Source organism: Cupriavidus necator N-1 (assembly GCF_000219215.1).
Taxonomy (GTDB): Bacteria; Pseudomonadota; Gammaproteobacteria; order Burkholderiales; family Burkholderiaceae; genus Cupriavidus; species Cupriavidus necator.
Genome location: NC_015723.1, coordinates 1,409,346 through 1,465,841 on the forward strand (window position 1 = coordinate 1,409,346; position 56,496 = coordinate 1,465,841).

At 64.7% G+C, this 56,496-nt stretch carries 49 protein-coding genes and 2 pseudogenes (1 of these 51 cut by a window edge); 17 read left to right on the plus strand and 34 right to left on the minus strand.

Annotated elements, in window-relative coordinates; genetic code table 11:
- The 3 genes from CNE_RS24560 to CNE_RS24570 form a co-directional block, all read left to right on the plus strand.
- On the plus strand, positions 1-924 hold the 3' portion of the coding sequence (locus CNE_RS24560) for an acyl-CoA dehydrogenase family protein (protein WP_013952988.1). 234 nt of this gene lie to the left of the window's left edge; 924 of the gene's 1,158 nt are visible here — the last part of the coding sequence; its start codon lies off the left edge, out of view; it ends in the stop codon at positions 922-924.
- A 96-nt stretch (positions 925-1,020) separates the two neighbouring features.
- Positions 1,021-2,319, plus strand: coding sequence for a CaiB/BaiF CoA transferase family protein (locus tag CNE_RS24565; protein ID WP_013952989.1), 1,299 nt, complete (start codon positions 1,021-1,023; stop codon positions 2,317-2,319).
- 143 nt (positions 2,320-2,462) lie between these two features.
- A complete protein-coding gene (locus CNE_RS24570; protein WP_013952990.1) occupies positions 2,463-3,995 on the plus strand; it encodes a class I adenylate-forming enzyme family protein in 1,533 nt (510 codons plus the stop codon).
- On the opposite strand, the gene CNE_RS24575 is transcribed toward CNE_RS24570, so the two are convergent.
- The 5 genes from CNE_RS24575 to CNE_RS24595 form a co-directional block, all read right to left on the minus strand.
- Positions 3,992-4,894, minus strand: a complete 903-nt coding sequence (locus CNE_RS24575; RefSeq protein WP_013952991.1) for a LysR family transcriptional regulator — start codon at positions 4,892-4,894, stop codon at positions 3,992-3,994. The two genes, CNE_RS24570 and CNE_RS24575, sit on opposite strands and share 4 nt — an antisense overlap.
- Positions 4,895-5,043: 149 nt before the next feature.
- A complete protein-coding gene (locus tag CNE_RS24580; protein WP_228772400.1) occupies positions 5,044-5,592 on the minus strand; it encodes a helix-turn-helix transcriptional regulator in 549 nt (182 codons plus the stop codon).
- Positions 5,593-6,047: 455 nt separating this feature from the next.
- Positions 6,048-8,222, minus strand: coding sequence for a xanthine dehydrogenase family protein molybdopterin-binding subunit (locus CNE_RS24585; protein WP_013952993.1), 2,175 nt, complete (start codon positions 8,220-8,222; stop codon positions 6,048-6,050).
- A 9-nt stretch (positions 8,223-8,231) separates the two neighbouring features.
- Complete coding sequence (locus CNE_RS24590; RefSeq protein ID WP_013952994.1) at positions 8,232-8,690, minus strand: (2Fe-2S)-binding protein; 459 nt, start codon at positions 8,688-8,690, stop codon at positions 8,232-8,234.
- Positions 8,687-9,607 carry a hypothetical protein gene (locus CNE_RS24595; RefSeq protein WP_238553091.1) on the minus strand — a complete coding sequence of 307 codons (921 nt, stop codon included), beginning with the start codon at positions 9,605-9,607 and terminating at the stop codon, positions 8,687-8,689. Before CNE_RS24595 ends, CNE_RS24590 begins: the two co-directional genes overlap by 4 nt.
- Positions 9,608-9,685: 78 nt before the next feature.
- Between CNE_RS24595 and CNE_RS24600 the strand changes: the two genes are divergently transcribed.
- Positions 9,686-10,591, plus strand: a complete 906-nt coding sequence (locus CNE_RS24600) for an adenylate/guanylate cyclase domain-containing protein (RefSeq protein ID WP_013952996.1) — start codon at positions 9,686-9,688, stop codon at positions 10,589-10,591.
- A 65-nt stretch (positions 10,592-10,656) separates the two neighbouring features.
- On the opposite strand, the gene CNE_RS24605 is transcribed toward CNE_RS24600, so the two are convergent.
- The 15 genes from CNE_RS24605 to CNE_RS24675 form a co-directional block, all read right to left on the minus strand.
- Positions 10,657-10,854 (minus strand): hypothetical protein, encoded by a 198-nt coding sequence (locus tag CNE_RS24605; protein WP_013952997.1) that lies wholly within the window; start codon positions 10,852-10,854, stop codon positions 10,657-10,659.
- A 44-nt stretch (positions 10,855-10,898) separates the two neighbouring features.
- On the minus strand, positions 10,899-13,673 hold the full coding sequence (locus tag CNE_RS24610) for an ATP-dependent Clp protease ATP-binding subunit (protein ID WP_013952998.1): 2,775 nt from the start codon (positions 13,671-13,673) through the stop codon (positions 10,899-10,901).
- Between the two features lie 129 nt (positions 13,674-13,802).
- A complete protein-coding gene (locus CNE_RS24615) occupies positions 13,803-16,076 on the minus strand; it encodes an FdhF/YdeP family oxidoreductase (RefSeq protein WP_013952999.1) in 2,274 nt (757 codons plus the stop codon).
- A gap of 277 nt (positions 16,077-16,353) precedes the next feature.
- Complete coding sequence (gene fba / locus CNE_RS24620; protein ID WP_013953000.1) at positions 16,354-17,391, minus strand: class II fructose-bisphosphate aldolase; 1,038 nt, start codon at positions 17,389-17,391, stop codon at positions 16,354-16,356.
- A gap of 42 nt (positions 17,392-17,433) precedes the next feature.
- Entirely contained in the window at positions 17,434-18,672 is a 1,239-nt protein-coding gene (locus CNE_RS24625; protein ID WP_013953001.1) for a phosphoglycerate kinase, read from the minus strand.
- A 9-nt stretch (positions 18,673-18,681) separates the two neighbouring features.
- Positions 18,682-19,692 (minus strand): type I glyceraldehyde-3-phosphate dehydrogenase, encoded by a 1,011-nt coding sequence (gene gap / locus CNE_RS24630; protein ID WP_013953002.1) that lies wholly within the window; start codon positions 19,690-19,692, stop codon positions 18,682-18,684.
- Positions 19,693-19,751: 59 nt separating this feature from the next.
- Positions 19,752-20,447 (minus strand): phosphoglycolate phosphatase, encoded by a 696-nt coding sequence (gene gph, locus CNE_RS24635; protein ID WP_013953003.1) that lies wholly within the window; start codon positions 20,445-20,447, stop codon positions 19,752-19,754.
- Positions 20,447-22,456, minus strand: coding sequence for a transketolase (gene tkt / locus CNE_RS24640; RefSeq protein ID WP_013953004.1), 2,010 nt, complete (start codon positions 22,454-22,456; stop codon positions 20,447-20,449). The genes gph and tkt overlap by 1 nt, the downstream gene beginning before the upstream one ends.
- Before the next feature lie 40 nt (positions 22,457-22,496).
- Positions 22,497-23,375, minus strand: coding sequence for a phosphoribulokinase (locus tag CNE_RS24645; protein WP_013953005.1), 879 nt, complete (start codon positions 23,373-23,375; stop codon positions 22,497-22,499).
- A gap of 11 nt (positions 23,376-23,386) precedes the next feature.
- A complete protein-coding gene (locus CNE_RS24650) occupies positions 23,387-24,481 on the minus strand; it encodes a class 1 fructose-bisphosphatase (protein WP_013953006.1) in 1,095 nt (364 codons plus the stop codon).
- Between the two features lie 57 nt (positions 24,482-24,538).
- Positions 24,539-25,264 carry a ribulose-phosphate 3-epimerase gene (gene rpe / locus CNE_RS24655; protein WP_013953007.1) on the minus strand — a complete coding sequence of 242 codons (726 nt, stop codon included), beginning with the start codon at positions 25,262-25,264 and terminating at the stop codon, positions 24,539-24,541.
- A gap of 1 nt (position 25,265) precedes the next feature.
- Complete coding sequence (locus tag CNE_RS24660) at positions 25,266-26,030, minus strand: HAD family hydrolase (protein ID WP_013953008.1); 765 nt, start codon at positions 26,028-26,030, stop codon at positions 25,266-25,268.
- Between the two features lie 3 nt (positions 26,031-26,033).
- On the minus strand, positions 26,034-26,975 hold the full coding sequence (gene cbbX, locus CNE_RS24665) for a CbbX protein (RefSeq protein WP_013953009.1): 942 nt from the start codon (positions 26,973-26,975) through the stop codon (positions 26,034-26,036).
- A gap of 152 nt (positions 26,976-27,127) precedes the next feature.
- Positions 27,128-27,547: a ribulose bisphosphate carboxylase small subunit gene (locus tag CNE_RS24670; protein WP_010809290.1), complete on the minus strand. Its 420-nt coding sequence runs from the start codon at positions 27,545-27,547 to the stop codon at positions 27,128-27,130.
- Between the two features lie 57 nt (positions 27,548-27,604).
- Positions 27,605-29,065 (minus strand): form I ribulose bisphosphate carboxylase large subunit, encoded by a 1,461-nt coding sequence (locus CNE_RS24675; RefSeq protein ID WP_013953010.1) that lies wholly within the window; start codon positions 29,063-29,065, stop codon positions 27,605-27,607.
- A 167-nt stretch (positions 29,066-29,232) separates the two neighbouring features.
- Between CNE_RS24675 and CNE_RS24680 the strand changes: the two genes are divergently transcribed.
- The 5 genes and pseudogenes from CNE_RS24680 (at position 29,233) to CNE_RS39435 (ending at position 33,740) form a co-directional block, all read left to right on the plus strand.
- On the plus strand, positions 29,233-30,183 hold the full coding sequence (locus tag CNE_RS24680; RefSeq protein WP_013953011.1) for a LysR family transcriptional regulator: 951 nt from the start codon (positions 29,233-29,235) through the stop codon (positions 30,181-30,183).
- A 218-nt stretch (positions 30,184-30,401) separates the two neighbouring features.
- Positions 30,402-30,623, plus strand: a complete 222-nt coding sequence (locus CNE_RS24685) for a DUF1484 family protein (RefSeq protein WP_041228636.1) — start codon at positions 30,402-30,404, stop codon at positions 30,621-30,623.
- A gap of 482 nt (positions 30,624-31,105) precedes the next feature.
- Entirely contained in the window at positions 31,106-32,458 is a 1,353-nt protein-coding gene (locus tag CNE_RS24690) for a dicarboxylate/amino acid:cation symporter (RefSeq protein ID WP_013953013.1), read from the plus strand.
- Positions 32,459-32,659: 201 nt separating this feature from the next.
- Positions 32,660-32,842 (plus strand): annotated as a pseudogene (locus tag CNE_RS42225) (bifunctional aspartate transaminase/aspartate 4-decarboxylase); the annotation flags it as partial.
- 613 nt (positions 32,843-33,455) lie between these two features.
- Positions 33,456-33,740, plus strand: a complete 285-nt coding sequence (locus tag CNE_RS39435; protein ID WP_080569590.1) for a septal ring lytic transglycosylase RlpA family protein — start codon at positions 33,456-33,458, stop codon at positions 33,738-33,740.
- Between the two features lie 455 nt (positions 33,741-34,195).
- Here CNE_RS39435 and mdh read toward each other — a convergent pair whose 3' ends face one another.
- Positions 34,196-35,368 carry an iron-dependent methanol dehydrogenase gene (gene mdh, locus CNE_RS24700; RefSeq protein ID WP_013953014.1) on the minus strand — a complete coding sequence of 391 codons (1,173 nt, stop codon included), beginning with the start codon at positions 35,366-35,368 and terminating at the stop codon, positions 34,196-34,198.
- A 654-nt stretch (positions 35,369-36,022) separates the two neighbouring features.
- Here mdh and CNE_RS39440 point away from each other — a divergent pair.
- Positions 36,023-36,532 carry a ThiJ/PfpI domain-containing protein gene (locus tag CNE_RS39440; protein ID WP_013953015.1) on the plus strand — a complete coding sequence of 170 codons (510 nt, stop codon included), beginning with the start codon at positions 36,023-36,025 and terminating at the stop codon, positions 36,530-36,532.
- A 386-nt stretch (positions 36,533-36,918) separates the two neighbouring features.
- Here the strand turns inward: CNE_RS39440 and CNE_RS24705 are convergent, their stop codons facing one another.
- A complete protein-coding gene (locus CNE_RS24705; protein WP_013953017.1) occupies positions 36,919-37,761 on the minus strand; it encodes a universal stress protein in 843 nt (280 codons plus the stop codon).
- Between the two features lie 32 nt (positions 37,762-37,793).
- On the minus strand, positions 37,794-38,630 hold the full coding sequence (locus tag CNE_RS24710; protein ID WP_013953018.1) for a universal stress protein: 837 nt from the start codon (positions 38,628-38,630) through the stop codon (positions 37,794-37,796).
- 306 nt (positions 38,631-38,936) lie between these two features.
- Between CNE_RS24710 and CNE_RS24715 the strand changes: the two genes are divergently transcribed.
- From CNE_RS24715 to CNE_RS24725, 3 genes are read left to right on the plus strand one after another with little or no spacing between them, the layout of a single operon-like run.
- Entirely contained in the window at positions 38,937-39,392 is a 456-nt protein-coding gene (locus CNE_RS24715; protein WP_013953019.1) for a universal stress protein, read from the plus strand.
- A gap of 40 nt (positions 39,393-39,432) precedes the next feature.
- Positions 39,433-40,446 (plus strand): zinc-dependent alcohol dehydrogenase family protein, encoded by a 1,014-nt coding sequence (locus tag CNE_RS24720; RefSeq protein WP_013953020.1) that lies wholly within the window; start codon positions 39,433-39,435, stop codon positions 40,444-40,446.
- Between the two features lie 10 nt (positions 40,447-40,456).
- A complete protein-coding gene (locus CNE_RS24725) occupies positions 40,457-41,779 on the plus strand; it encodes a phosphoribosyltransferase family protein (protein ID WP_013953021.1) in 1,323 nt (440 codons plus the stop codon).
- A 463-nt stretch (positions 41,780-42,242) separates the two neighbouring features.
- Here CNE_RS24725 and CNE_RS41750 read toward each other — a convergent pair whose 3' ends face one another.
- The 8 genes and pseudogenes from CNE_RS41750 to CNE_RS42235 all read right to left on the minus strand — a co-directional run.
- Positions 42,243-42,419 (minus strand): hypothetical protein, encoded by a 177-nt coding sequence (locus tag CNE_RS41750; RefSeq protein ID WP_013953022.1) that lies wholly within the window; start codon positions 42,417-42,419, stop codon positions 42,243-42,245.
- A 31-nt stretch (positions 42,420-42,450) separates the two neighbouring features.
- Positions 42,451-43,257: a hypothetical protein gene (locus tag CNE_RS24730; RefSeq protein WP_013953023.1), complete on the minus strand. Its 807-nt coding sequence runs from the start codon at positions 43,255-43,257 to the stop codon at positions 42,451-42,453.
- Between the two features lie 34 nt (positions 43,258-43,291).
- Positions 43,292-43,576: a DUF3303 domain-containing protein gene (locus tag CNE_RS24735; protein WP_013953024.1), complete on the minus strand. Its 285-nt coding sequence runs from the start codon at positions 43,574-43,576 to the stop codon at positions 43,292-43,294.
- A gap of 185 nt (positions 43,577-43,761) precedes the next feature.
- Entirely contained in the window at positions 43,762-44,109 is a 348-nt protein-coding gene (locus tag CNE_RS24740) for an MTH938/NDUFAF3 family protein (RefSeq protein WP_013953025.1), read from the minus strand.
- A gap of 101 nt (positions 44,110-44,210) precedes the next feature.
- Positions 44,211-44,504 (minus strand): hypothetical protein, encoded by a 294-nt coding sequence (locus CNE_RS24745; protein ID WP_013953026.1) that lies wholly within the window; start codon positions 44,502-44,504, stop codon positions 44,211-44,213.
- Positions 44,505-45,068: 564 nt separating this feature from the next.
- Positions 45,069-46,190 carry a substrate-binding protein gene (locus CNE_RS24750; protein WP_013953027.1) on the minus strand — a complete coding sequence of 374 codons (1,122 nt, stop codon included), beginning with the start codon at positions 46,188-46,190 and terminating at the stop codon, positions 45,069-45,071.
- 271 nt (positions 46,191-46,461) lie between these two features.
- Positions 46,462-47,639, minus strand: a protein-coding gene (locus tag CNE_RS24755) for an IS3 family transposase (RefSeq protein ID WP_202947886.1) whose coding sequence is annotated in 2 segments (ribosomal slippage) — positions 46,462-47,372 and positions 47,372-47,639 — 1,179 coding nt in all. Because the reading frame shifts where the segments join, the coding sequence is not laid out codon by codon here.
- 158 nt (positions 47,640-47,797) lie between these two features.
- Positions 47,798-47,968: pseudogene (locus CNE_RS42235) on the minus strand (IS110 family transposase); the annotation flags it as partial.
- A 575-nt stretch (positions 47,969-48,543) separates the two neighbouring features.
- Between CNE_RS42235 and CNE_RS24765 the strand changes: the two are divergent.
- Complete coding sequence (locus tag CNE_RS24765; protein ID WP_013953029.1) at positions 48,544-49,812, plus strand: IS256 family transposase; 1,269 nt, start codon at positions 48,544-48,546, stop codon at positions 49,810-49,812.
- 110 nt (positions 49,813-49,922) lie between these two features.
- Here the strand turns inward: CNE_RS24765 and CNE_RS24770 are convergent, their stop codons facing one another.
- Positions 49,923-50,945 carry an AraC family transcriptional regulator gene (locus CNE_RS24770; protein WP_013953030.1) on the minus strand — a complete coding sequence of 341 codons (1,023 nt, stop codon included), beginning with the start codon at positions 50,943-50,945 and terminating at the stop codon, positions 49,923-49,925.
- Positions 50,946-51,145: 200 nt separating this feature from the next.
- Between CNE_RS24770 and CNE_RS24775 the strand changes: the two genes are divergently transcribed.
- The 3 genes from CNE_RS24775 to CNE_RS24785 all read left to right on the plus strand — a co-directional run bounded on the left by CNE_RS24775 (position 51,146) and on the right by CNE_RS24785 (position 53,830).
- Positions 51,146-52,204, plus strand: coding sequence for a BKACE family enzyme (locus CNE_RS24775; RefSeq protein WP_013953031.1), 1,059 nt, complete (start codon positions 51,146-51,148; stop codon positions 52,202-52,204).
- Between the two features lie 211 nt (positions 52,205-52,415).
- Positions 52,416-53,414, plus strand: coding sequence for a Bug family tripartite tricarboxylate transporter substrate binding protein (locus CNE_RS24780; RefSeq protein WP_013953032.1), 999 nt, complete (start codon positions 52,416-52,418; stop codon positions 53,412-53,414).
- Positions 53,415-53,419: 5 nt separating this feature from the next.
- A complete protein-coding gene (locus CNE_RS24785; RefSeq protein ID WP_013953033.1) occupies positions 53,420-53,830 on the plus strand; it encodes a carboxymuconolactone decarboxylase family protein in 411 nt (136 codons plus the stop codon).
- Between the two features lie 218 nt (positions 53,831-54,048).
- Here the strand turns inward: CNE_RS24785 and CNE_RS24790 are convergent, their stop codons facing one another.
- Together CNE_RS24790 and CNE_RS24795 are read right to left on the minus strand one after the other, a co-directional pair.
- On the minus strand, positions 54,049-55,026 hold the full coding sequence (locus tag CNE_RS24790; protein ID WP_013953034.1) for a Bug family tripartite tricarboxylate transporter substrate binding protein: 978 nt from the start codon (positions 55,024-55,026) through the stop codon (positions 54,049-54,051).
- Between the two features lie 120 nt (positions 55,027-55,146).
- Complete coding sequence (locus CNE_RS24795) at positions 55,147-56,394, minus strand: CaiB/BaiF CoA transferase family protein (protein WP_013953035.1); 1,248 nt, start codon at positions 56,392-56,394, stop codon at positions 55,147-55,149.
- Between the last annotated feature and the right edge of the window lie 102 nt (positions 56,395-56,496).

The following is a 56,496-nucleotide window of genomic DNA, read 5'->3' on the forward strand; positions in this document are numbered from 1 at the left end:
TCGCCGGCCTTCCGCTCGCTGCTGGGCACCACCGTGGGCATCGGCTCGCAGGGCATCCTGATGGACGGCACGCCGGAGCAGCAGGCCGCGTGGCTGCCCCGCCTGGCCACCGGCGAGATCTTGGCCTCCTTTGCCCTGACCGAACCGGAAGCCGGCTCGGACGCCGGTTCGCTGCGCACCACCGCGGTCAGGGATGGCGACCACTACGTGGTCAACGGCACCAAGCGCTTTATCACCAATGCGCCGCAGGCCGGCATGTTCACGCTGATGGCGCGTACCAACCCTGAAATCAAGGGCTCGGCCGGCGTCTCTGCATTTATCGTCGATGCCAAGACACCGGGCATCAGCTTCGGCAAGCGCGACGTGAAGATGGGGCAGAAAGGCGCGCACACCTGTGACGTGATCTTCGACAACGTGCGCGTACCGGCGGCCAACCTGATCGGCCTGAAGGAAGGCCAGGGCTTCAAGACGGCGATGAAGGTGCTCGACAAGGGCCGGCTGCACATTGCGGCGGTCAGCGTCGGGGTGGCCAGGCGCGTGCTGCGCGACGCGCTGAACTACGCATTGGAGCGCCAGCAGTTCGGCCAGCCGATCTGCGAGTTCCAGCTGATCCAGGCCATGCTGGCGGACAGCCAGGCCGAGCTTTATGCCGCCGAATGCATGGTGATCGACGCCGCGCGCCGCCGCGACGAAGGCAAGAACGTCTCCACCGAGGCCTCGTGCTGCAAGATGTTCGCCACCGAGATGGTGGGCCGCGTGGCGGACCGCGCGGTGCAGATCCTTGGCGGTTCCGGCTATATTTCCGAGTTCGGCATCGAGCGCTTCTACCGCGATGTGCGCCTGTTCCGCCTGTATGAGGGCACCACGCAGATCCAGCAGGTCATCATTGCGCGCAACATGATCCGTGAAGCCCGCGGCGCGTAAGAACCGCGCCCCGTTCCAGGACGCCTGACCCAAGCCCACGCGCAACGCTGCCCGCCCCCAGGATAGGCAGCCTGCCTTGAGACCGCCTGACCTGACATGACAGATTCCACCGCTACGCCGGCCACTGGCCTTCCTCCCCCCTCCCCCCGCACCGGCGCCCTGAGCCACCTGCGGGTGCTTGACCTCTCGCGCGTGCTGGCCGGGCCGTGGTCCACCCAGAACCTGGCGGACATGGGCGCCGACGTGATCAAGATCGAGAAACCCGGCGAAGGCGACGATACGCGCCACTGGGGGCCCCCGTTCCTCGCTGACGAGGCCGGCGCGCCGACCCGGCAGGCTTGCTATTTCACCGCCGCCAACCGCAACAAGCGCTCGGTCACGGTGGACATGGCCACGCCGGAGGGGCAGGAGCTGATCCGCGAACTGGCCCGGCAGAGCGATGTGGTGGTGGAGAACTTCAAGACCGGCGGCCTCAAGCGCTACGGGCTGGACTATGACAGCCTGAGCGCGCTCAACCCGCGCCTGATCTATTGCTCGGTCACGGGGTTTGGCCACACCGGTCCCTACGCGGCGCGGCCCGGCTACGATCTGCTGATCCAGGCCATGAGCGGCCTGATGAGCATCACCGGCCACGCCGACGGCGAGCCCGGCGGCGGCCCGATGAAGGTGGGCGTGGCCGTGATCGACCTGTTCACCGGCATGTATGCCACCACCGCGATCCTGAGCGCGCTGGAAGCACGCCATTTCACCGGCCGCGGCCAGCATATCGACATCGCCCTGCTGGATGTGGCGATGGCAGTGCTGGCCAACCAGGGCGCGGGCTTCCTGAACGCCGGCGACGTGCCCCGGCGCCAGGGCAATATCCACCCCAGCGTGGTGCCCTACCAGGACTTCCCGACCGCCGACGGCAATATGCTGCTGGCCATCGGCAACGACGGGCAGTTCGCACGCTTCTGCGACGCCGCGGGCGTGGACTGGGCGCGCGACGAACGCTATGCCACCAACACCGGCCGCGTCAACAACCGCAAGACGCTGATCGCAATGATGATGGAGCTCACGCGCACCCGGTCAACGGCGGAATGGGTCACGCTGCTGGAAGCCAATTCCGTGCCTTGCGGCCCCATCAACAACATCGCCCAGGCCCACGCCGACCCACATGTGCAGCACCGTGGCCTGCGCGTCGAGCAAGAGCGCTATCCGGGAGCCCAGCCGCCCGCAGGCGAGTCCGTGAACCAGGTGGTCACCGCGGCCAGCCCGCTGCGCCTGTCGGAGACGCCCCCGACGCTGCGCTATGCCCCGCCCGCCCTGGGCCAGCACACCGACGAGGTGCTGCGCGAGTACCTGAAGCTGAGCCCGCAGCAGCTGGAAGCACTGCGCGCCAGGCGCGTGGTGTAAGCGGCCAGGCGGCTTTCGGCAGGCAAGAAATCCGCCTTTGCCGATTACCGATTGCACCGTGCAACGGGCACACATACACTGGCGCCGTTCGGCTGGCACGCCGCCTTGCCGAACGGTTTTTCCAGCACAAGGATTCCCGCGAGATGCCACCGGACCGAGACACCCCACCACGGATCAGCGACATCCCACGCCACTGGGCCGCCGAGACCCCCGGCCATGTGGCCGTCTTCGAGGAAGGTCGGACCACCACCTATGCGCAGCTGTGGGCGGGCATCGAGGATGCGCAGCGCTACCTGCAAGCGCAGGGCGTCGGCACCGGCGATCGGGTGCTGATCACGGCCGAGAACTGCCTGGCAGTGATCACGCTGGTGTTCGCCTTGTCAGAACTGGGCGCGTGGCCGGTCGTCGTCAACGCCCGCCTGTCGGAGCGGGAAATCGAGGTGATCCGCGCCCACTGCCAGCCGCGCCTGATGCTGTTCACCCACGCGGTGTCGCCCGATGCCCTGCGGCACGGCGTGCGCTACCGGGCCAGGGAGATTGCCCCGGCCGGCCTCGGCCCGCTGATGGCAGGCGCTGTCGACGAGGCCGGCGAGCGCGAGCCTGAAGCGCTGGCGCGTGACGTCGCCGCGTTGATCTACACCTCAGGCACCACCGGACAGCCCAAGGGGGTGATGGTCACCCACCGGGGCCTGCTGCACTTTGCGCGGGTCACGGTGGCGTCGCGCCGCATGCAGGCAGACGACTGCGCCTATGCAGTCATGCCCATGTCGCATATCTTCGGCTTGGGGACGCTGCTGGTCTCGACCCTGCAGGCCGGCGCCAGCCTGTACCTGAGCGCGCGCTTCAATGCCGCGGACGTCACCGCTGCGATCCGGCAGGGTGCGATCACGCTGCTGCAGGGCGTGCCGACGATGTTCAACCGCATCCTCGCCCATGTGCGGGCAACGGGAGCGCCCCTGCAGCCTTCGCCGCGGCTGCGCTATCTCTACACCGGCGGCGGGCCGCTTGATCCGACGCTCAAGCACGACGTCGAGGCGATGTTCGGCCAGCCGCTGCACCATGGCTACGGCATGACCGAATATGCGGGGTCGCTGTTTGTGACCCGCATGGACCGGCCGCGCACCGACTGCTCGGCGGGCGAGATCGTCGAAGGCGCAGAACTGCGGGTGGTTGGGCCGGAGGGCAAGCCGATACCGCAGGGGGAACCCGGCGAGCTATGGATCAGGGGGCCCGGCGTGATGCGCGGCTACTACCGCGCACCGGACCTGAGCGCCGAGGCCCTGCGGCCCGACGGCTGGCTCAACACCGGCGACATCGGCCGGCTGGACCCCGACGGCGCGCTGTTCATCGTCGGCCGCACCAAGGACCTGATCATCCGCTCGGGCTTCAATGTCTACCCGATCGAAGTCGAATCGGTCATCAACACGCATCCGTCCGTGCGCGTGTCGGCCGTCATCGGACATCCCACCGTGGACGGCAACGAGGAAGTGATCGCCTTCGTCGAGATCAGGGATGGCGAGAAATTCGACGCGCAGGCCCTGCACGACTACCTGGTCGACCGCCTGTCGCCGTACAAGCGCCCGGAGCGGATCCTGCGCGTGGCCTCGATCCCCACCACGGCCAGCGGTAAGCTACTGAAGCACCAGCTTCGGCAGATGCTGGCGGACAAGCCCTAGTCCTGGCGCCCCAGGCCGTCCTCGACCAGCAGGTCCACCAGCTTGCGCGCAAACAGCGGCAAGGCGCCGAGGTCGGCCACGCATACCTGCAGCTTGCGCTCGGCCCATTCATCGTTGAGCTGGACGATGCGCAGCGCCATCGTCTTCGCATGGCGGCTGGCGGTAGTCTCCGGCAACACGCCGACGCCGACATTGGCCTCGATCATCCGGCACGCGGTCTCGAAGTTGCTGACCTGCACGCGCCAGCGCAGCGTGCGCTGCAGGTCGGCCGCGGCCCGCATCAGGAAATTGTGGATCGCGCTGGCCTCGGGCAGACCGATGAAGTCATAGTCCAGCGTATCGATGAAATCCACGCTGCCGCGCTCGGCCAGCGGATGGCTCAGCGCGGTGGCCAGCACCAGGCGGTCGCGCCGGTAAGGCATCACCTCCAGCCCTTCCGTGCGCACGTTGCCGGCAATGATGCCGATGTCCACCATACCCTCCTGCACCGCGCGCACGATATCCGGGCTCAAGCGCTCGTGCATGTCGATGGTCACGTCCGGATGGCTGACGAGATAAGTGCGCAGCACCGCCGGCAGGAACTCGCTCATTGCGGTGGTGTTGGCGAACACGCGCACATGGCCTTTCACGCCCGCCGCGTATTCCTGCAGATCGCCGCTCAGCTGCTCCAGCTGGCGCAGCACGCGGCGCGCATGGGCGAGCAGGGTCTCCCCCGCCCCGGTCACCTTCACGCCCTGGCTGCTGCGGCTCAGCAGCTTGACGCCGACGTGTTCCTCGAGGTTCTTGATGCGCGTGCTGGCCGCGGCCAGCGACAGGTGTGAGCGTTGCGCACCGCCGGTCAGGCTCTGGGCCTCCGCAATATGCGTGAACAGTTTCAGGTCGACCAGATCAAAGCGCATGACATCATTCCGCAGCGTAGGGCCGGATTATCTCGCAAAGCGCGGCGCTCAGTACACTCTGGCGCGCGCAATTTGCAGGGGCCGGCACCCTCGCATCGGGGACCTGATCCCGGATGCTTGCGAACGTCAGGTAGATTTTTGGGAACTAGTCAGGCGACCGAGCGCTGCCGCTGCGCCGCGCGCACCACCGCCAACCGCCTGGCAGCCTCCATCGATAAGCCGAAGCGATCGTAGAAAGCGCAGTCCAGATCACTGCTGGCTGGCCAGCCGACTCGCCGCCGGGCATCGCCAATGCCGGCATCACCGGCCATGACCTCGAACAGCAACCGCATCAGCCGTTGCGTGCGGCACAGGTCGGTCAGCGCCGTGCCCTGCGAAAACAGCAGGCGGCGTAGCTGTGCCGTGGACATGCCCAGCCGTTCCGCGATAAACGCAGCATTCCAGGCGTAATGCGGTTGCAGGAAAACTCGCTTGCAGATGCGGTGGTGCAGGCATTCCTGCTGCGCCGCAGGGATCATGCGCTGGATTTCGAGGGTGCACGCGGCCGGCTGAGTGCTGCTGCCATCCAGGTGCAGCGCAAAGGTTTCAAACGGTTCGATGGTGAGCTGCTGGCCCGGCAGCAGCAGACGCTCATAGCCGCGGCGCCTGAGCACCAGCCTGCCGTGGGCCGTAGAGACCGACAGCGGGAAGGCCAGCAACAGCTGCTGCAGGCTGACGTGCATGTGGGACTGCAGATGGACGTGCATGGTGGCTCGGGATGCGGACAGGATCAGGCTGCATGATCGCCGCTAATTGGATTGCCCGCCTCTGCCATTTCCGAATGCACCGTTCACCGCCGCCGCATGGCCGTTGGTGCACGATGGACACTTGCACTGCCGGGGTGTTTGCTCCCTCTCCCGCTTGCGGGAGAGGGTTGGGCCTTCAACGGGCGTTGTGCTGGATAAAACCGAAGGCCCCGCTTGATGTGGTTCCCAGCTAAACCACCCCTCACCCCGGCCCTCTCCCCATGAGGGGAGAGGGAGAACACCTTGCTTAGGCTAGTTCGGGCGGCTTTGGCGCACCGAAAACCGTTGGCTAGCGGTCTGGGGGCTCCCCTCTCCCCCTTGCGGGAGAGAGGGGAGCCCCACGCTGGCCATACCGACTTGCTCGAAGATCACGCGGTGAACGGCAGGCTGCGATGCCGCTTGCCGGTGAGCGCCGCGACGGCGTTAGCCAGTGCCGGCGCGATCGGCGGCACCGCGGTCTCGCCAATGCCGGTCGGCGGGTCGGCCGACGGCACGATATGCACCGCGATCTGCGGCGGCATGTCCGCATGCGTGGCGAGCCGGTAGTCGTTCCAGTTCGCTTGCTGGACCACGCCATCCTTCAGCGTGATCTGCGCGCCGGGCAGCGTGGTGCCCAGCCCCATCATCATGCCGCCCTGGACCTGCGCCTCGACCGTGCGCGGATTGATCGGCATGTTGCAGTGGACGGCCGCAGTGACCCGGTGCACCACCGGCTGATTGCCGCGCATCGAGACCTCGACGATATACGCGACCACGGTGTCGAACGATTCATGCACCGCCACGCCCCAGGCCCGCCCGCCCGCGAGGCGCCGTTTGCCGTAGCCCGAGCGCTCGACCGCCAGGTCCAGTGCCGCCAGGTGACGCTTGTGCTCACGCAGCAGCGTGCGGCGGTACGCCACCGGATCGATCCCGCCAGCGCGCGCCAGTTCATCGACCAGGGTCTCCATCACATAGGCCGTGTGCGTGTGCCCCACCGAGCGCCACCACAGCACCGGAACATTGACCTTGGGATGATGGATCTCGAGCGCGATCGGGAACGGATAAGCACTGTCGCTCACACCCTCGACCATGGTCGAGTCGACCCCGTTCTTCACGGTGAAGGACTCGAACGGGGTGCCGCTGGTTATGGACTGGCCGACGATCACGTGCTTCCAGGCCAGCACCTTGCCCTTGCCGTCGTGGCCGATTTCAACGCGGTGCAGGTGCATCGGGCGGTAGTAGCCGCCGCGCACGTCGTCTTCGCGCGTCCAGATCATCTTGATCGGCTCGCGCCGGCCGGCCGCATAGCGCGCCTTGGCCACCTGGGCGGCCTCAAACAGGTAGTCGGACGTGGGCACGGCACGCCGGCCGAAGCCGCCGCCGGCCATCATGGTGTTGAACGTCACCTGTTCCGGCTTCAGGCCGAGCACGGCTGCGACGTTGGCCTGGTCGACAGTCTGGAACTGCGAGCCGGCCCACACCGTGCACTGGTTGCCGCGAAAGTCGATGGTGCAGTTGAGCGGCTCCATCGGCGTGTGCGCCAGGTAGGGAAAGACATACTCTGCGGTAAGCTTGTGTGGTGCGGTGGCAAGCGCCGAAGTGTCCGCCGCCCTGGCCTGCACGCCGGGCCGGGTGACCAGTTCGCGGTAGCGCGCCAGCAGTGCGTCGCTGTCCGGCTTCTCGACACCGCTGGTGTCCCATTCCACCTGCAGCACCTCGCGCGCCGTGCGCGCCGGCCAGAACCCATTGGCCACGATCGCCAACCCTGTCGCGCCGCCGGCCAGTGGCACCTGGTAGACCTCTTCCACGCCGGCGATGGCCTTGGCACGCGCGGGGTCGAAGCGCGCGACCCTGGCGCCGAACACCGGCGGATGCACCATGACCACGGTGCGCGTGCCGGGCAGCGCCATGTCGATGCCGAACTGCTGCCTGCCGGTGGACTTGTCGCGCGCATCGAGCCGGCCGGTGGGCTTGCCGATGAGCCTGAACTGCTGCGGCGATTTCAGCTGCACGCTCGCCGGCACCGGCTCGGCCAGGGCCGCGGCGGCCAGCTCGCCGTACGTGGCTCGGCGGCCGTCGGGCGCGGTCACCACGCCGGCCTCGGCCTTCAGCTGCCCGGCCGGCACCCCGAAGCGCCTGGCGGCCGCCCCGAGCAGCATGGCGCGCATGCGTGCGCCGACCTCTCGATACTGCGTCCACGAGTTCTTCATGCTGGTCGAGCCACCGACCATCTGGATATGGAACACCGGATCCTTATAGGCCTCGCCGGCCGGGGCCAGCTGGCAGCGCACCTTGCTCCAGTCCGCGTCCAGTTCCTCGGCCACCAGCATCGGCAGTGCCGTCTGCACGCCCTGCCCGAATTCAAGCTTGCCGATCGTGACCATCACCGTGCCGTCGGCATCGATACTGACGAAGGCCGACGGCTGCACCGGCGCCTTGGGCTGCGCGGCCGCCTCCGTCTGCGCGCCAAGCGGAACGGCACAGAGCGCGAAGCCTGAGCCGACGCTCAGTTTCAGGAAGGTCCGCCGGTCGATGCCGCCGCTTGCCTGCTGCATGAGTCTCATGGCATCTCCTCAGCCGATGGCCTTGGCTGCATCCTTGACCGCGGCATGGATGCGCGCGTAGGTGCCGCAGCGGCACAGGTTGGCGCTCATGGCCTGTTCGATGTCGGCATCGGTCGGGCGCCGGTTGACCTTGAGCAGCGCCACCGCCGACATGACCTGGCCGCTCTGGCAATAGCCGCACTGCGTGACGTCGTTGCGCACCCAGGCCTCTTCGACCGCGCGCCCCACCGGGTCCTCGCCGATGCCCTCGATCGTGGTGAGCTGCCGGCCGGCGATGGAGGACACCGGCGTCACGCACGCGCGGCGCTGCTGGCCATCGACATGGACCGTGCACGCGCCGCACACCGCGATGCCGCAGCCGAACTTGGTGCCGGTCAGGCCCAGCGTGTCGCGCAGCACCCACAGCACCGGCGTGTCGCCGGGCACGTCAACCTGCTGGGTCTTGCCGTTCAGTTGAAAGGAGATCATGGCTGGCTCCCGTTGCTCGTGCCCGTCGTCTGGGTCAAGGCGCCCGATCCGGCGATGGCGCGCAGGTTCTTCAGCAAGGCTTCGTCGGCGGCGGCGCGCGTGGGCCCGGCAGAGGTACGCAGCGGCTCGCGCGTATCGCACGGCGCACCATTGCGTATCCACTGGCGCACCTGCTCGTCGAACGCGGGCTTGTCCAGCGGCGGCAATTCGCGCCCCGGCCCCGGTTGCCAGCCCCAAGCCACTAGGTGGTCGGTCACCATGTGTTCTTCGAGCATCGCCAGCGAGCGGCCGCCGTTGGTCCTGGTGTCGCGCAAGACCTTGCACAGCGCCGGCCCGGACAGGCCCAACCATGACATCTTCATCTTCGCTGGCGGCATGTGCCAGCCCGGCTGGCCGTCGGTATCGAGCCCGGGCGGCGCATGCGCGAGCGGACTGTTCTGGGTGGCATGGCAGGTGGCGCATTGCAGTGGCGGCACGCCTTTGCCGTCGGCGCCACGCTGCACCGGTGGAAAGTGCACCCGTTTCGCATCGCCCTGCAGCGGGCCGTCGGGCACGTGGCAATTCAGGCAGCGGGCATGCAGCAGCACACGTTCGATCTGCGCGAAGGCCTGCAGCCCGGCGTTGCGGTCGGGCGTGGCGGAAACCTGCGTGGGCTGGAAGGCTCCGCCGGGCCCGGCAGCAAAGGCGAGCGCCGGAAGCGTCAGGACGGAGCCCGCCAAAAGCTGGCGAGTGGCGGCGACGAGAGGGTTGCGGGCGTGATGCATCATGGGGCCTCCTCCTTCACCGTCGTCGGCGTGCTTGATCGTTGTAGTGCCTGATGCGATCCCTGGCAAGGCGAAACGGCAGGAGAGGATCGAGGTGCCCGGATCGGCAAGCAGCACTTTTTCGAGATGGTCACCAGTGCTGCAATGTCGCAATGAAGTTCTATCATGCAGACGAAGCGCACTGCCGATTGAAGGGCATGGCGCGCTCCGACCAAACGGCCTGTGATGCATATGGATCAAGATTCGCGACAAGACGCGTCCGATGGATCGGTGATGTTCGCGGACGTCTGCGACAGCACCAGACTCTACGAGCAGGCCGGCGATGCCGTGGCGCTTGGCGCAATCCGCCAGTGCCTCGCGCTGATGAAGTCCCACTCCGCGGCCGCGCAAGGACGGGTGGTCAAGACCATCGGTGACGAAATCATGGTGCTGTTTCCCGCGGCGGAGAATGCGATGCGGGCGGCACTGGACATGCAGGAGGCCGTCGCCGGGCTGCCGCCGATCATCGGCGCACCGCTGGCAATTCATATCGGCTTCCACCATGGTCCGATCCTGTCGGACGAATCCGGCGACCTGTTCGGCGACACCGTGAACCTTGCCGCCCGACTGGCCAGCCTCGCGTCGCGGGGCCAGATCATCACCAGCAAGAACGCGGTTGAGCAACTGTCCGCGGGGCTGCGCCAGATGACACGCTACCTGTATCCGATACAGGTGCGCGGCAAGCACCAGGTGATCGAGCTGTATGAAGCGATCTGGCAGCAGAGCATCGACCTGACCCTGGTGGCCCCGGTGGATCTCGCATTGGCCCGTTCGGCATTGCTCTCGCTACGGTATCGGGGAACCGTCTTCGAAATGAACACCGCCTCGCCGCCTGTCACCATTGGCCGGGACACGACCATGAGCATTGTGGTCACGGACCGGCAGGTGTCGAGATTCCAGGCCACGGTGGAGCCGCGCGGCGGCCGCTTTGTCCTGATCGACAGAAGCTCGAACGGCACCCACGTGAAGATCGATGGCGAAAACGCGCTCATCCTGCGCCGTGACGAAATCACGCTCAGGGGTCATGGCTGGATTACCTTTGCCCAGCCGAAAGAATGCATCGACGAGGGTATCGAGTTCTTTGTCGACGAGAAGTGATGCTGGCAGGAAGGAAGCCGTGCGGCCGCAACCCATCGGAACAGGCCGCGGCCGCGCGTGGCGGGTTACCCGCCCAGCTCCTGAAAGGCGTGCCCGTTGGCTTCCAGCCCCTTCAACATACCGGGTGGCAATGCGCTTTCCGGAACCGTCCCTTCAAGTTGCCACTCCTTTGCGTCGGCGAGGTCCTGAAGCCCTGCCCCCTTGCGCACATAGAGCCCCAGCGTCGGTTTCAGCAGATTGATGTAAAAGTCGTACTCCTGCATTTGCGAATCTCCCACGAAAGTCGTGATTGCCCTGGCTCGTGCGCTCAAGCGCTGGAGTCTCCTGCCGCGACGGTGCTATCCGCCTGCTTGGGTGCAGCGCCCTTGGCCGCTGCTTTGCCTGCCTTCGGCTTCTGGACGGCTTCCATCTTCCTGAAGACCACGGCGTCGCTTGCCTTGTCGTAGCCGAGCTCGACGCTGTCGCCGGATTTCAGCTTGTCGCCGAGAATCTCCTTGGCCAGACCGGTCTCGACCGACTGGCGGATCTGGCGCCGCAGCTCCCGCGCACCGAACTCAGGCTGGTAGCCCACCTCGACCAGATGATCGACCAGGTCATCGTCGAGCTTGACCGTGATGTCCTGCGCGGCGGCGGTGCGCACCACGCGCTCCAGCTGGATCTGCACGATCGCGCGGATGTTCTCGCGCGACAGCGCATGGAACACGATGATGTCGTCGATGCGGTTCAGGAACTCGGGCCGGAAGTGTCCCTTCAGCACCTTCATCAGCGCCTCGCGCAAGTCCTTCTCAGGCATGCGCTTGTCCTCGGGCTGCTCCAGGTTATCCATGATGATCGGCGCGCCCAGGTTGCTGGTGGCGATGATGACGGTGTTGCTGAAGTCCACCACGCGGCCCTTGCCGTCGGTCAAGCGGCCATCATCGAAGACCTGCAGCAGCACGTTGTTCACGTCCGGGTGGGCCTTCTCGATTTCATCCAACAGGATCACGCTATAGGGCTTGCGCCGCACGCGCTCGGTCAGCTGCCCGCCTTCGTCGTAACCGACATAGCCCGGGGGCGCGCCGATCAGCCGGGCCACCGCATGGCGCTCCATGTACTCGGACATGTCGATGCGGATGATGGCCTGCTCGTCGCCGAACACGGTTTCCGCCAGGGCCTTGGCCAGCTCGGTCTTGCCGACGCCGGTCGGCCCGAGGAAGAGGAAAGTCGCGATCGGGCGGTTGGCCTGGCCCAGGCCCGCACGCGACAAGCGCACCGCGTCGCTGACCGCGACCACCGCGTCCTCCTGCCCCACCACCCGCTCGCGCAGCCGCGCTTCCATCTTAAGCAGCTTCTGGCGCTCTTCCTGGGTCAGGTCGGTCACCGGGATGCCGGTCAGGCGCGACACCACTTCGGCAATGGCCGCGACTGTCACCTCCAGGGTCTCCGACCCGGTCTTGCGCTGCCATGCCTCGGTCAGCTCATCAAGCCGCTTCTGCTTGTCGTTGATGCGGTCCTCGAAGCCCTTGGCCTCGTCAAAGCGCTTGCGCGACGACGCATAGTCCTGCTCGCGCTTGAGCTGGGCGATCTCGGCCTCCAGTTCCTGGATATCCGCGGGGCGCGAGGTGGCGCCGATGCGCACGCGCGCCGCGGCCTGGTCGATCAGGTCGATGGCCTTGTCCGGCAGGAAGCGCGAGGTGATGTAGCGGTCCGACAGTTCCGCCGCGGCGACAAAGGCGTCGTCGGCGAAGGTGACCTGGTGGTGCGCCTCAAGCTTGTCGCGCAGGCCGCGCAGGATGACGATGGTCTGCTCGACAGTCGGCTCCGGCACCAGCACCGGCTGGAAGCGCCGCTCCAGCGCCGCGTCTTTCTCGATGTATTTCTGGTATTCGTTCAGCGTGGTGGCGCCGATCAGGCTCAGTTCCCCGCGCGCCAGCGCGGGCTTGAGCACGTTGGCGATATCGAGCCCGCCCTCGCCGCCGCCCTGCCCCGCGCCGACGATGGTGTGCAGTTCGTCGATAAACAGGATCAGTTCGTCGTTCTTGGCCGTGACCTCATCGATCAGCTGCTTGGCACGCTCCTCGAACTCGCCGCGGTACTTGGCCCCGGCGACCATCGAATTGATGTTCACCTCAACCAGACGCTTGCCGCGCAGCACCTCCGGCACATCGCCATTGACGATGCGCTGCGCCAGGCCTTCCACGATGGCGGTCTTGCCCACGCCTGGCTCGCCGATCAGCACCGGGTTGTTCTTCTTGCGCCGCGCCAGCACTTCGATCGTGCTCTCGATCTCCTGCGCACGGCCCAGCACCGGATCGAGCTTGCCCTGCCGCGCAATCGCGGTCAGGTCGCGCCCGAACTTGTCCAGCGTGGGCGTGCCGGTCGGCGTGTCGACGCGGCCGTCTTCAGCGCCTTTGCCGACCACCTTCACCACCTTCTGGCGCAGCGCCTCGGGGGTCACGCCGTATTTTTTCAGCAGCGTCCCGGCAATACTGTCCGGCACCGAGGCCAGGCCGATCAGCAGGTGCTCGGGTCCAACGTAGGAATGCCCCAGGTCGCGCGAGGCCTGGAAGGCAAACTGGAAGGCCTTCTTCAGCCGCGGCGAGATCGTCATCCGGTCGATGGCCGCGTCGGGTTCGGCGGTTCCGGTCTGCGCATGCTCGTCGATATAGCCCTTGATGTCCTGCGGCGAGAGTTTGAGCTCCTTGAGCAGCGCCGTGCAGACATCGGTATCGGCGAGCACGTAGAGCAGGTGCTCGGTATCGAGTTCATTGCGCCGCAGCTCGTGGGCCTTCTCCGCGGCGCGCTGCAGCAGCTCCATGGTCTGCTCGCTGAAGGCATCGGTGGGGTCGACGGATTCGCGCGGAACTTCGGTGGAGTACCCGGGATGCTCGTCGTCATCCATCCCGCCTCCCATTCCGCGGAAGAAGCGGGACAGGCCGCCGCCACCCAGCAGGGAGTCGAACGGGTTGAGCATGTCCTGGTGGCGCAGCAGCTGCCGGTAGTCGTAGTCGCAGATCGACATCGTCTTGCGCTCGCCGTCCTGAACCACGGTCACCCGTGCCACGGCGGGACGTGCGTTGCAGATTTCGCATAGGGTCGGCATGATGGACTTTCCTCCACAGGTAGGTCACATTGCTTCAACAGGGGGACGTTGCGCGCGCTCAGGGCCGCGCGCAGCGGCGCTAAAAAGCGGGCATGAGCCGTGCTTACGTGATGGTGGGCTGGCCTGCCATTACGTCACCTCCGAACGCACCACGCGCACGGGCACTGACTTGTAGGACGGGGTGCCGCTGTCCTCGTCGATGTAGTCGAGCGGCACCAGCCTATTTGCCTCCGGATAGTAGGCGGCGACGGAGCCGGGCGCAATTTCATATTCAATCGCAGTGATCTTCTCGAAACGCAGCTGCCGGCCCGCAGCGATGGTCTCGATGTCGACCAGGTCGCCATGCTCCAGGCCGCGCGCGGCCAGGTCGGCTGGGTTCATGAACAGCACGTCGCGCCGCCCGAACACGCCCCGGTAGCGGTCGTCCATGGCATAGATGGTGGTGTTGTACTGGTCATGGCTACGGATCGTCACCAGCCGCAGGACATCGTCGGCAAGGACTTCCTTGTCTTCATGCAACCCCTTGAACACGTAGAACTCGGCCTTGCCCGACGGCGTTTCCCATTTGCGCTCGGTTGGCGGCAAGGGCATGCGGAATCCGCCAGGGACCCGCACGCGCGTGTTGAAGTCCTCAAAGCCGGGCACCGTCTTCTCGATCAGGTCGCGGATCCTGTCGTAGTCGGCAACCAGTTCCAGCCATGGCACCTTGCTGTCAGGCAGGGTCGCGGTGGCCATGCCCGCCACGATGGCCGGCTCGGAGCGCAGGAACTCGGACGCCGGCGCGAGCTTGCCGGCCGACGCATGCACCATCGACATCGAATCCTCCACCGTCACCGATTGCGGCCCGGTCTCCTGCACATCCAGTTCGGTGCGGCCCAGGCAAGGCAGCACATAGGTCTCCTTGGCCACCAGCAAGTGGGTGCGATTGAGCTTGGTCCCGACATGCACGCTCAGGTCGAGCTTGCCCATGGCGGGGAAGCACTGCTCGGGGTCAGGCAAGGCGACCGCGAAGTTCCCGCCCAGGCAGAACAGCGCCCTGGACTTGCCGTCGATCATCGCCTGCATCGCGTTGACGGCATCGTGCCCGTGTCCGGCGGGCGGGCTGAAGCCGAAGGTGTCCTCGATCCGCTGCAGGAAGCCGGCCGACGGCTTCTCGGTAATGCCGACAGTCCGGTTCCCCTGCACATTGGAGTGGCCGCGCAAGGGGCAGATGCCGGCGCCGGGCTTGCCGAAGTTGCCTCGCAGCATCAGCAGGTCGCACAGCAGGCGCACATTGGCCGTGCCTTCGTTGTGCTGGGTCACGCCCATGCCGTAGGTGACGATGGTGGCATTCGATTTGGCATAGGCCGCCGCCACCAGCTCCAGGTCCGCGCGGGTCAGGCCACAGGTCTTTTCGATATCCGCCCATTCGGTCGACCGCAGATCGTCGGCCAGCGCCTCAAAGCCCTCGGTGTGGACCGCGATGAAGTCGTGGTCCAGCACATTGCCCTGGCTGGCCTCCAGGTCCAGCAGCGCCTTCATCACCCCTTTTATGGCGGCAGCGTCGCCACCGGCGCGGACCAGGAAGTAGGACGACGCAATCCGGGTGGAGCCATAGGTGGCCATCTCCACCATGTTCTGCGGGTCAGCGAAGCGCTCAAGCGCCCGCTCGCGCAGCGGGTTGAACACCAGGATCGGCACCTTGCGGCGCGAGGCCTCATGCAAGGTCCCCATCATCCGCGGGTGGTTGGTGCCCGGGTTGTGGCCGATCGAAATAATCAGCTCGCACGTGTCAAAGTCATCCAGCGACACCGTGCCCTTGCCGATACCGATCGAGCGCGGCAAGCCCACGCTGGTGGGCTCGTGGCACATGTTCGAGCAATCGGGGAAATTGTTCGTGCCATATTCCCGCGCGAACAGCTGGTACAGGTAGGCGGCCTCGTTGGAGGCCCTGCCCGAGGTATAGAACTCGACCTGGTCCGGCGTCAGCCCGCGCAGGATCTCGCCGATGCGGGCGAAGGCTGCCTCCCACTCCACCGCGCGGAAGGTGTCGGTGGCGCGGTCGTAGACCAGGGGATGCGTCAGCCGGCCAAAGTCCTCGAGCTCGTAGTCCGTGCGGTTCAACAGCGACGACACGGTATTGGCTGCAAAGAACTCGGGGGGCACCCGTTTGGTGGTTGCCTCCCACGTCACGGCCTTGGCGCCGTTCTCGCAGAACTGGAAGGTCGACCGGTGCTCCTTGTCGGGCCATGCGCAGCCGGGGCAATCGAAGCCGTCAGGCTGGTTGGTCCGCATCAGCGTGATCGGCGCCTTGACGGTATCCATCTGCGTCCGGATCGCCGTGGCGGTTGCCTTCAGCGCACCCCAGCCGCCGGCGGGACCGTCGTACTTCCGGATACCAGGCACTTCGCGTCGATTGGCCATGTTTGCTCCTTGTGCCGCGCCAGGTTGCTGGTGACGGCGTTGGGGTTAGTCACGCGTGCTGTTCCTGCCGCCGGTTTGCTCCCCTCTCCCGCTTGCGGGAGAGGGGCCGGGGGTGAGGGCAGGCCCAGGCATACCGACGGCTTTTACTTCGTTGATGCTCCGGCCCTCACCCCCACCCCTCTCCCGCGCGCGGGAGAGGGGAGCGTATGCGTGGGTTCGTGGTACTGCAGACGGCCCACTTTGCTGATCTCCGCCATTCGCCCATCAGGCGGCGCCTTCAGGAATAAAGCTTCGCCACCCGCTCCAGCGGCACCGGCTTGATCCGCGAAGCCTGCCCGGCGCAGCCGAAGGCCTCGAAGCGCAGCTTGACCACGCTCCTCGCGCCCTTCTTGGCCGCCAGCAGCGCCTTGCGCGGATCGAACTCGCTGCGGTCGTCGGACAAGGACTTGCGGATCGCCCCGGTCATCGCCAGGCGGATATCCGTGTCGATATTCACCTTGCGCACCCCCATCTTGATGCCGCGCAGGATCTCCTCGACCGGCACGCCGTAGGTCTCCTTGATGTCGCCGCCGTACTGGCGGATGATCTCCAGCCATTCCTGCGGCACCGAGCTGGAGCCGTGCATCACCAGGTGGGTGTCAGGGATCTGCTCATGGATCTCGCGGATGCGGTCCATAGCCAGGATGTCACCGGTGGGCTTGCGCGAGAACTTGTAGGCGCCGTGGCTGGTGCCGATGGCAATCGCCAGCGCATCCACGCCGGTGCGGGCGACAAAGTCGCGCGCCTGGGCCGGGTCGGTCAGCATCATGTCGTGCGACAGCGTGCCCGCCGCGCCCACGCCGTCCTCTTCGCCGGCCTGGCCGGTTTCGAGCGAGCCCAGGCAGCCCAGTTCGCCCTCCACCGACACGCCGATCGCATGCGCCATTTCGCACACGCGCCGCGTGACGTCGACGTTGTAGTCGTAGTCGGACGGGGTCTTCATGTCTTCGCGCAGCGAGCCGTCCATCATCACGCTGGTGAAGCCGGAGCGGATCGAGGCCTGGCAGATCGCCGGGCTGGAGCCGTGGTCCTGGTGCAGCACGATGGGGATGTCCGGATGGGTCTCGGCCGCGGCCAGCACCATATGGCGCAGGTAAGCCTCGCCGGCGTACTTGCGGGCGCCGGCGGAGGCCTGCAGGATGACCGGGCTGTCGGTTTCCTCGGCCGCCTCCATGATGGCGTGGATCTGTTCCAGGTTGTTGACGTTGAAAGCCGGCACGCCGTAGCCGAACTCTCCCGCGTGGTCCAGCAGCTGGCGCAAGGAAATGAGTGCCATGATGAAGCTCCTTTACTGATTGCAGAATCGGTGAGGTCGGGTTCAGGCGGCGCGCTGTGCCAGCACGGCCAGCGCGGGCAGCGTCTTGCCCTCCAGGAATTCCAGGAACGCACCCCCGCCCGTGGAGATGTAGCCCACGCGGTCGGCAATGCCGTACTTGGCAATGGCCGCCAGCGTGTCGCCGCCGCCGGCGATCGAGAACGCCTTCGATTCGGCGATGGCCTGGGCCAGCACCCTGGTGCCATTGCCGAACTGGTCGAACTCGAACACACCCACCGGGCCGTTCCAGACGATGGTGCCGGCGGCCTTGAGTTGCTCGGCCAGCATGGCGGCGGTCTTGGGGCCGATGTCCAGGACCATGTCGTCGTCGGCCACGTCCTTCACGTCCTTCACGGTAGCCTCGGCGGTGGCGCTGAATTCCTTGGCGCATACGACGTCGACCGGGATCGGCACTGAGGCGCCGCGGGCAGCCATGATGTCGATGATGGCCCTGGCATCGGCCAGCAGGTCAGGCTCGGCCAGCGACTTGCCGATCTTCAGGCCGGCGGCCAGCATGAAGGTATTGGCGATGCCGCCGCCGACGATCAGGTTGTCGACCTTGTCGGCCAGCGACTTCAGGATGGTCAGCTTGGTCGAAACCTTGGAGCCCGCCACGATTGCCACCAGCGGACGCGCCGGCTGGCCCAGCGCCTTGCCCAGCGCGTCGATCTCGGCGGCCAGCAGCGGGCCGGCGCAGGCGATGGGGGCGTACCTGGCGATGCCATGCGTGGTCGCCTCGGCACGGTGGGCGGTGCCGAAGGCGTCGTTGACGTAGACATCGCACAGCGCGGCCATCTTCTGCGCCAGCTCGTCGCTGTTCTTCTTCTCGCCCGTGTTCATGCGGCAGTTTTCCAGCAGCACCACCTGCCCGGGCGGCACCTGGAAGCCGCCCTCGGTCCAGCCGGACAAGAGCGGCACCTGGCGGCCCAGCAGTTCCGACAGGCGGCGGCCCACCGGTGCCAGGCTGTGGCGCGGGTCGGGCGCGCCCTCCTGCGGCCGGCCCAGGTGCGAGGTGACCATCACCGCGGCGCCCGCCTGCAGGCAGGCCGCGATGGCAGGCACGGAAGCACGGATGCGGGTGTCGTCGGTGATAGCGCCCGCTGCATCCTGCGGGACGTTGAGGTCGGCGCGGATAAAGACCCGCTTGCCAGCCAGTCCGCCTGCTGCAAGCAGTGCGGCCAGCGTGTGCGGCGCCGCCGCGGGTTTCGGTTGCGGGTTCGTAGCATGGGATAGGCTCATCATGGCAACCTGCTAGCGTGCGTGGGCCAGCGCCACCGCGGTATCCAGCATGCGGTTGGAGAAGCCCCATTCGTTGTCATACCAGGCCGACACCTTGACCAGCGTGCCGTTAACCTTGGTCAGGGTGGCGTCAAAGGTGGACGACGCCGGGTTGTGGTTGAAGTCCACCGAGACCAGCGGCGCGGTGTTGTAGTCCAGGATGCCCTTGAGCTCGCCTTCAGCGGCTGCCTTCAGGATGCCGTTCACCTCCTCCACCGTGGTGGGCCGCGCCGCCACGAAGGACAGGTCGACCAGCGACACATTGATGGTCGGCACGCGCACGGCAAAGCCGTCCAGCCGGCCGTCCAGCTCAGGCATCACCAGCCCGACCGCGGCGGCGGCGCCGGTCTTGGTCGGGATCATCGACATGGTGGCCGAGCGCGCCCGGCGCAGGTCTTCGTGGTAGACGTCGGTCAGCACCTGGTCGTTGGTATAGGAGTGCACCGTGGTCATCAGGCCGTTCACCACGCCCAGCTTCTCGTGCAGCGGCTTGACCAGCGGCGCCAGGCAGTTGGTGGTGCACGAGGCGTTGGAGATCACCGTGTCGCTGGCCTTCAGCACGCCGTGGTTGACGCCGTAGACGATGGTGGCGTCCACGTCCTTGCCGCCGGGGGCGGAGATGATCACCTTCTTCGCGCCGCCCTTCAGGTGGGCCGAGGCCTTTTCCTTGCTGGTGAAGAGCCCGGTGCATTCCATCACCACGTCCACGCCCAGCTCGCCCCACGGCAGCTCGGCCGGGTTGCGCTGGGCCAGCACGCGGATGCGGTCGCCGTTGACGCGGAAGGCATCGCCGTCGACCGAGACCTCGCCCGGGAAGCGGCCGTGGACGGTGTCGTACTGGGTCAGGTGCGCATTGGTGGCCGCGTTGCCGAGGTCGTTGATGGCGACGATCTCGATATCGTGCCGCTTGCCGCCTTCATAGTGGGCGCGCAGCACGTTGCGGCCGATGCGTCCGTAGCCGTTGATGGCAACCTTGATAGTCATGCTGTCTCCTTTACTTGTCTTGGTATCCTTGCCCGTCGCGCTGGCGCGCCGGCGCAACATCAGGCTGCTGGCGCCAGCCGCGCCGGCGTCAGCAGCGCCGGCAACGCCTCCAGCGAGTCGAGCAGCGCGTCGGCGCCCAGCGCCGCGGGCCCGCCGGGCCCGGCGTAGCCATAGCGCACCAGGCAGACCGGGATGCCGGCCGCGCGCGCCGCCGCCACGTCCACCGCCGAATCCCCCACCAGCACGCCCTGCGCCGGATCGACGTCGAGCAGGTTGCAGGCGTGCCGCAGCGGTTCGGGGTCCGGTTTCATCTGCGCGATCGAGTCGCCCGCCACCAGCACTTCCAGGTATTGCGACAACCCGGTCAGCGCCAGCAGCGGCACCGCCAGCGCGCGCGGCTTGTTGGTGACGCAGGCAAGCCGGTAGCCCTGCCGCCTGAGCGCCTCCAGGCCTGCCTCCACGCCCGGGAACACCGATCCGAGGCGGCCGTTGGTCTCGGCATAGTGGCGGTGGAACATCGTCACGGCATCGGCAGCCTCAACCTGCGCCGCGAGCCCGGCGGTCTCGAGCACGCGCCGCACCAGGTTGGGCACCCCGCGGCCGATAAAGCCGGCCACGGTGTCGAACGGCAATGCCGGGCTGCCGAGGTCGGCCAGCATGCGGTTGGCGGCCTCGACAATGTCGGGCGCGCTGTCGACCAGCGTGCCGTCCAGGTCGATCAGCACCGCGGTGCAGGGCATGGATGTGGTAGCCATCACGCCTCCTCCAGCAGCACGCGCGCGGCCGCGGCGACATGCGTCGGGGTCAGGCCGAAGTGCTGGTACAGCGCCTCGGCCGGCGCAGATTCGCCGAAGCTGTCGATGCCCAGCGCCAGGCCCTGCTCGCCCACCACGCCGCGCCAGAACCAGGTGCCGCCCGCCTCCACGCTGACGCGCGGCAATCCCGGCGGCAGCACGGTGTCCCGGTACGCCACGTCCTGCGCGTAGAACAGCTCCACGCAGGGCATGGACACCACGCGTGCGGCGATGCCGGCATCGGCCAGGTCCAGTGCCGCGCGCATGGCGATTTCCACCTCGGAGCCGGTGGCGATCAGCACCACGCGCGGCGCCGGCACATCGCGCAGCACATAGCCGCCTCGCGCAATCTCCGCGCGCTGGGCCGCATTGCGCTCGAACGGCATCAGCGCCTGCCGCGACAGCACCAGGCAGCTCGGGCCATCCTCGCGCCGCAGCGCGGCCAGCCACGCATACGCGGTCTCGGCGCCGTCGCAGGGACGCCAGACCTGGTTGTTGGGGATCAGCCGCAGGCTGGCGGCGTGTTCCACCGGCTGGTGGGTGGGACCGTCCTCGCCCAGCCCGATCGAGTCATGGGTCAGCACGTGGACCACGCGCAGGCGCATCAGCGCCGCCATGCGGATGGCATTGCGCGAATAGTCCGAGAAGGTCATGAAGGTGCCGCCGTAGGGGATCAGCCCCCCATGCAGCGCAATGCCGTTCATGGCGGCGGCCATGCCGAACTCACGCACGCCATAGCTCACGTAGTTGCCATGCCCGGCATGGTTGACCCAGACCGATGCCTTGACATTGGTCAGGTTGGAGCCGGTCAGGTCGGCCGAGCCGCCCAGCAGCTCGGGCAAGGCGGGCGTGAGCGCCTCCAGGCACAGCTGCGATGCCTTGCGCGTGGCGATCTTGCCTTGCAGCGGCGACGGCGCGTCCAGCAACGCCAGCAGCTCGGCATCGAAGCCTTGCGGCAGGCGGCCCTTGACGCGGCGCACGAACTCCTCGGCCAGTTCGGGGTGCGCGGCGCAATAGCTGACGAAGCGCGCCTCCCATTCGGCCTCGCGCGCGGCGCCTTGCGCGCGTGCGTCCCAGGCGTCGGCGACATCCGCCGGCACCGTGAAGGGCTCGGCTTCCCAGCCCAGCGCGGTGCGCATGGCGGCGATCTCCGGCGCGCCCAGCGGGGCGCCATGCACATCGTGGCCGCCGGCCTTGGCGGGCGCGCCCTTGCCGATCACGGTGCGGCAGCAGATCAGCGTGGGCCGGTCGCGCTCGGCCTTGGCCTCGTGCAGCGCAGCGTCGATGGCCTGCACATCGTGCCCGTCGACGGCAATCACATGCCAGCCGTAGGCGGCAAAGCGCTTCGGGGTGTCGTCGGCAAACCAGCCGGCCACCTCGCCGTCGATGGAGATGCCGTTGTCGTCGTACAGGCAGATCAGCTTGCCCAGCCTGAGCGTTCCCGCCAGCGAGCAGGCCTCGTGGCTGAGGCCTTCCATCAGGCAGCCATCGCCAAGGAAGACGTAGGTGTGATGGTCGACGATGTCGAAGCCGGGCCGGTTGAAGGTGGCAGCCAGCAGCTTCTCCGCCAGCGCCATGCCGACGGCATTGGCCAGGCCCTGCCCCAGCGGCCCGGTGGTGGTTTCCACGCCCGGCGTCACGCCAAGCTCCGGATGGCCGGGCGTGGCCGCGTGCAGCTGGCGGAACTGGCGCAGCTGCGACATCGGCAGGTCATAGCCGGTCAGGTGCAGCAGTGCGTACTGCAGCATGGATGCATGGCCGTTGGACAGCACGAAGCGGTCACGGTCGGGCCAGGCCGGGTTGGCCGGGTTGTGGCGCAGGTGGCGCCGCCACAGCACTTCGGCCATCTCGGCCATGCCCATGGGAGCGCCGGGGTGGCCGGACTTGGCCTGCTCCACCGCGTCGGCGGCCAGGAAGCGCAGCGCATTGGCACAGCGCGCTGCGGAATCGATGCGTTCTGGGGCGTTCATTCAGAAGATCCTCGCGAGTCGGCGTTTCACGGTCGGGTCCTTACAGCGCGGCGCGCTTGCGGCGCTCCATCATGCGCAGCACGAAGGGCGTGAAGATCAGCTGCATGGCCAGTTCCATCTTGCCGCCGGGCACCACGATGGTGTTGGCGCGCGACATGAAGGAGTCGTGGATCATGCTAAGCAGGTACTGGAAGTCGATCCCCTTCGGATTGGCAAAGCGGATCACCACCATGCTTTCATCGGGCGCGGGGATTTCGCGCGAGATAAAGGGGTTGGACGTATCCACGCACGGCACGCGCTGGAAGTTCACATGCGTGCGCGAGAACTGCGGGCAGATGTAGTTCACGTAGTCCGGCATGCGGCGCAGGATGGTGTCGGTCACGGCCTCCGTCGAATAGCCGCGCTGCTTCTTGTCGCGCCAGAGCTTCTGGATCCATTCCAGGTTGATGACCGGCACCACGCCGATCAGCAGGTTGGGATACTGCGCGACATTGACCGTGTCGGTGACCACGCCGCCGTGCAGACCTTCATAGAACAGCAGGTCGGTATCGGCCGGCAGCGGCTCCCACTGGGTGAAGGTGCCGGGTTCCTGCCCAAACGGCGCCGCCTCCTCCGGGCTATGCAGGTAGTGCCGGTGCACGCCCGTGCCGGTTTCGGCATAGGAGCGGAACAGGTTCTCCAGCTCGCCGAACAGGTTGTTCTCCTCGCCGAAGTGGCTGAAGTTCATATTGCCGGTGCGCTCGGCCTCGGCCATCTTGACCTTCATCTCGGCGCGGTCGTAGCGGTGGAAGCTGTCGCCTTCGATCACCACTGACTTCACGCCCTCGCGGCGGAAAATGTTCTCGAAGGTACGGGTCACCGACGTGGTACCGGCGCCCGAGGAGCCGGTGATGGCGATAATGGGATAACGTTCTGACATGGCCAGGCACCTCAGGCAGACGCGCGGAACAGGCTGCGCTCGTTGAACAGGGGACTCGGAAGGTCGGGATCGGTCTGGTCGGTGTGGTAGCCCTCGATCCGTTCCACTTCATTGCGCGAGCCGAAGATCACGCCGATGCGCTGGTGCAGCGCGCCCGGCGCCACCGACATCAGCGTCTGGCGGCCCGTGCTGGCGCGCCCGCCGGCCTGCTCCATCAGGAAGGCGATCGGGTTGGCCTCATACAGCAGGCGCAGGCGGCCCGGCTTGGCGGGATCCTTGGAGTCGCGCGGGTACATGAAGACGCCGCCACGCATCAGAATGCGGTGCGCCTCGGCCACCATCGACGCGATCCAGCGCATATTGAAATCCTTGCCGCGCGGCCCGCTCTTGCCGGCCATGCACTCGGCGATATAGCGCTGCACCGGCGCTTCCCAGAAGCGGCTGTTCGACGCGTTGATGGCGAATTCCTGAGTATCGGCCGGCACCCGCAGGTTGGGGTGCGTCAGGAAAAATTCGCCCAGGTTGGGATCGAGCGTGAAGCCGTTGACGCCATTGCCGACGGTCAGCACCAGCATGGTGGTAGGACCGTAGAGCGCATAGCCGGCCGCCACCTGGGCGCTGCCGGCCTGCAGGAAATCCTGCTCGGTCACGGCACTTGCACCCTCCGGGGCGCGCAGCACCGAGAAGATGCTGCCCACCGAGACATTGACGTCGATGTTGGATGAGCCGTCGAGCGGATCGAACACCAGCAGGTACTTGCCACGCGGGTAATGTTCCGGGATCTGGTAAGGCGCCTCCATCTCCTCCGACGCCATGCCGGCCAGGTACCCGCCCCACTCGTTGACGCGCAGGAAGGTGGTATTGCTCAGCACGTCCAGCTTCTGCTGGATTTCGCCCTGCACGTTGACGGCCCCTGCTTCTCCAGCTTGATTGCTGGCCTTGCCGTGCAAGCCCCCCAGCGCGCCGAAGGCAACCGCGCGCGCAATTTCCTTGCAGGCCATGGCGACGTTGAGAATCAGGCCGTTGAAGCCGCCGCTGGCATCCGGATAGCGGCGGCGTTCCTCGATCAGGAACTGCGTCAGGGTCATCCTTTGGACTTCAGGCATGACAGGTCTCCTATAGATTGGCTATGTGTTCTTGTGTAGTGCCGGTGCGGGTGGCCGCTATGTGATCGTGGCCGCCTCGCGCAAGCGGCGCAGGATGCTCCAGTAGCCGCCGTCGGCATCGGGCGCGCCGAACACGGCGCTGCCGGCCACGAAGGTGTCGGCGCCCGCGCGGGCGATCCCGGCAATGTTGTCGGCCTTGACGCCGCCGTCGATCTCCAGCCAGACCGGCCGCCCGCCGGCGTCCACCTGCCGGTCGATGCGCGCGCGTGCCTGGCGCACCTTGTCCAGCACGCCCGGAATGAAGGCCTGGCCGCCGAAGCCCGGGTTCACGCTCATCAGCAGCACCAGGTCGAGCTTGTCCAGCGTATGGTCCAGCCAGCCCAGCGGCGTGGCCGGGTTGAGCACCAGGCCGGCCTTGCAGCCGTGGTCGCGAATCAGGCCGATGGTGCGATCGACATGGCGGCTCGCCTCCGGGTGGAAGCTGATGATGTTGGCGCCGGCCTTGGCAAACAGCGGGATCAGCGCGTCGACCGGTTCCACCATCAGGTGCACGTCGATGGGGATGGAAACCAGCGGCCGGATCGCCTCGCACACCAGCGGGCCGATGGTCAGGTTGGGCACATAGTGGTTGTCCATCACATCGAAGTGCACCAGGTCTGCACCGCCGGCCTCGATCGCACACACCTCTTCGCCCAGGCGCGCGAAATCGGCCGACAGGATGGAGGGCGCCAGGCGGATGGCACGCAGGCTGCCATGGCCGGTGTTGGTTTCAGTGGCATGCATGTCAGGTCGCCTCGATCAGGGTGCCGTGGTGCCAGGCGCGCAACGCGGCAAGGTCGGCCCAGCGGTGCGCCGCGCCGGGCACGTGCTGGGGCATGGGTTCGCCGGGGTCGCCAAGATGCGGCAGCACCAGCAGCGCGCCCTCGAAGGAGTCCTGCCCGCTGAACGCGGTGGGCGTGACCACAGTGGGGATACCGGCGGCCCGGGCAGCGCGCAGGCCGTTCTCCGAGTCCTCGATCGCCAGGCAGTCACCGCCTTGCAGGCCGAGCCGCTCCAGCACGGCCAGGTAGACATCGGGCGCCGGCTTCTTGATGGCCGTGGTGCCGGCGTCGCCGATGGCGGCAAAGCGACGGCGCCAGTCCGCGCCAAGCGGCGCCTGCAGCAGCGCGTCGAGGTTGGCCGGCGTGGTGGTGGTGGCTATCGCGAGCGGGAGCCCTGCCTTGCCGGCCTCGGCGATCAGGCGGGCGATGCCCGGGCGCAGCGGCAGGCCGCCCGCGCCCACGCGCTCGGCATAGTGGCGGGTCTTGATGGCGTGCACGGCGTCGATGGTTTCCTTCACCTTGCAGCCACGGGCCTCTTCCGGGTCGACCATGCGCCAGTAATGCATCAGGCGTTCCTTGCCGCCGGCCACCTTGAGCAGCCGCGTGTAGAGCGGCGCGTCCCAGTGCCAGTCCAGGCCGACCTCGGCGAAGGCGGCATTGAAGGCTTGCAGGTGCGCGCTCTCGGTATCGGCCAGCGTGCCGTCGACATCGAAAATCAGGGCTTGCATGGTTTACTCCTTGGCCGGGGCCTGTGCGTCCGGCCCAGCCTTCGAAAACACGCGGCTGGCCAGCAAGTCAGACGCCGTGATGGTGGTCAGGGTACGGTCGTCGACAACCGTGCCGGCATCGTCCAGCAGGCGCGAGGCATGGCGCAGCCGCGCGCGGTCCAGCGCATTGCGCACGCTGCGGGCATTGGCAAAATGCGGCTGCGCCATGCGCCGGGCCAGGTAGTCGGCAAACACGGCCCGGCTCTGGTCGTCGAAGCGGTATTGCATCTCGGCCAGCATCAGGTCGGCGATCTGGCGCAGCTCGTCGAGCTGGTAGTCAGGGAAATCGACATGGTGGGCAACGCGCGAGGACATGCCCGGGTTGGACTCGAAGAAGCGGTCCATGCGGTCCTTGTAGCCGGCCAGGATCACCACCAGGTCGTCGCGGTTGTTCTCCATCACCTGCAGCAGGATCTCGATGGCCTCCTGGCCGTAGTCGCGCTCGTTCTCCGGGCGGTAGAGGTAGTAGGCCTCGTCGATGAAGAGCACCCCGCCCATGGCCTTCTTCAGGATCTCCTTGGTCTTGGGTGCGGTGTGGCCGATGTACTGGCCGACCAGGTCGTCGCGGGTCACCGCCACCAGGTGGCCACGGCGCACGTAGCCCAGCTGGTGCAGGATCTGCGCCATGCGCATGGCCACGGTGGTCTTGCCGGTGCCGGGATTGCCGGTGAAGCACATATGCAGGCTGGGCGCACCGGCGCTGAAGCCGCGCGCGGCGCGCAGCTTGTCCACCAGCAGCAAGGCGGCGATATCGCGGATACGCGCTTTCACCGGCTTCAGTCCGATCAGCTCGCGGTCAAGCTGGGCCAGCAGCTCGGTGATGCCCGAGCTGGCCAGCGACTCGGCCAGCGATCCGGCCGGAGCGGCTGGCGGCTGCAGCGGTGCGGTCGTTTCAGGTGCGGACATGGCAGGCTCCGTGAGGATCATTCGAGCATCCGGCTCGAAGATTCGAGGCGCAGCTCCCCCCGGTGCGCGGCCTTGCGGCAGCGCAACCGTGGGATTGCACAGTCAGGAAAAGCGCCGGCGGCAGCGCCGCGCGGCGGTTCAGCCGGCGCCGCTCAGTAGCGGCTGCCCTCGGGGCGTGCCTGCACGGCGTAGCTCTCGATCGAGTAGCGCATGGTGCGGCCGGGCTCTTCCTGGCGCACCAGGCGGAAGCCGGGCTCGTCCGCAGGACGGTTGACGATGAACGACATCACCACCGACTCTACCGTATGCGTCGAATCGAAAGCCGTGACGCGGATGTAGTGGTTGGGGAAGGTGCTGCGCGCGTTGTTGATCTCCAGCAGGATGCCGGCGGCATCGCGCAGGTCGAACATCGGCAGGCCGAACATCTCCCAGTAGGTATTGCGCGGATGCGGGTCGTCGGTGTACTCGATGCCGACCGCCCAGCCCTGGTTCAGGCAGTATTCAAGCTGGCTGGTGATCTGCGCGTCGGTGAGGTCGGGCAGGAAAGAGAAAGTGCCTTGAGTAATACGCATGATGTCCTCTCGTTCTTTGGGTTCGCTCGTCGTGCTTTGGTGGCGTCTCGCCAAGGCTCAGGCCACCGACGCGGTGGGCGCGAAGTCCGAGGTGTCGGTCGGCGTGTAGTTGAAGCTGATGTCGCCCCAGGTATCGAGCGCAGCCCGCAGCGGTCCGCACCAGCGCGCGGCATCGCGCAGGATCTCCGGCCCTTCGTTGAGGATGTCGCGGCCTTCGTTGCGCGCCAGCACCATGGCTTCCAGCGCAACGCGGTTGGCGGTGGCGCCGGCCTGGATGCCCTGCGGGTGGCCGATGGTGCCGCCGCCGAACTGCAGCACCACATCGTCGCCAAAGAGGTGGATCAGCTGGTGCATCTGGCCGGCATGGATGCCGCCGGAGGCCACCGGCATCACCTTGCGCAGCGAAGCCCAGTCCTGGTCGAAGAACAGCCCGCGCGACAGGTCGGTGTGGGTGTAGGCATCACGGCAAACGTTGTAGTAGCCCTGCACGGTCAGCGGGTCGCCTTCCAGCTTGCCCACCGCGGTGCCGGTGTGCATGTGGTCGACGCCTGCCAGGCGCAGCCATTTGGCAATCACGCGGAACGACACGCCGTGGTTCTTCTGCCGGGTGTAGGTGCCATGGCCCGCCCGGTGCAGGTGCAGGATCACGTCGTTCTGCCGGCACCAGTTGCTCATGGACTGGATACAGGTCCAGCCGACGATCAGGTCGATCATGATGATGACCGAGCCCAGCGACTTGGCGAACTCGGCACGCCGGTACATCTCTTCCATGGTGCCGGCGGTCACGTTGAGATAGCTGCCTTTGACCTCGCCGGTGGCGGCCGAGGCCTTGTTGACCGCGTCCATCACGAACAGGAAGCGGTCGCGCCAGTGCATGAAGGGCTGCGAGTTGATGTTCTCGTCATCCTTCATGAAGTCCAGCCCGCCCTTCAGGCCCTCATACACCACGCGGCCGTAGTTGCGGCCCGACAGGCCCAGCTTGGGCTTGGTGGTGGCGCCCAGCAGCGGGCGGCCGAACTTGTCCAGGCGCTCGCGCTCGACGATGATGCCGGTGGACGGGCCGGCGAAGGTCTTCACATAGGCCACCGGGAAGCGCATGTCTTCCAGGCGCGCCGCCTTGATCGGCTTGAAGCTGAAGACGTTGCCGATGATCGACGCGGTCAGGTTGGCGATCGAGCCTTCCTCGAACAGCGACAGGTCATAGGCCACGTAGCAGAAGAACTGCTCGGGGTTGTTGGGCACCGGATCGACCCGGTAGGCCTTGGCGCGGTACATGTCGCAGGCGGTCAGGCGGTCGGTCCACACCACCGTCCAGGTGGCGGTGGAGGATTCGCCCGCCACCGCGGCAGCGGCCTCGACCGGATCCACGCCGTCCTGCGGCGTGATGCGGAACAGCGCCAGCAGGTCGGTATCCTTGGGCTCGTAGTCGCCGTCCCAGTACCCCATTTCCTTGTACTTCATGACGCCGGCGTCGTAGCGCTTGCGCGGCTTGGCTTGGACCGATTCAGGTGCGTTCATGCTTGTCTCCTTGCTTGGTTGAGCGTCGTGGGTACTGCGTTGATGCAAAGATATAAGCCCACCCACATAAGGTAAATTCAGATATTCTTAGTGCCTGTATAAGCAATCCCTTAAGTGCGGACCAAACTGCACATCACGGGGATCATCCAAAGCCGCCCCCACCGCCCATGTCCTTCCTGCGCGCCCTCACCCTTCGCCAGTTGCAGATCTTCGTCACCGTGGCCAGGCACGCCAGCTTCGTGCGCGCGGCCGAGGAACTGCACCTGACCCAGCCGGCGGTCTCGATGCAGGTCAAGCAGCTTGAATCCGTGGTCGGCATGGCGCTGTTCGAGCGGGTCAAGGGGCAGCTCACGCTGACCGAGCCCGGCGACCGCCTGCTGCACCATGCGTCCCGGATCCTCGGCGAGGTCAAGGACGCCGAGGAAGGCTTGCAGGCGGTCAAGGACGTCGAGCAGGGTTCGATCACGATCGGGCTGATCAGCACGTCGAAGTACTTCGCGCCCAAGCTGCTGGCCGGCTTTACCGCGCTGCACCCGGGCGTGGACTTGCGCATCGCCGAAGGCAACCGCGAGACGCTGCTGCGGCTATTGCAGGACAACGCCATCGACCTCGCACTGATGGGCCGCCCGCCGCGCGAACTGGATGCGGTGTCGGAACCCATCGCCGCGCACCCGCACGTGCTGGTGGCCTCGCCGCGGCACCCCCTGCACGACGCAAAGGGGTTCGACCTGCAGGAACTGCGTCACGAGACCTTCCTGCTGCGCGAACCGGGTTCCGGCACCCGTACCGTGGCCGAGTACATGTTCCGGGACCACCTGTTCACGCCGGCCAAGGTGATCACCCTGGGCAGCAACGAGACCATCAAGCAGGCCGTGATGGCCGGCATGGGCATCAGCCTGTTGTCGCTGCACACGCTATCGCTGGAGTTGCGCACCGGCGAGATCGCGCTGCTGGACGTGACCGGCACGCCGATCGAGCGCATCTGGCATGTCGCGCATATGTCCAGCAAGCGTTTGTCACCGGCCAGCGAGAGCTGCCGCGCCTATCTGCTGGAGCACACGGCGGAGTTCTTGGGGAAGGAGTATGGCGGGCTGATGCCGGGGCGGCGCGTGGCCTGAGGTTCTCCGGTCCCGCCCGGAACCCGCTGGGCAGCGGCAGCTGGTGAAGGCCTTCCGATGACAAAGGCTAGAGAATTGCGATTCCTCTGATCGCCATGAACGTTCGCGATGGGAACACTAGAGGCATCACCGAAACAACGGTGATCGGGCGTAGCAACCTGAAGCTCGCTAACGGTGGCCGCATCATGCGGCCAAATTCACGCGTTCAGGAGCTCGCAATGAAAAAACGAACCACATCGAAACATGAAAGCGTGCTGGCCGCCAATCCAGCAGACTGCCTCGAATCGCTCGAGCACATCAGCGCCAGCCTTAGTTGCGTCCTGTCTCTGCTGGAAGTGGAAAGCGAGCGTTCCGAGGCATGCCACGGCATTCATTGCCTGGTGGTCATGATCAAGCTGCGGCTTGATCAGACTGCTGCGGAGCATTTCCCTTCGGACTGAGGCGAATGTCCGGCGCGGCCGCTACGAGGGCAGTCTTGATGGCGGTTGGCCATACTGGAGAATGAAGGATAACCGCAGCTTCGGCTGCGGTTATTCACTTTGGACGCCTGACACAACGTTGGGCTGGCTGGGCCGTCGCTTGTCGGCCATCTGCGGTCATAGACCCATGCATTCGCACGGACATTCGAACGTCGGCTGCGGGCTTTCTCGCTTTCGCGGTGTGTAGCCGTCTCGTGACGCCATCACGCCCGGCCTCGCCCGCGAGCGGGATGGCCGACAACTAGCTTTCTCAGTGGCCGGTGCTATCTTTTAGTATCGGCGCCTCGGCCAGCCACGGCGTCGGTTTGCCCACCCGCCGTGATCGACGGGCCGTTGAGCGACGACGTTAGGCGGCACGAGCGCCTGGGCCGGCAAGCGACGACCGGCTGCCGGACGCGGCCGGGCGTCCGGATGCCGACCGTGAACCAGCAATGGAGACGATGATGGACAAAGACGATCACCCGAAGCCGTTCTACAGATCCCTCTACTTCCAGGTCATCACCGCCATTGTCATCGGCGTCATCCTCGGCCATTTCTGGCCGCATGCCGGCGAGGCGATGAAGCCGTTGGGTGATGGCTTCATCAAGCTGATCAAGATGATCATCGCGCCGATCATCTTCTGCACGGTCGTGGTGGGCATCGCCGGCATGGAGGACATGAAGAAGGTTGGCAAGACCGGCGGGCTGGCGCTGCTGTACTTTGAGGTCGTGAGCAGCATTGCGCTGTTGGTTGGCCTGTTGATCATCAACATCGTCAAGCCCGGCGCCGGCATGAACGTCGACGTATCCACCCTCGACACGAAGGGCATCGCCGCCTATACCGAGCCCGGCAAGATGCAAGGCACGGTCGATTTCCTGCTGCACGTGATCCCGAACACGGTGGTGGATGCCTTTGCCAAGGGTGAGATCCTCCAGGTGCTGCTGTTCGCGGTGATGTTCGGTTTCGCGCTGCACAGGTTCGGCGGCCGCGGCACGTTGGTGTTCGACTTTATCGAGAAGTTCTCGCACGTGCTGTTCACCATCGTCGGCTACATCATGAAGGTCGCGCCGATTGGCGCCTTCGGCGCCATGGCCTTCACCATCGGCAAGTACGGCGTGAGCTCGCTGCTGCAGCTTGGCCAGCTGATGGCGACCTTCTACGCCACCTGCCTGCTTTTCATCTTCGTCGTGCTGGGCACCATCGCGCGGCTGCATGGCTTCTCGATCTGGAAGTTCATCAAGTACATCAAGGAGGAACTGCTGATCGTGCTGGGCACGTCGTCGTCGGAATCCGTGTTGCCGCGGATGATGGCCAAGCTGGAGAACCTGGGCGCCCGCAAGTCCGTCGTCGGACTGGTGATCCCGACTGGCTACTCCTTCAATCTGGATGGCACCTCCATCTACCTGACCATGGCGGCGGTGTTCATCGCCCAGGCGACCAACACCGACATGACCCTGATGCAGCAACTCACCCTGCTCGCCGTGCTGCTACTGACCTCCAAGGGCGCTGCCGGTGTCACCGGGAGTGGCTTCATCGTGCTGGCGGCCACGCTTTCGGCGGTGGGGCATGTTCCTGTGGCGGGGCTGGCCCTGATCCTCGGCATTGACCGCTTCATGTCGGAGGCTCGCGCCCTGACCAACCTGATCGGCAACGGCGTGGCCACAGTGGTGGTGGCAAAATGGACCGGCGACCTCGATGTCGAGCGGATGCACCGCAGGCTTGATGACGAGTCGGACATTGAGGCCGACGAGCCGGAAGTGGTGCTCGACCAGGTCGCGACCCATATGCCGGCCGCCGACACCACGGTAACCCAGTGAGCGGCACCGCGCAAGCACACATCACCACCGCGGGCTGTGGCAACTATGGCTCCCGGGCACTACAGAAGGCTTCGACCGCGGCAGGCGCACCGGCTTACGTTGCGCCATGAAGCCCGACCTTCCCTGATGGACAGACCGAGGCGTGGCCGGTCGTCAACCAGATCGAACGCCTCTACAATCACCAGCGCAGGCACGATTTCGAAATGGCTGCTTGAGTCGATTCAGCCTCACGAACTGCTGTTCCGCCTGGCCGAGGAGGCGGGCGTGGTACTGCTGCCTGGCAAGGGATTCGGTACGCGCCACCCGTCGGGGCGGGTCTCGCTGGCCAACCTCAATGAAGAAGACTATGTGAAGATTGGTCGCTGCGTGCGCAACGAGTATCTCGAACCTGTCGCTGGAGCTGCGCACCGGCGAGATCGCGCTGCTGGACGTAACCGGCACGCCGATCGAGCGCATCTGGAATGTCGCGCATATGTCCAGCAAGCGTTTGCCACCGGCCAGCGAGAGCTGCCGCGCCTATCTGCTGGAGCACACGGCGGAGTTCTTGGGGAAGGAGTATGGCGGGCTGATGCCGGGCGGCGGGTGGCCTGAGGTTCTCCCGTCCCGTGGCGCTGACTGCCTTCTGGCTTTCCACAATGCGGGAATAGAGTGGTCAACTCAACGGCGTCGCGTCAAATGCTCCGGGAAAAATGCGAAGCCTTTGGACCACATTCGACCGATAGTCCAGAAACCAGCCTGTCGTTGGGTCGGACCTTCAGGGGCGTCGCTTGTCACCTAAAATATTGTCAAGGTGTTACGTAACCCGGTCACGCCGCCAACGTGAACTTTTGGAGACCGCTAGAACCACGTCTCAATAACTGACTGGTGGTCTATGGTGCTATCACTTCGCTATTTGGGATTCTTGGGAATCTGCGCTTTGTTCACTGCTTGCGGACAGATTCCGTCCAAGCATTCTGCGTGCAGAGCTGATTCCTGTCGCCCTCGGCACGAGCACGAGATGTTGCAATCCGGCGAGGCGTCATGGTATTCGGCAACGCTCCAGGGGCATCTGACCGCAAACGGAGAACGCTACGATGGCGGCGCCTTGACTGCCGCCCATCGAACGTTACCGCTCGGCAGCTATGTGCGCGTCAGATCGTTGGCTACCGGAAAGTCGGTTGTCGTTCGCATCAACGATCGCGGACCATACGTCAAAGGCCGGATTATCGATCTCTCTTACGCTGCGGCGGCGGCCTTGGGTTTGCCAGACGCGCGGTCGATGCACGTGCAGATTGAACGTTGATCGATTGCGGCTGCGGTTTTGACCGTTCTGCGCCACCGCGGATTTACGCACCTTGTGCCACTTAGCGTCTTTGTCGCCGTGATCGCGACCGCGGAGATTTCCTCTTGATAGGGCGGCACGGAAAGAACCTCCAAACAGCGGACCTTCGCGGCGGGACGCCACGACACCAGGCAATGTTATGTGGTGAAGGGCGTAAGGCCGCCCGCCTAGCCCGCGACTGTTTCATCGGCAATGGCCGAACTCCGTCCCCCAAGCGCATCGACGAGCGACCGTTGTACCTTGAAAGCCGCCATAGATGTCACGCTGGGTCGACAGGCCGCAATGGGTCGGTCGGAGAAGGCCGCAGCCTAGCTGTAGGCGGCCGGCCGAGTCCGGCCACAAAGGGACCTTCGCAAATGCTCCCTAAATGTCCGCAGTCTGCCCGCCCCACCCCTTCGCAGCAGGGGGCATACGCGTTACATCGCCGCAGCGAAGATTGCCATGACTTGCGCCAGCGTGGCCTTGCGCGGATTCGTCAGCATGCAAGCATCCTTTTGCGCATTGCTTGCCATCACTTCATGGTCGTCCGCCTTGACGCCCAGGCCCGCCAGACCCGCCGGAATGCCAATCGACGTGGAAAGGGTCCGGATCGCCGAGACGGCAGCTTTGGCGGCGTCATGCGCGCTCAAGCCCCCAATGTTCTCGCCTAGCAGTTCGGCGATTCTCGCGTAGCGCTCCGGCGCGGCAATGAGGTTGAATTCCGACACGTGCGGCAGCAGGATCGCGTTGCACACGCCGTGGGGCAAATTGTAGAAGCCGCCGAGTTGATGGGCCATCGCGTGCACGTAACCGAGTGATGCGTTGTTGAAGGCCATGCCGGCAAGGTATTGGGCGTAGCACATGGCCGCGCGTGCTTCCATCGAGTCCCCGTTCGCGACAGCTTTGGGCAGCCATTCGGCGATCAGCACGATCGCCTTCTCCGCACAGGCATCGGTAATTGGCGTGGCGGCGGTGGAAACGTATGCCTCGATGGCGTGAGTCAACGCGTCCATGCCGGTCGCCGCCGTCAAGGCGGGCGGCATCGCGACCATCAGGCTCGGATCGTCGATGGCGATTAATGGCGTGCAACGCCAGTCGACGATTGCCATCTTCACATGATTGCTCGAATTAGTGATGATGCAAAAGCGTGTCATTTCCGCAGCAGTGCCAGCGGTCGTGTTGATCGAAATCAGCGGCGTCATTGGCACCGTTGATTTGTCGATGCCTTCGTAGTCGCGGATATGTCCGCCTCCGGCGGTAACGAGGCCGATGCCTTTCGCGCAGTCGTGCGATGAGCCGCCGCCGAGCGAAACGATGAAGTCGCATTCTTCCCGCTCGAACAACTTGACGCCGTCGTGAACGTTAACGTCGGTGGGATTGGGCTCGGCACCCGGAAAGATGACGGCCTGGAGCCCGGCTTCGCGAATGTGCCCCGCGACGACTTCGGAGAGCCCCATCTTGTGCAAGCCTGCATCCGTGACGATGAGAGCCTTCCTGGCCCCGAGTGATCTGGCGCGAGCGCCCGTTTCGCGCGCGCAGCCCGGACCGAAGAGGGTCACGCAGGGAATGAAGAAGCTGTCGACGCGATTAGCGATGTTCAGGTGGGTCATGTCGTCTCCAAGGTTGTAATGAATATGAGGTCTCCTGTCCTCGCAAGCCTTGACGCACGAACCGTACCTGTGTCTGGCGAGGTCTTTTTCAGACGCTGTCCATCAGATGCACCTCGTGGAGTGTTGTAATTTGAATCGATGTGTTCAGTTTTGGAGCGACTGGGTGTATCCGACAACGGCTGGATCGGCCGAACTTCAGTCGTTCTCAGAGCAGTGTGCGAATGACCGTGAGGGGTCGGGAAGAGACAACTGGCTTGCGACTGGCAGAGGCCAGGCGCTCGGCCCTCGATTCAGGTCACCGACAGCAATTCCGCATCAAGAAGATCGGTCCCGAATTGTCAATCGCACAGAGCCGATTGCCCTCTGGCCCCTTCCCGAAGACGTACGTCGCACGTCTGCTCGATGCGACGGCAACACCCGCTGCATCGAGCGAGTTGAGCACCGCGTCTCCAGTGCCGCAGAAGCTTGGGATTAACGGACTCACGATAAAAGGCCGCTTCTCGAGCGATATACGTCTGGTGTGGCGCCCATTTGTCGGCAGAATGCACGTTGAAAGGCGTCGACTGACTGAAAGCCGCTTTCCCGTGCGATCTTCTCCTGCGGCCAGTAATCGTCGCGATCTGCTCCGGCGCGCTGGTCGTCGCCAAGGCCGGCTTGCTCGATGGTCGCCGGTTCGCGGGACACTGGTATGTCAGGAACAAGCTACGGGAACGGCATCCCAGCGCCACCCATGTTCCCAATCGCCGCTACATTGCCGACCGCGGCGTCGTGTCGACCACGGGCGTAACCGCGTCGGTGCCCGTCAGCGTGGCAATCGTCGAAGCGATTGCCGGGCCAGCTCGTGCGGCTGCGGTGGCGCAATCGCTCGGCTTACGCACATGGGGGACCACGCATGACAGTGCCCCATTCCGGATCGACGCCAGTCGAGTCCTGGCGCTGGTCGTCAATAGCGTCGCATTCTGGCGGCGCGAGACCATCGCCATTCCGGTAAGCGATGGCGTCGATGACATCCAGCTCGCGCTGACGGCGGATGCCTGGTCTCGCACCTACCGATCACATGCCCTGGCCGAAGCGAGCCGCGCAGTGAAGATCCGCAGCGGCCTGACCCTGGTGCCGACATCCCCTTTGTCCGGCAATGGCACATACCGGGTTGCAACTGCATGAGACGCTTGCCGATAATGGCAGGCGCTATGGCGTCGCCACGCGCGAACTGGTCAAACTGGAGCTGGAGTACGGCACCCAAGATGGGTTCTGATTCCTCTCGCGCGCTCACTGCCGTGCTATCCGACGCGTCCCAAAGCCCCCTGAGGGCATAACCTGACCGCGCCGAACCGGATTTTCCCCTATTGCTGCCGCGCCTATCTGCCGGAGCACACGGCGGAGTTTTTGGGGAGGGAATATGGCGGGCTGATGCCGGGGCGGCGCGTGGCTTGAGGTCCAGGAGGGTTGGCCGGGATTCGAAAATGCTTTGCCACATTCCGGTCGGAACCCTCCAGGCGGCGGCGAGGCCGCTCGCGCGCCGCCAGTGCCCGATCGGAGGTGGTCACACCTCAGTGCGACATGAAGACTGGCAAGCCTGACTGGCGCAGCAGGGCGCGGGTGGTGCCACCCAGCACAAGCTCTCTCAGCCGGGAGCGGCCATAGCCGCCGGCGACCAGCAGGTCGGCCTGAACCTTGGCCGCAAGTTGTGGCAGCACGTGGTCGGGATCGCCCTCCCCGACCAGCAGACTGGCGCGGATGCCATGGCTGAGCAGCCATGCTGTCAGCCGATCCGCGCTGTCTCGATAGGCCGCTTTCTCACCGGCAGTGCTGTGCTTGCCAGCGCTGACCACCAGGACGGTAACGGCGCTGGCATGCACAAGCCACGGCAATGCGTCCGCGACCGCCCGCGCGGCCTCCCGGCCGCCGTTCCATGCGATGGCAACATGGCCACCAATTCTCGGGACGGATGCGCCCGGCACCAGCAGGATGGGCCGGCCTGCATTGAGCATCGCATACTCAGCGGCCCCGGCCAGCAAAGCCGGCACTTCGGCCTGCGCCGAGGGCGATGCGGGCAGGATGAGGTCGGCGAAGCGGCCCTCGTCGGCAAGCGCCCAGCCGGACTCGGCGTCGACAACGATGTGCCGGGTGGGAATGGCCGGTGACACTTGCCTGGTCAGCGTGTCGAGTGCGTTTTTGTGAGCGGCAGCCAGTTTGTGCAAATGGCTCGCGGCAAGCACAGCGTATTGCCCGGCTTCTTCGCCCGCCCCACGAAACGGCTCCAGGTGTGTTCCTGTTGCCGTCAGGCCGACCACGCTGCCGCCGGACCTTGCGGCAAGCCGTGCCGCCGTTTCAATGCGCGCGGACCGTGCAGCATCTTCGCTGAGGTCGACAAGGATGGTTCTGAAGTCCATGAGGTGGTTCCACTCTTTGGTTTAAGTTCGCATCATCGTGAAAACAGCACCGGTGCCGTCATCGAGTCAAGCAGCGTATGCGTGACACCGCCCAGCACCAGTTCCCGCATCCGACCGTGTCCGTAGGCACCCATCACGATCAGGTCGGCATCGAAATCCGCCGCGCGCGAAAGGATGAGTTCGCCGATGGTCAGGTCAGCCCCACCGGGACCGTGTTCGATTTCCACGGCGACGCCGTGGCGTTCCAGCACGCGTGCGGCGTGGCCGACCGGGGTGGCGTCGGCTCTTGCCTCCTTGGCCGCAGTCTGTGCGCAAAGAATGCGCGCCTGCGCGCCGGCCATCAGCGGCACGGCGTCGTGAAGCGCCCGCGCCGCCTCGCGGCTGCCATTCCACGCCACGATAACGCGCGTACCCAGCGTTGGAAACGTGCCCGTGCACGGCACCACGAGCGTCGGTCGGCCGGTCTCCAGCAGCAGCGATTCCAGCAGTTGTCGGGCCACCGGACCTTCGGTATTGCCGGGGTCGTACTGGCCGGCAACGACCAGGCCGGCCTCGCGGGCCTCGCGCAGCACTGATGCCACGGCCCCCAGCTCCGCAGCGCGCCACTCCGCGCGCACTGGCATGGCCTGGGTTGCAGCCAGAAACTGCCCCCGGACGTCTTCCCTGACCTGCTTGCGCCGGGCCAGGTCGTCCGCAACATATTGCTGCGCGCCGTCCATGAGGTAGAACCAGGCAGGATCGGGAATGAAACCGGCGTACATGCCGATCAGCCGGCACTCGCTGGCCGCCGCAACGCGCCCCGCCACTTCAAGCCGCTGCCGTGCCTGCGGATTGCTGTCCAGATGAACCAGGATGCTGTCGTAAGCCATGATCGCCCTCTCGCTCGACTACAGACCAGTCTAGGCAGCAAGGCCGACCGGCGCTTGACCCGGATCAACGGGCCTGCCCTGCGGCGAAATCGCTCACGCATCGCCCTGATGTGCGGTGGAGGCTACTGCGGGCAAACGTATGCGGAGCCGGCAAGCCGTCCGGCCATCACTTCTGTTTGCGGTCAATTACTCGCCGCGCCTGCCTCTTCGGGTTGACATATATCAAGCGCGTATCGAGGCCGGCGCCTACGCTGAATGCAGCGAATCGCAACATTGAGCACACCCTTGCCCCTCAGGAGACCCATCATGTACCAGCGCATCCTGCTCGCTGTCGACGGCAGCCGTTCTTCCGACCTTGCACTGAGCCAGGCCATCATCATCGCCAAGGCAACCGGGGCCGAGGTCAAGGCGTTGTTCGTGGTAGACGACAGCGATGTGTTCTTCGAGGCTAGTTACTTCAACCCCAAGGAACTGATCGACAACATCACCGCGCACGGCCGCAAGGCGCTGGATGCCGCCTCGGCCAGGCTCAGCGAAGCAGGCGTGCGCAACTCGGTGAAACTGGATGAAAAGCCGGTTGCGCCCGGCCGGATCTCGCTGACCATTGTCACCGAGGCCGATGCGTGGAATGCCGACCTGATCGTGCTTGGCACCCACGGCCGCCGCGGCGTCCGGCGCCTGCTGATGGGCAGCGTGTCGGAAGGCGTGCTTGCCAAGACCAGCAAGCCCGTGCTCCTGGTCCGCAGCGAAGTCGAAGGTTAGGCGCGTCACGGCGCCACGGGCGGCGTAGGAGTGCCAGGCCATGCCTCACCAAACCATGCGTGCGATGGTCTTCGAGGGCGCGGGCCTGCCGCTGCGCCTTCACAACTTGCCGGTTCCCGACCCGGGGCCTGGCGAAGTTCGCATTGCCGTGGGGGCTTGCGGGGTGTGCCGGACCGACCTGCATATCGCCGACGGCGACCTGCGCCATCCCAAGCCGGTGCTCATCCCAGGGCATGAAATCGTCGGACAGGTGGATTCGTGCGGCGCCGGTGTCACCGCCTTCAAGCCGGGCGACCGCGTGGGTGTGCCCTGGCTCGGACATACCTGTGGCCGTTGTCGCTACTGCCTGCGTCATCACGAGAATCTTTGCGACGCGCCGCTGTTCACTGGCTATACCCGCGATGGCGGCTATGCGGAGTACGTTATTGCCGACAGCGGCTATTGCTTCCAGATTCCGCCTGGCTACGATGACGAACACGCCGCACCACTACTCTGCGCCGGCCTGATCGGCTACCGGACGCTGCGCATGGCGGGCGCAGCCAGCCATGCACACCGCATCGGCATCTACGGCTTCGGCGCCGCCGCCCACCTGGTGACGCAGATCGCGGTGGCGCAAGGCCGCGAAGTCTACGCCTTCACCCGCGCGGGCGACGCAGGCGCGCAGCAACTCGCATACCAGTCCGGCGCGTGCTGGGCCGGCTCGAGCGACCTCCAGTCGCCCGTGCCGCTGGACGCCGCGCTGATTTTCGCCCCGGTGGGCGCGCTGGTTCCCAAGGCGCTGCGCGCTGTGGACAAGGGTGGCATCGTGGTCTGTGGCGGAATTCATATGAGCGATATCCCAAGCATGCCTTACCAGCTGCTTTGGGAAGAAAGGCGCCTGTGTTCCGTAGCCAACCTCACGCGTGCCGACGGCATCGCGCTGATGGATATCGCCGCCCGGACTCCGCTGCATACGCACACCACCGCGTATCCGTTGGAGCAGGCCAACGAAGCGCTGGCCGACCTGCGCGAGGGCCGGCTTACCGGCGCCGCCGTCCTGAAACTCCGTCAATAGATTCCGATCGATGAGCCGTTACCAGACACGTTTTCAGGCGCGTGAGCATGCGGGCTCGGAACTGGCCTGGGCGTTGCGCGCGTATCGGGGAACCGGTGCCCTGGTCCTGGCGATTCCGCGCGGCGGCGTGCCGGTCGGGCGCGTTGTGGCCGACGCACTGGGCGCTGACTTCGACCTGGTGATGGCGCGCAGGATCGCTCCTGGCGTAGCACTGGACGACTCTGGCGCGACATGGTGCACGGACGCAATGAACGCAAATGGCGGCGCCAGCAGCCAGCGTGATGCCCAGTTCGACCAGCTTCGCAGGCAGCGCGCCGTGTATACGCCGGTTCGCAAGCTGGCGGATCCGGGCGGTCGCGTGGTGATCGTCGTGGATGACGGCCTGGTGAGCGGCGCAACGATGTATGCGGCCCTCGCAAGCCTGCGCAAGCGGCACCCTGCCCGGCTCATATGCGCGCTCCCGATCGCCACCGCAGCCGGCCTGGACCGGGTCCGCGCGTTGGCCGACGAAGTCATCTGCCTGGATACACCGGACCGCATCGAAAACCTCGCGCACTTCTATCATGAGTTCCAGCTGGTCAGCGACGACCGCGTCCGGCAGTTGACTGGTATACCGCCAGCGCAACCCCAGACCCGCGCCCGGCCAAGTGCGGTGGCGGGCGTGCCGTCGTTGAGCAAGGCGATGCTGATTCCGTATCAGACGACTCGGCTCCGGGCCATGCTCGAATCGGCGCCGAACCCGATCGGCGTCGCGGTGATGGTGCATGCCGGTGGCGCGCAACGCCGCGCAGCCCGCAGCCATTACCTGGCACGCAAGCTACGCGCGAAAGGATTCGCCACCTTGCTCGTAGACCTGCAGCCTGACAGCCGCGTCGACGACGCACCGGAATCGGACGTCGATGAGTTGGTGGCAAGACTGGACCAGACCTTGAGCTTCCTGCGTACTGGGACGCCCTGCGCAAGCTTGCCTGTGGGCCTGCTCAGTACCGGCACCGCAGCGGCGGCAGCCCTGCGCTCGGCCGCCTGCAGCGCGACGCAACTCAGCGCTGTAGCCTGTGTTGCGGGGCGGCTGGATCTCGCGGGAAGCGCAACCCTGCAGCAGCTCGAAATCCCTGCCTTGCTGATATGTGCCAGCGGCAATCCGAAAGACATTCAGATCAACAATCTTGCATTCGAACAGATGCATTGTCCGCGGCAACTGAGGCTCATCCCGACCAGCGGCCGCGGATTTGAAGACCCCAGGGCCCTGGAAGACATCGCGGCACTCACGATAGGCTGGTTCGAGCGGCACCTTGCGGCCCCATCTCCTCTCGGCCTGGGTTACGGCGGATGACAATACCTGGCGGGTTACGCTCCGCAGCAGTCTTATCAAGCTGCAGCTTGCATTTCCCCTCGGACTGAGCCGGATGTCTGGCGCGGCCGCTACGAGCGGTAGTCTTGGTGGCGGTTCGTCATACTGGAGAATGAGGAATAACCGCAGCTTCGGCTGCGGTTATTCACTTTGGACGCCTGACACAACGTTGGGCTGGCTGGACCGTCGCTTGCCGGCTGGGGATTCAACCGGTCGACATCGAGGGGTAGATGGTCGACGATTCAAGACACTACCAGCACCGCTGCCCGTCAATGCCGATCGAGTGTCCTGGCTTGCGCGGAGGCAGCGAATACGCTTCGGCGGACATCAGGTCGGCAGGGTAGAGTTGGAGGAACGACCGCGTTTCATCCGCCCTCGCGCCGGACAGGCCAATTCACGTCAAGCCACCTTCTGAAGCTCGACGCCATACAAGGGTTGCAGGTGCCTACTTGCCGCCGACGCCGACCTTGCCGCGCCCGACCTTTCGATGCGGCACACAGGGGCGCAGCCTCTTCCTGGAGCCAGCCGTCAACGTGACGTGCTCCGCAGGGTAGCGGGTCGTCCTGTGCGGCGCGGCCTGATAGGCGGCATGGCCTGGATTGATGCGCTTGATAGCTGACATGACTGACACCTCCTCGTCTTGTTAGCGGCACTTAGCCCGGATTACCGCCCTGCGGTGGAGACGTAGCAGCGCCCTGCTCGAGGAATCGACGCCCGCCTCGCAGCTCACGGCCGGCTTGCCGCAGCGGAAGCGATGAGACCGCATGGCTTAGCGACTGATAGCTCTGGTGCAGCATCGATTGGATGATTGCCCAGTCCGCGTCCGTCATGTCGCCCGCTTCTGCGCGAGCATCGCGAAGCAGCATCGCTTGCGCGCGCAGCCGCCCGTGTTCGCGCGTGGCATTCGCGGGCACCATATACAGCGAGGCCGCCGCTTCCGCGCAAGTGTTGGTCAACGCATCGGGCCCATAACGATCATGCTCCCGATGCACGATCCACCATTCCAGTTCCAGCCTGGTGGTTCGGGCGATGTCGAAGTTGCGGTCCCCCGTGTAGTGGATCAGGGTGAAATAGGACTGCAGCGCAGGCATCGCCTTTTCGTAGTCGCTGCGCTGCTTCCCCTCTTTGAAGGTGAAGGCGGCGGAGGCGCCATAATAGGCGCCGACGTACGACCTCAGCCACGGAAACCGATACTGCGTGCGCAGGGTCTGCGCCAGTTCAAGGAAGAGCGAGACGGGTCGGCGATCGTAGTACGAGCGCCACATCCTCGTTTCCAGCGTGCCGGTCGCGATCGGATCGAAGCGGCTCAGGTCGCGGTGCCATGGCCAGAAGAGATCGGCTGCGGCATAGCCGATTAGTAACAAAAGCGCGACCAGGATCGTCCGTCTCGAACGTCCTGGCCGGGCAGCAGTCGGATAGCGCCTCAGGCCGCGAAGGGGGGCGTGCCGGGTTGTGTGCATGTCGAATCGCGTTGCTACGCAACAAGCGCCTGGTCTATTTCTTGGCTACCCGCCCGAGGACGGCGGCCAGCTCGGCATCTTCCAGGACCGGCATGATCTCCAGCTCCATCAGATCGCTCCACTGATAGGCGAACTCGGTGAGCTTGGCCGCATCGTCGGTTTCGAGCAGATCGAAGCCCGACCCGAGATCGGCGCTGGTCCACCTGCCCAGCAACTGGATGCCCTCCGGCGGTAGCCCGCCGGTTCGCAGAAAGCGATCGATCGCTTCGGCGCGCTGCTCCTTATCCGGAGCCCAATGGAAGGTCATCATGAATTTCATGGCGGCATCTCCTGATGGTGGTGTCTCACCTCCTCCTACTTCTATATACGTTCCGGCGCGCCATGCGGATGCGATCGAGCGCGCGCGTCTCCGCGCGTGGCGAAATGGGGGAGTTTGTGACCTGTCGGGATGCCCGGAACGGACGCCGCCCGACGCCTGTCACCCGACGCGGACGGCTGGCTGCGCTAGCAGGTGAGGTGCAGGATCGCGTTGGCGCCTTTGGGGTTCGACGCGAGCGTCTTGATGGCGTCGGCTGTCGGCTGGATGACCAGATCGACATGGCGCCGTTTTGCCTCGCGCTTCACCTCGTCCATCACCGGCAACGCGCCGGTTCCGGTGCCGACCACGAGTTTGCTGCAGTTCCAGGGGATGTCTTCCTGGATCGACAGCGGCGTGTGGCCGAAAGCTTCGCGGAATGGCTTGGAGGGGCCCTTCCTGCGTTTGTGGACCTTGCCGTGGTCGATGACTACGTCGTGGTTGTATGTGACGCCGTCGATACTGATGGTGCCGAAGGAGAATGATTCAAACCGCATTTAGAGCTCCTCTGCGATTTGGGTGCGCGTTTGCTGTGCGCGGTGGCTGGCCTTTGCGTGCGCCCGCTGTGGTCGTCAGACGGGCTGGCGAGGTGGTGCGGTCATCCGGCACGTTGCGCGGGGTGCTGCAGGCTGGCCTTCAGTTCCTCGCGTTCGGTGAAGGTCGGGTTGGCCTGCCAGCCGACTAGTTCGTCGTGCCAGCTCTCCCACACGTTCTCGTCGAACTCGAAGTCCTCATCCAGCCGCCCGCCGTCGCGCAAATAAGCGCCGATCACCTGCGTGCCATCCCAGTAGGCAACGGCCACGTCGGAGAAATCGGCAGTGGTTCCGATCGGCATGTCGCGGAGCAACATTGCCAGGTTTGCCTTGAACGCTCGGAATTCTTGGGAGGTCATGGCGGGCTCCGGTGCGGAGGCGGAAGATGATGGAAGGTTGCACCTGATCTTTCGGCGCGTCAATTTGGAGCGTTGACCGGCACACTTTGGGCCGCCGTGAAAGTCGACAAGAGCCGACCGGCCCACAACTGGCGGAGGTCGCTTGCCGGCCAGTTTGAGCCACTCGAAGGCTCCCATCGGATGACCGCATCGGCCGATGATCCGCCGTTGGCCGGCACGGCGGCGGACCGCTCTTGCCGGCTGAGGAACTGCCATTCCCTGAGGCAGCTTCGAACGGCCGACCTCGGAAAACTAAGGGAAGAAGCTCAATGCCTGCTTAAAGGCGGAGACACCTCAGGACAGAAGCAAGTCCGCAATACTTCAAAATGCAAACAGTAACGCTCGGCATCAGCGACGGCGCCTTAGCGCCGTCCGCAGCATGGCGTTGTCAGGTGCTGGTGCGTCCTGTTTCATGGCGCAGGCCGGCTGAAATGCAAGACTTTCGCGTTCATCCGGATGGGGCAGATACAGCCGTTACGCGTCACACTGGATGCACAGCGCGCAAAGCCGTGGAATCCTGGTCGCTTACTTCATTCCTTGCATACACTCCTTCGGATCCATGGGCCCCAGGTTCTTGACGATTTCGAATTTCATGCCCTTCACCTGGGCGATATACATGTTCAGCCGGACGTGATGCTGACTGGGCACCATTTCAGCCGGCCCCCCTGGCCCCTGTGCGATCTTCGCGTGGTCCAGTGCTTTGATCACATCATCCTGGTTTAGCGAGCCGGCTTCTTTTACCGCAGCCTCCCAGAGTTTCAGACCACGGTACAAGCCGGTGGCTGCGCTGCCAGCGGTGAATTTGGCTTCGCCTGGATAGAGCTTGTCATACTTCGCCAACAGTTCCTTGCTAAAAGGATCGCTGACGTTCTGGTAGTAGTCGAGGCAACTATATAGGCCCTCCACTTGTTCCGGCGGAAAGAAGCCAAGGAAGTTCTCCTCGAAGTACGTGCACACGAGGTGGCCGCCGCGCTTCATGAAGCCGGACTGATGGAGTTGTTCGAGGAACGACCCCAGGCCGGGCGGAACTATCGTGTTGAATACCACCTCGGCTCCGCTGGAGATAATTTTTTCGATTGTCGCTTTATAGTCGGTATGGTCGAGCGGAAAGTACTCGTCGCCGACGATCGAGCCGCCATGGGCGGTTGCCACCTCACGTAGCTTCCTGTTCATCGTGTGCGGCCAGATGTAATCAGCCGATGGACAGTAGAACTTCTTTGCTCCGGTTTTCTGCATCAGCCATGGAATCGTAGATTCAACCTGCTGAGCAGGCACTGGGCCGGTGCAAAAGATCAGCGGGTGGCATTCCTCTCCCTCGTATTGCTCCGGATAGATGTAGAGCTTCTTGCCCTGCGAGACAGCAGGACCCTTGATGGCTTGCCTCATGGAGCTGTAAATGCCGCCGAAGACAACGTCGACCTGATCTTGCTGGACGAGCTTCCGCGCCTTGGCTTCCCCAACGCTATCGGTCGTTGCGCTGTCCTCGAGGTACAGCTCGATCTTCCGTCCCAACAAGCCCCCCCTTGCGTTGATCTCATTGATCACCATTTTGGCCACATTTGCATTGGCGATGCCCAAGAACGAGAGGGGACCTGTAATGTCGGTGATGACGCCCACCTTGATGGATCCACTTGTTGATTCACTCATCGGTTCTTCTCCCTCAAACGGCCACGTTAAGCAGCGGAAGGCAAGGCCGCCGGCTTGCCCGGTAGCTGGGCGATATTGTCAAGACTAGTTCATTGGGGCATTTCTTCTGTCCACTACCTCATTAGCGATGCCCCGTTCAAGTTAAGAGTTAAGACGGCCAATGGCAGCCACAGGTTGTGGGGCAAGCGGCACATGATCGAAGTGCAAGTGGCTACTTAGGCCGATGAAGCGACGATCGCCAACCTTGAGAGCCGCTAGCCATCTGTAGTGGTCAAGTTATTTCGGACAGGCAGATAGGTTCTTTTTCTATCGATTTCGCCTCGTAGGCAGCGGGCGACAGATACCCCAGGGTTGAGTGCAAGCGCACCGGATTATAGAAACCAACGATGTACTGGGTGATGTCGCGCCGTGCCTCGGCGTGGTTGGCGTATTGACGCTGCCACACGCGCTCCATCTTCAGGTTCAGGAAGAACCGTTCCGTCACCGCGTTATCCCAGCAATTGCCTTTTCGACTCATGCTGCAAACAATCTGATGGCGTGCCAGCAAGGTCTGATACTCCGCGCTCGCGTACTGACTGCCCCTATCCGAGTGCAGCACCAGTCCCGGCGCTGGCCTTCGCTGCTGCAGCGCCATGCTCAGTGCCGACATCACCAGGTCGGCCGGCATGGTCGGCGCCATCGACCAGCCCACGACCTTGCGCGAGTACAAGTCCAGCACGACCGCCAGATACAGCCAGCCTTGAGCCGTGCGGATATACGTTATGTCCGAAGTCCAGGCCCGATTCGGCTCGGCCACGTCGAATTGCCGGTCCAGCACGTTCTCTGCCACTGGCAGCGTGTGCTTGCTGTCAGTCGTCGACACGAACTTACGCTTCCAGGTCGCGCGCAAGCCCGCTTCGCGCATCAGCCTACGAATCCGGTAGCGGCCAAGGCGCACCCCTTGTTCCCGCACCGCATGCATGACACGCCGGCTGCCGTAGCTGGCGCCGCTCGCAGCGAACGCCGCTTTGACGTGGGTCTGCTCCTGCAGAGTCTTCATGCTTGGCTTGGCGCGGCGGTGCGCATAGTAGCCCGAGCGGCTCACCTGCAATACCCGGCAGGCGTTACTGACCGATACGGCCTCCTGTTGCAAGTGGGCTACCACCCGGTAGCTCACTTCAGTTCCCGCGCAAAGAAGGCCGAGGCTTTTTTTAGCAAGGCGTTATCCTCGCGCAGTTGCCGATTCTCCGCCTCCAGTTGCCGGATGCGCTGCTGTTCCGCCGTCAGCGGCTTGCCCACGCCAGGCCCGCCGGCGCACTCTGCATCGTACTGCGCCATCCAGCGCCGAACGGCCGTCTCACCAAGCTCCATCGACCGGCAAACCTCGCTGACCGATAATCCTTGGTCTCGCACCATCCGTACTACTTCCAGCTTGAAGCTGGCGTCAAATTGTCGGCGCCTTCTTGTCATCTATCTTTTTTCCTCGTCGATTCCGGATTGTCCTCCTATCGACCTGTCCGAGGAAATTAGACCACCACAATCCTTCACCGGCCGTCCGGCGAGCGGAGGCTGGATGGCGGCACATCGGCCAACTCAACCCTTCCGCACTGAGCAGTCGAATGACTCAGTCACGCCCTTAGCGCTAGGTTCCCGAGGAGTGGCGAACCGCGCTTCCTCAAGGCGTTGAGGTAGCTGCTCTCGTCGTACCGAGCTCCTGTCTGCCAACAACGGTAGAGGATCCGTATCCACTTGAACGCCAATGCGCGAACCGCAGCCTGGTACGAGCTGCCCTTCGCTCGATACAGTCAAACTCGCGCCTGCCCTCACCGGCCGGCTGCAGGCAGATGTCATGTTTAGTATCGGCCCAATCGATGCCGACGAAGGCCTTGAATTGCTGATTCAACAGAGGTGCCATGTGAACCTCCACAAGTGATAGATTACTTGGCAGGGACATGCATGCTTGCGTTCAGCGAAGGCAATATAGTGAGCCGGTGCGACGGCGAGCCCTGAGTATTCGTTTGAGCGCAAGCGCACCTGTGGACTCGGAGCTAACTGAGCAATCGTCCTGGCGTTTGGGTCGGGATATTCGTAGCCCACAGGTGCATGTCCCGCCTTCACTGGCAGCTTCGCTGCCAGTCCCAAGGTATCGATGAAAGCGGGACGGACTATCTATAAAGGGTCGGGAAGCGCCGGTCGGCACCCTGCCCTCACTTGCCCCAGATCGGCGACGAATCGACCCGGTCAGTGGCGGCTACCTCGAAGGAGACCGCCCAAATCGGGGGCTGATTAAGCGGCAGGCGGCGGGGTTCTCCTCCGAGCGTGTCAGATTTTCCGTGTGCCAGAGGTCATGAGATGCTTGTAAGCAAAACTGACCATGACCGTAGCGATGTCCACCAAGAAGACCAAGAAACCGAAGGCACCCAAGCTTGTTTCCGACGAGCTGATTGACCAATTGCTGGCGCAGGTCGAGAACAAGGATGCCGAGTCGATTCTCGGCGAATCGGGCCTTGCCGGCCTGCTCAAGAAGCGGTTGGCCGAGCGCATGCTGGCCGCCGAACTGACGCACCATCTGGCTGCTGAGGCCCAGCAAGGCAGGAGCGGCAATCACCGCAACGGCACCAGCCCAAAGACCGTCCTCACGCCCAACGGCGAACTGGAATTGGACATTCCGCGCGACCGGCAGGCTACCTTCGAGCCGCAACTTGTGGCCAAGTACCAGCGCCGGCTGCCTGGCTTTGATGACCACGTGATCAGCATGTATGCGCGCGGCATGAGCGTGCGTGAAATCCAGGGTCACCTGCAGGAACTGTACGGCCTGCAGGTCTCGCCCGACCTGATCTCCACCATCACCGACGAGGTACTGGCGGAGGTCGAGCAATGGCAGCAGCGTCCGCTGGAGGCGATGTACCCCATCGTCTACTTCGACGCGCTGCGCCTTAAGATCCGCGACGAAGGCACCGTCAGGAACAAGGCCGTCTACCTGGCCTTGGGTATCCGCGCCGACGGGCGCAAGGAGGTGCTCGGGCTGTGGATCGAGCAAACCGAGGGCGCCAAGTTCTGGCTCAAGGTCTTCAACGAGTTGAAGAACCGCGGCCTGGAGGACATCCTGGTCGCCGTCGTCGACGGCCTGCGCGGCTTCCCCCAGGCAATCGAGGCCGTCTACCCGGCCGCGCAAATCCAGACCTGCATCGTCCACCTGATCCGCAACTCGCTCAACCTGGCGAGCTGGAAGGATCGCAAGGGCCTGGCGACCGCGCTCAAGTCGATTTACCAGGCTGCCACGGCCGACGCCGCCGCCGGCGCGCTGCAGGCGTTCGCCGCCAGCGATTGGGGCCGGAAATTTCCCACGGTGGCCGACATGTGGCGCCGCCAATGGGAACAGGTCATCCCGTTCTTCGTCTACCCGCCCGAAGTACGCAGGATCATCTACACGACCAACGCCATCGAAAGCATGCACATGCAGTTGCGCAAGATCGTCAAGAACCGGGGTCACTTCCCCAGCGACGAGGCGGCCAGCAAGCTGCTTTACCTGGCCTTGCGCAATATCGAGAAAGACTGGAAGATGCCGCCTATCACTTGGAAGCAGGCGGCCAACCAGTTCGCCATTCTCTTCGGCGACCGCTTCACCAACGCCCTACGCTGAAATTTTTTCAACCTACCTCAGCACACAGAATTCCTGACACCTCCTCTCCTCCGGAGACCGCGGCTAACTTCGTCGTTGCCCCCGCTTTGGCACGCTGTCTCCAACAACGGCTATTTGTCGCACCTTCCCCTGTCTGCTGGTTTAGTGTTGCGCCACCGCGTCGGCGTCATCCCGAATTGCGCCGTGAACCAACGGACAAACGAGCCATAAGAGGAGTATCCGAGCGACTCGGCAATGCGGCCCAGCGAGAGGCTTCCGTTGTCCATATAGTGGATGACAAGATCGCGCCGTACGCTATTGACCATGTCGGAGAAGACCGCTCCGGTGCTTTCGAGCTGGCGCTGCAGCGTGCGCACGTTCATTCCCACGCCTTGAGCAACTTGCTCGATGGTAGCGCGCCCTATCGGAAGCATCAGATAGATCGCCTTGCGCACCTTGAGCACAACTGACGGCTCGTTAGCCCCCGGCAACCCTTCAAGCAAGCGTTGGGCATGGCGTGCCATGATGGGGTCGGCAATGGGGTTGGGAATCTCCAGGTCGGCAGTTCGGCAAACCAGACCGTTGAACGAGCTTGCGAACTCCAGCTTCCCCCCGAAGATGCGGCGGTGCAGCCGCAGATCAGGTGGGGCGTCATGGGTGAAATTGACGCTAAGAGGGTGCCAGGAGGTGCCCAGAAGCGTGCTACACATGCGTGACAGTGTGCCCAGTGCCAGCTCAACTGACTGTACGGATGGGCCGGCGTCATCCGCGACGACGTCCTCCCGGACGAAAACCTTCTTGCCGACCTCCTCGATCCGGATGACCAGGAACTCATTCATCAGGTGCCGAAACTGAATCAACGTTCCGACAGCGTCGCGCAGGGTCCTTTGATGCGTGAGCAAAACGCTGACGACACCGAGGTCAGACAGTTGCCACAGGTCGGCCATACGCAGCCCGAATGTCGGACATTGTGTGATCCGCGTAGACTCTTCAAGCAAGGTAACGGCACCACTCCCGGAAATCCAGTGGTCCGGGTCCGCAAGCATCTCTCTGCTCAACCTCAATTTCCGTAGCAACGGCTGCGGTTCCAGGCCCAATTGCTGCGCAACCTTGAAGTAGTTCCTGAGCACGCCAGTGCGAATCAATGTGGCCATCGTTTCTCCGTTACTCGGGAAGTAACCCAGAGCCGTTCGTTCAGGGGAAACCCGGGTATTCCGAATATTCTGTCATGAAATGAGACATGAATGTCATGAAATGAGAGAAAGCGACCGCCCCGGGATTACTAGACTAATCCCGGTTCGAGCTCAACAGTTCGTTGCGGCGCCGATAGCTACCCCCCATTAAGGAGAACGAAATGCAATTTCTGGATGATTCGCTGCACCCGGAGAACATGGACAAGGTCGTGATCACGGTGGCCCCCTACGGTCCGGAGTGGATGCCGGAAGATTTTCCCGAAGACATCCCTGTGACCATGGAAGCGCAAATCCAGAAGGCAGTCGATTGCTATGAGGCCGGCGCCAGCGTGCTGCACCTGCATGTGCGCGAACCGGATGGCAAGGGCTCCAAGCGCCTGTCCATGTTCAACGAACTGATCGCCGGCGTGCGCAAGGCGGTGCCGGACATGATCATTCAGGTCGGCGGCTCGATTTCGTTTGCACCGGAAGACGATGGCCAGGCTGCCAAGTGGCTGTCGGACGACACCCGACACGCACTGGCCGAACTGGACCCGAAACCGGACCAGGTGACGGTAGCGCTCAACACCATCCAGATGAATATCATGGAGTTGATCTATCCGGAATTCTACGAAGGCACGTCCCTCGCCAATCCGGCTACGTACGATGCCTACCGTGAAATGATCGTTCCGGCAGGCCCGACCTGGGCGGAAGAACACTTGCGCCGCCTGCAGAATGCCGGCATCCAGCCGCACTTTCAGTTGGTTGGCATGCACGCGCTCGAAACGCTGGACCGCATGGTGCGCAAGGGGGTCTACAAGGGCCCGCTGAACCTGACCTGCATCGGCATCGGTGGCGGCCACCATGGACCGCATCCGTACAACCTGTTCGACTTCATCCAACGTGCACCGGATGGCTGCACCGTTACCGCAGAGTCGTTGTTCAAGAACGTACTTCCGTGGAACACGATGGCGTTGGCGATGGGTATGCATGTGCGCTGCGGCATTGAGGACACCCTCATCGATCAGCATGGCAAGCGCTTCACCTCGGTGCAGCAGGTGCAGCAGCTCGTGCGAATCGCCAAGGAGTTGGGCCGCGAGATCGCCGATGGCAAGGAAGCGCGGGAAATCTACCGTATTGGCACCTGGTACGACGATGTCGATGAAACCCTGGCCGCCAACGGCATGACCCCGAACCGCAAGCCTGGTGTCAAGAACGTGCCGCTGCGCCGCGCAGCCTGAGTCGACTACGGCACAGACGAGAAGTCGGTCCAGTTGATATGTGCACTCCAGCCTGAATTGCGACAACTGGATCGATCTGCTTTGTCTTGTTCGCTACTGCTGACGTCAGTCATGAGGAGCAAGTCTGAGCGCCCCTGCTCATGCCAGACACACCTGTCATTCGCACAACCACCGCATACGACGCCGTAACAACACATACGCAAAGGGCCAAATGACCTCGAACATCATCCGGCTTGTACGCCGTACCTGCCTTGCAACACTGTTGTCCGCCCTGCCCCTCTCCAGCGCACTGGCGGAAGGGGATTGGCCCAATCGCCCCATCCGCATCCTCGTTCCAGCTCCGGCGGGGGGCGCATCCGACATGATCGCACGTACGATTGCGGAGAGCATGCGCCAGAACCTCAGACAATCCGTGGTGGTTGAAAACAAGCCCGGCGCGGGCGGCATCATTGCCACGGACGCAATGCTCGGCGCGCCACGCGATGGCTACACATTCGTGCTGTCTCCCAACTCGCTAGTGACGGAGAACCCGTACAGCTACAAATTCCGCTTCGATCCCTTCAAGGATGTGGTACCGGTCGCTGAAGTGGCCAGCGTGCCGCTGGTGCTGGTTGCCGACCCTCGTCTGCCGGTCACCAATCTCAGCGAGATGGTGGCCTACGTGAAGGCACATCCGGGAAAGGTCTCCTACGCGTCCTACAGCTCGGGTACGATTTCTCACATCAAAGGCATGCAGTTCAACAAGGCGGCCGGGCTGGACATGGAGCACGTCGGCTACAAGGGCTCGCCCCCTGCGCTCACCGACCTGATGGGCGGCCAGATTCAGATCATGTTTGACGGCATGGGCACCGCGCTTGCGCTCGTGAAACCCGGCAAGGTCCGGGCGCTGGCGGTGACATCGGCCGAGCGTTCGCCGTTCCTGCCCGATGTGCCGACAATGGCGGAAGCGGGCTATCCAAATCTCAGCCAGATCATGGGCACCAGCGTCTGGTCCACGCCAGACGTGCCGGCTGCCATCCGCAGCAGGCTGCAGAGGGAGCTACTCAAGGCCGTCTCATCCCCTTCGGTGAAGAGCCAGCTTGCGGCACTTGGAATGAACCCAGGGAGTCCCACGCAGACGACGGCCGATTTGGAGAAGACGCTCAAGCGGGAGAACGAGCGGACAGGTCAGGCACTACGTGCCATCAACTACAAGCCCTCCTTGAACTGACCGCCATGCACGACGACAAGTACACCGGTACAAGTACCCTGCCAGCCACGCCCATCAGCGACAGCTTGCGCGCGAGCGGCTATTGGAATCCGGAGTGGAACAGCTTCACCGAGCTAGACCCCATCTGGACCGAGAAATTCCTCGACATGGCCATGCATCCTATGGCCAAGGGGCTGATAGAGCCAAAGGTCTGGGAGTTCATCTCCATAGCCGTCGATGTATCCTGCACGCACATGTACGGTCCTGGTACGCGGCGCCATATCCGCCGGGCGCTCGAGCTCGGCGCCACCAAGGAAGAGATCGCCGCTGTCCTTCAAGGCGTCAGTGTTCTAGGCTTGCACGCGAACAGCATGGGTGCGCCGATGCTGCTCGAAGAAGTCGCGCGCTTTGACGCGCATTCTCAAAGCAAGAAGTGAATCTCTTCCATCCAAGGCAAAGCATGCCAGTCAGCCTCATGTGCTGACTGGCATGCTTTCGGGTCTTCAGCGTTTTCCGGGAAAGGGTCTCATCTCGTTTGACAGCAACAACACCAGTCAAGGCGGCAGGCGCCATGTCAGGCTGCAATAAACACAGCAGTCCGCCCTCGCCAACTGGCACCGGGCACGCCATTGCAGCGTGCCCGGCTTGCAGACGCTTACTCGACCGCGATGCCTTTGTCGCGGATCACCTTGCCCCACTTGGCATAGTCCTGCTGGATGCGCTGGGCCATCTGTGCCGGCGCCTGGTAGTTGGCAATGGCACCGGCCTTCAGCAATTTGTCCTGGACATCCTTGTCGGCCAGGATCTTGCCGACCTCGCCCGAGACGCGGTCCACCACCTCTTTGGGCGTTCCCGGCGGCGCCAGCAGGCCGCCCCAGGAAACGGCGTCGTAGCCCTTGAAGCCTTGCTCGGCAATGGTCTTGACGTCGGGCAGCATGCTCACGCGCTGCGGCGAGCCGACCGCGATGGCGCGCAGCTTGCCCGCCTGGATGTGCGGCAGCGCGGCGACGAGGTCGGCGTACATGATCGGGACCTGGCCACCGAGGGTGTCGCTGATCGCGGGCACGCCGCCCTTGTAGGGCACGTGCTGCATCTCGAAGCCGCCCATCTGCTTGAGCAGTTCCATGCTCAGGTGGCCGAAGCTGCCCGCGCCGGAGCTGGTGTAGTTGAGCTTGCCCGGCTGTGCCTTGGCCTGTGCGATCAGCTTGGGCAGGTCCGTCACGCTGGGCAGCAGCGTCGGGTTGACCACCACCACGATCGGCAGGTCATAGACGGTGGCGACGGGCGTGAAGTCCCTGGTCGTGTCGTAGCCCGCCTTCTTGTACAGGTGCGGCGCCAGCAGCGTGGGCGTGGCCAGCATCATCAGCGTGTAGCCGTCGGGCGCGCTCTTGGCCACCTGGGCGGCAGCGATGGAACCCGATGCACCGGCGCGGTTCTCCACCACCACCGGCTGCTTGAGGCGCTCGGCCAGCTTCTGGCCGACGATACGCGACGCCGTATCCGTGGGCCCGCCCGGCGGGAACGGCACGACGAGCTTGATCGGCTTGCTCGGCCAGGATTGCGCGAAAGCGCTGCCGACCAGCAGCGGCACCGCGGCCAGGGCCAGGATGGCACGACGCCGGGAGTGGACCATACGGGTGAAATTTCGAGTACGCACGATTGTTGTTCCAGTTGAATCAGTGCAAGGGAACCCAAGCCCCCTTGCCGGGCAGGGCTGCGCGGACGTTCATGTGCGTCCGCGCGGCACGAATGCTCAGGCCTGCTGTGGTGTCTCGGGCAGCGTCAGCACGCCGCGGGCCTGCAGTGCCTGCAGCTGGTCATCGCTCATCTGCAGCAGGTTCTGCAGAACTGCCCGCGTGCCCTCGCCCAGCGTCGGGGGCGCGTTGCGGATCGGCAGGCGCTGGCCATCCAGGCGGTAAGGGGGCGCGAACACGTGCGTGCTGCCTGCCACGGGATGGGGCATCTCGCGCAGCAGGCCGCCCTCGCGGGTCCGCTCGCTGGTCAATGCCTCATGCAGTCCCGCCACCTTACCGCAAGGAATGCCGCAGGCCGTCATGCGCTCCAGCAGCAGGTCGCGCGCAAAGCCGCGGATCAGGCCCGTGATCATGGGGGTCAAGGTCTCGCGGTTTTTGGCGCGCTCCACATTGGTGGCATAGCGCGGGTCCTCGACGATGTCCGGACGCTCGATGACCTGGCGGCAGAACTTGTCGAACTGGCTGTTGTTGCCCACGGCGATGATCAGCGGGCCATCGGCGGACTCGAACATGCCATAGGGCACGATGGACGGATGGGCATTGCCATAGCGTGCGGGGTCGCGCCCGAGCAGCATGGCGTCCAGGCCGTAATAGCCGGTAACCATCAGCCCGCAGTCGTACAGCGCCATCTCGATCAGCTGGCCCTTGCCCTTGCGCTCGCGGCGGAACAAGGCCGCCAGCACCGCCTGCGCGGCATACATGCCGGTCATCAGGTCCACCACGGCTACGCCGAACTTCAGCGGCGGCGTGTCGGCTTCGCCGTTGAGCGCCATGAGCCCGGCCTCACCCTGGATCACCAGGTCGTAACCGGGACGCTTGGCCTCGGGGCCGCTGGTGTTGTAGCCGGAAACCGCGCAGTAAATCAGCTCGGGCTTGATGGCCTTGAGCTGTTCGTAGCCGAGGCCAAGCTTCTCAGCCCCGCCGGTCTTGAAATTGTGGATGACCACGTCGAACTGCGGCAGCAGGTCGTAGACAATCTGCACGCCTTCCTTGCTCTGCAGATCCAGCGTGATGGACCGCTTGTTGCGGTTCATGCTGTTGTAGTAGGTGGTCTCGGTCTTGCCGATGCGCATGCCCCAGTCGCGCGTGTCGTCGCCGCGGCCGGGGTGTTCCACCTTGACCACCTCAGCGCCGAAATCGGCCAGGACCTGGCCACACAGCGGTCCCGCAAACACACGCGACAGGTCGAGTACGCGCACGCCCTCAAGCGGGAAGTCGATGCCTTGGGATTGGTCAGGCGTCTGCATTGTTTGTCTCCATGGGCTGTTTCGAGGCACGAGCCGTCTGTGAATAATCGTAGCTTATGTCGGGCTGGCGTCACGCGATGCCGGCAGGGCTGCCGCAGCGCA

What these genes read in the sequence shown, in the direction of transcription:
- CNE_RS24600 (WP_013952996.1), top strand. Translation starts at nt 9,686, where the DNA reads ATGGATCAAGATTCGCGACAAGACGCGTCCGATGGATCGGTGATGTTC.
- CNE_RS24590 (WP_013952994.1), bottom strand. Translation starts at nt 8,690, where the DNA reads ATGATCTCCTTTCAACTGAACGGCAAGACCCAGCAGGTTGACGTGCCC.
- CNE_RS24685 (WP_041228636.1), top strand. Translation starts at nt 30,402, where the DNA reads ATGAAAAAACGAACCACATCGAAACATGAAAGCGTGCTGGCCGCCAAT.
- CNE_RS24750 (WP_013953027.1), bottom strand. Translation starts at nt 46,190, where the DNA reads ATGAGTGAATCAACAAGTGGATCCATCAAGGTGGGCGTCATCACCGAC.
- CNE_RS24725 (WP_013953021.1), top strand. Translation starts at nt 40,457, where the DNA reads ATGAGCCGTTACCAGACACGTTTTCAGGCGCGTGAGCATGCGGGCTCG.
- rpe (WP_013953007.1), bottom strand. Translation starts at nt 25,264, where the DNA reads ATGCATGCCACTGAAACCAACACCGGCCATGGCAGCCTGCGTGCCATC.
- CNE_RS24785 (WP_013953033.1), top strand. Translation starts at nt 53,420, where the DNA reads ATGCACGACGACAAGTACACCGGTACAAGTACCCTGCCAGCCACGCCC.
- CNE_RS24645 (WP_013953005.1), bottom strand. Translation starts at nt 23,375, where the DNA reads ATGTCAGAACGTTATCCCATTATCGCCATCACCGGCTCCTCGGGCGCC.
- CNE_RS24730 (WP_013953023.1), bottom strand. Translation starts at nt 43,257, where the DNA reads ATGCACACAACCCGGCACGCCCCCCTTCGCGGCCTGAGGCGCTATCCG.
- CNE_RS24720 (WP_013953020.1), top strand. Translation starts at nt 39,433, where the DNA reads ATGCCTCACCAAACCATGCGTGCGATGGTCTTCGAGGGCGCGGGCCTG.
- CNE_RS24735 (WP_013953024.1), bottom strand. Translation starts at nt 43,576, where the DNA reads ATGAAATTCATGATGACCTTCCATTGGGCTCCGGATAAGGAGCAGCGC.
- CNE_RS24765 (WP_013953029.1), top strand. Translation starts at nt 48,544, where the DNA reads ATGACCGTAGCGATGTCCACCAAGAAGACCAAGAAACCGAAGGCACCC.
- CNE_RS24775 (WP_013953031.1), top strand. Translation starts at nt 51,146, where the DNA reads ATGCAATTTCTGGATGATTCGCTGCACCCGGAGAACATGGACAAGGTC.
- gap (WP_013953002.1), bottom strand. Translation starts at nt 19,692, where the DNA reads ATGACTATCAAGGTTGCCATCAACGGCTACGGACGCATCGGCCGCAAC.
- CNE_RS24715 (WP_013953019.1), top strand. Translation starts at nt 38,937, where the DNA reads ATGTACCAGCGCATCCTGCTCGCTGTCGACGGCAGCCGTTCTTCCGAC.
- CNE_RS24770 (WP_013953030.1), bottom strand. Translation starts at nt 50,945, where the DNA reads ATGGCCACATTGATTCGCACTGGCGTGCTCAGGAACTACTTCAAGGTT.
- CNE_RS24690 (WP_013953013.1), top strand. Translation starts at nt 31,106, where the DNA reads ATGGACAAAGACGATCACCCGAAGCCGTTCTACAGATCCCTCTACTTC.
- gph (WP_013953003.1), bottom strand. Translation starts at nt 20,447, where the DNA reads ATGGCTACCACATCCATGCCCTGCACCGCGGTGCTGATCGACCTGGAC.
- CNE_RS41750 (WP_013953022.1), bottom strand. Translation starts at nt 42,419, where the DNA reads ATGTCAGCTATCAAGCGCATCAATCCAGGCCATGCCGCCTATCAGGCC.
- CNE_RS24680 (WP_013953011.1), top strand. Translation starts at nt 29,233, where the DNA reads ATGTCCTTCCTGCGCGCCCTCACCCTTCGCCAGTTGCAGATCTTCGTC.
- CNE_RS24575 (WP_013952991.1), bottom strand. Translation starts at nt 4,894, where the DNA reads ATGCGCTTTGATCTGGTCGACCTGAAACTGTTCACGCATATTGCGGAG.
- cbbX (WP_013953009.1), bottom strand. Translation starts at nt 26,975, where the DNA reads ATGTCCGCACCTGAAACGACCGCACCGCTGCAGCCGCCAGCCGCTCCG.
- CNE_RS24675 (WP_013953010.1), bottom strand. Translation starts at nt 29,065, where the DNA reads ATGAACGCACCTGAATCGGTCCAAGCCAAGCCGCGCAAGCGCTACGAC.
- tkt (WP_013953004.1), bottom strand. Translation starts at nt 22,456, where the DNA reads ATGAACGCCCCAGAACGCATCGATTCCGCAGCGCGCTGTGCCAATGCG.
- CNE_RS24650 (WP_013953006.1), bottom strand. Translation starts at nt 24,481, where the DNA reads ATGCCTGAAGTCCAAAGGATGACCCTGACGCAGTTCCTGATCGAGGAA.
- CNE_RS24625 (WP_013953001.1), bottom strand. Translation starts at nt 18,672, where the DNA reads ATGATGAGCCTATCCCATGCTACGAACCCGCAACCGAAACCCGCGGCG.
- CNE_RS24740 (WP_013953025.1), bottom strand. Translation starts at nt 44,109, where the DNA reads ATGCGGTTTGAATCATTCTCCTTCGGCACCATCAGTATCGACGGCGTC.
- CNE_RS24570 (WP_013952990.1), top strand. Translation starts at nt 2,463, where the DNA reads ATGCCACCGGACCGAGACACCCCACCACGGATCAGCGACATCCCACGC.
- CNE_RS24565 (WP_013952989.1), top strand. Translation starts at nt 1,021, where the DNA reads ATGACAGATTCCACCGCTACGCCGGCCACTGGCCTTCCTCCCCCCTCC.
- CNE_RS39435 (WP_080569590.1), top strand. Translation starts at nt 33,456, where the DNA reads ATGTTGCAATCCGGCGAGGCGTCATGGTATTCGGCAACGCTCCAGGGG.
- CNE_RS24780 (WP_013953032.1), top strand. Translation starts at nt 52,416, where the DNA reads ATGACCTCGAACATCATCCGGCTTGTACGCCGTACCTGCCTTGCAACA.
- CNE_RS24670 (WP_010809290.1), bottom strand. Translation starts at nt 27,547, where the DNA reads ATGCGTATTACTCAAGGCACTTTCTCTTTCCTGCCCGACCTCACCGAC.
- CNE_RS24615 (WP_013952999.1), bottom strand. Translation starts at nt 16,076, where the DNA reads ATGGCCAATCGACGCGAAGTGCCTGGTATCCGGAAGTACGACGGTCCC.
- CNE_RS24585 (WP_013952993.1), bottom strand. Translation starts at nt 8,222, where the DNA reads ATGAGACTCATGCAGCAGGCAAGCGGCGGCATCGACCGGCGGACCTTC.
- CNE_RS24605 (WP_013952997.1), bottom strand. Translation starts at nt 10,854, where the DNA reads ATGCAGGAGTACGACTTTTACATCAATCTGCTGAAACCGACGCTGGGG.
- CNE_RS24610 (WP_013952998.1), bottom strand. Translation starts at nt 13,673, where the DNA reads ATGCCGACCCTATGCGAAATCTGCAACGCACGTCCCGCCGTGGCACGG.
- CNE_RS24795 (WP_013953035.1), bottom strand. Translation starts at nt 56,394, where the DNA reads ATGCAGACGCCTGACCAATCCCAAGGCATCGACTTCCCGCTTGAGGGC.
- fba (WP_013953000.1), bottom strand. Translation starts at nt 17,391, where the DNA reads ATGGCACTCATTTCCTTGCGCCAGCTGCTGGACCACGCGGGAGAGTTC.
- CNE_RS24705 (WP_013953017.1), bottom strand. Translation starts at nt 37,761, where the DNA reads ATGGACTTCAGAACCATCCTTGTCGACCTCAGCGAAGATGCTGCACGG.
- CNE_RS24790 (WP_013953034.1), bottom strand. Translation starts at nt 55,026, where the DNA reads ATGGTCCACTCCCGGCGTCGTGCCATCCTGGCCCTGGCCGCGGTGCCG.
- CNE_RS24745 (WP_013953026.1), bottom strand. Translation starts at nt 44,504, where the DNA reads ATGACCTCCCAAGAATTCCGAGCGTTCAAGGCAAACCTGGCAATGTTG.
- CNE_RS24710 (WP_013953018.1), bottom strand. Translation starts at nt 38,630, where the DNA reads ATGGCTTACGACAGCATCCTGGTTCATCTGGACAGCAATCCGCAGGCA.
- CNE_RS24660 (WP_013953008.1), bottom strand. Translation starts at nt 26,030, where the DNA reads ATGCAAGCCCTGATTTTCGATGTCGACGGCACGCTGGCCGATACCGAG.
- mdh (WP_013953014.1), bottom strand. Translation starts at nt 35,368, where the DNA reads ATGACCCACCTGAACATCGCTAATCGCGTCGACAGCTTCTTCATTCCC.